The organism is Mesobacillus foraminis, assembly GCF_004340465.1.
GTDB classification, from domain to species: Bacteria; Bacillota; Bacilli; order Bacillales; family Cytobacillaceae; genus Mesobacillus_B; species Mesobacillus_B foraminis.
Genome location: NZ_SLVV01000001.1, coordinates 286,119 through 342,384 on the forward strand (window position 1 = coordinate 286,119; position 56,266 = coordinate 342,384).

Annotated in this window: 59 protein-coding genes (1 of these 59 running past the window's edge); 21 read left to right on the top strand and 38 right to left on the bottom strand. The window is 43.6% G+C overall.

The window, feature by feature from the left end; translation table 11 throughout:
* Positions 1-554: 554 nt before the first annotated feature.
* From EV146_RS01350 to EV146_RS01395, 10 genes are all read right to left on the bottom strand, one after another.
* Positions 555-1,832 (bottom strand): M48 family metallopeptidase, encoded by a 1,278-nt coding sequence (locus tag EV146_RS01350; protein ID WP_132001009.1) that lies wholly within the window; start codon positions 1,830-1,832, stop codon positions 555-557.
* Positions 1,833-1,989: 157 nt separating this feature from the next.
* The gene (locus EV146_RS01355; RefSeq protein WP_132001011.1) at positions 1,990-2,985 is read right to left on the bottom strand and encodes an aliphatic sulfonate ABC transporter substrate-binding protein; all 996 of its coding nucleotides are present in this window, start codon (positions 2,983-2,985) and stop codon (positions 1,990-1,992) included.
* 26 nt (positions 2,986-3,011) lie between these two features.
* Positions 3,012-3,767, bottom strand: a complete 756-nt coding sequence (locus EV146_RS01360) for an ABC transporter permease (protein WP_121609661.1) — start codon at positions 3,765-3,767, stop codon at positions 3,012-3,014.
* On the bottom strand, positions 3,751-4,539 hold the full coding sequence (locus tag EV146_RS01365; protein ID WP_132001013.1) for an ABC transporter ATP-binding protein: 789 nt from the start codon (positions 4,537-4,539) through the stop codon (positions 3,751-3,753). The genes EV146_RS01360 and EV146_RS01365 overlap by 17 nt, the downstream gene beginning before the upstream one ends.
* A 190-nt stretch (positions 4,540-4,729) precedes the next feature.
* Positions 4,730-5,524, bottom strand: coding sequence for an ABC transporter ATP-binding protein (locus tag EV146_RS01370; protein WP_121609663.1), 795 nt, complete (start codon positions 5,522-5,524; stop codon positions 4,730-4,732).
* Positions 5,499-6,533 carry an ABC transporter permease gene (locus tag EV146_RS01375; protein ID WP_121609664.1) on the bottom strand — a complete coding sequence of 345 codons (1,035 nt, stop codon included), beginning with the start codon at positions 6,531-6,533 and terminating at the stop codon, positions 5,499-5,501. The genes EV146_RS01370 and EV146_RS01375 overlap by 26 nt, the downstream gene beginning before the upstream one ends.
* Positions 6,534-6,631: 98 nt before the next feature.
* A complete protein-coding gene (locus EV146_RS01380; protein WP_132001015.1) occupies positions 6,632-7,633 on the bottom strand; it encodes an ABC transporter substrate-binding protein in 1,002 nt (333 codons plus the stop codon).
* Positions 7,634-7,885: 252 nt separating this feature from the next.
* Positions 7,886-9,436, bottom strand: coding sequence for a fatty acid--CoA ligase family protein (locus EV146_RS01385; protein WP_121609666.1), 1,551 nt, complete (start codon positions 9,434-9,436; stop codon positions 7,886-7,888).
* Positions 9,437-9,591: 155 nt separating this feature from the next.
* Positions 9,592-10,581 (bottom strand): lipoate--protein ligase, encoded by a 990-nt coding sequence (locus EV146_RS01390; protein ID WP_132001017.1) that lies wholly within the window; start codon positions 10,579-10,581, stop codon positions 9,592-9,594.
* A 15-nt stretch (positions 10,582-10,596) separates the two neighbouring features.
* A complete protein-coding gene (locus EV146_RS01395; protein ID WP_121609668.1) occupies positions 10,597-11,331 on the bottom strand; it encodes an MBL fold metallo-hydrolase in 735 nt (244 codons plus the stop codon).
* A gap of 175 nt (positions 11,332-11,506) precedes the next feature.
* On the opposite strand from EV146_RS01395, the gene yhfH reads away from it, so the two are divergent.
* On the top strand, positions 11,507-11,641 hold the full coding sequence (gene yhfH, locus EV146_RS01400; protein WP_121609669.1) for a protein YhfH: 135 nt from the start codon (positions 11,507-11,509) through the stop codon (positions 11,639-11,641).
* Positions 11,642-11,865: 224 nt separating this feature from the next.
* Here yhfH and hemH read toward each other — a convergent pair whose 3' ends face one another.
* Positions 11,866-12,795 carry a ferrochelatase gene (hemH, locus tag EV146_RS01405; RefSeq protein WP_132001019.1) on the bottom strand — a complete coding sequence of 310 codons (930 nt, stop codon included), beginning with the start codon at positions 12,793-12,795 and terminating at the stop codon, positions 11,866-11,868.
* Positions 12,796-12,869: 74 nt separating this feature from the next.
* The gene (gene hemE, locus EV146_RS01410) at positions 12,870-13,916 is read right to left on the bottom strand and encodes a uroporphyrinogen decarboxylase (RefSeq protein WP_121609671.1); all 1,047 of its coding nucleotides are present in this window, start codon (positions 13,914-13,916) and stop codon (positions 12,870-12,872) included.
* A 258-nt stretch (positions 13,917-14,174) separates the two neighbouring features.
* On the opposite strand from hemE, the gene EV146_RS01415 reads away from it, so the two are divergent.
* The 3 genes from EV146_RS01415 to EV146_RS01425 all read left to right on the top strand — a co-directional run bounded on the left by EV146_RS01415 (position 14,175) and on the right by EV146_RS01425 (position 17,515).
* On the top strand, positions 14,175-14,666 hold the full coding sequence (locus tag EV146_RS01415) for an antibiotic biosynthesis monooxygenase family protein (protein ID WP_121613751.1): 492 nt from the start codon (positions 14,175-14,177) through the stop codon (positions 14,664-14,666).
* A gap of 168 nt (positions 14,667-14,834) precedes the next feature.
* Positions 14,835-16,229, top strand: coding sequence for a hypothetical protein (locus tag EV146_RS01420; RefSeq protein ID WP_132001021.1), 1,395 nt, complete (start codon positions 14,835-14,837; stop codon positions 16,227-16,229).
* A gap of 113 nt (positions 16,230-16,342) precedes the next feature.
* Entirely contained in the window at positions 16,343-17,515 is a 1,173-nt protein-coding gene (locus tag EV146_RS01425; RefSeq protein WP_132001023.1) for a M20 family metallopeptidase, read from the top strand.
* A gap of 27 nt (positions 17,516-17,542) precedes the next feature.
* Here the strand turns inward: EV146_RS01425 and EV146_RS01430 are convergent, their stop codons facing one another.
* The 4 genes from EV146_RS01430 to EV146_RS01440 form a co-directional block, all read right to left on the bottom strand.
* Positions 17,543-18,262 (bottom strand): EcsC family protein, encoded by a 720-nt coding sequence (locus tag EV146_RS01430; RefSeq protein WP_121609673.1) that lies wholly within the window; start codon positions 18,260-18,262, stop codon positions 17,543-17,545.
* Between the two features lie 345 nt (positions 18,263-18,607).
* Positions 18,608-18,778, bottom strand: a complete 171-nt coding sequence (locus EV146_RS26720) for a hypothetical protein (RefSeq protein WP_158286963.1) — start codon at positions 18,776-18,778, stop codon at positions 18,608-18,610.
* Complete coding sequence (locus tag EV146_RS01435; RefSeq protein WP_132001025.1) at positions 18,775-19,989, bottom strand: ABC transporter permease; 1,215 nt, start codon at positions 19,987-19,989, stop codon at positions 18,775-18,777. Before EV146_RS01435 ends, EV146_RS26720 begins: the two co-directional genes overlap by 4 nt.
* Positions 19,982-20,722, bottom strand: a complete 741-nt coding sequence (locus tag EV146_RS01440; RefSeq protein ID WP_121609676.1) for an ABC transporter ATP-binding protein — start codon at positions 20,720-20,722, stop codon at positions 19,982-19,984. Before EV146_RS01440 ends, EV146_RS01435 begins: the two co-directional genes overlap by 8 nt.
* Positions 20,723-21,348: 626 nt before the next feature.
* On the opposite strand from EV146_RS01440, the gene EV146_RS01445 reads away from it, so the two are divergent.
* The 3 genes from EV146_RS01445 to EV146_RS01455 all read left to right on the top strand — a co-directional run bounded on the left by EV146_RS01445 (position 21,349) and on the right by EV146_RS01455 (position 23,622).
* Complete coding sequence (locus EV146_RS01445) at positions 21,349-21,768, top strand: HIT family protein (RefSeq protein WP_132001467.1); 420 nt, start codon at positions 21,349-21,351, stop codon at positions 21,766-21,768.
* A 131-nt stretch (positions 21,769-21,899) separates the two neighbouring features.
* Positions 21,900-22,979, top strand: coding sequence for a 3-phosphoserine/phosphohydroxythreonine transaminase (gene serC / locus EV146_RS01450; protein ID WP_132001027.1), 1,080 nt, complete (start codon positions 21,900-21,902; stop codon positions 22,977-22,979).
* Positions 22,980-23,103: 124 nt separating this feature from the next.
* Complete coding sequence (locus tag EV146_RS01455) at positions 23,104-23,622, top strand: tryptophan transporter (protein ID WP_132001029.1); 519 nt, start codon at positions 23,104-23,106, stop codon at positions 23,620-23,622.
* Between the two features lie 54 nt (positions 23,623-23,676).
* Here EV146_RS01455 and yhzF read toward each other — a convergent pair whose 3' ends face one another.
* On the bottom strand, positions 23,677-23,907 hold the full coding sequence (yhzF, locus tag EV146_RS28460; protein ID WP_479684627.1) for a membrane protein YhzF: 231 nt from the start codon (positions 23,905-23,907) through the stop codon (positions 23,677-23,679).
* 223 nt (positions 23,908-24,130) lie between these two features.
* Between yhzF and EV146_RS01460 the strand changes: the two genes are divergently transcribed.
* Complete coding sequence (locus EV146_RS01460) at positions 24,131-24,514, top strand: YtxH domain-containing protein (RefSeq protein WP_132001031.1); 384 nt, start codon at positions 24,131-24,133, stop codon at positions 24,512-24,514.
* Between the two features lie 220 nt (positions 24,515-24,734).
* The gene (locus EV146_RS01465) at positions 24,735-25,310 is read left to right on the top strand and encodes an HTH-type transcriptional regulator Hpr (RefSeq protein WP_121609680.1); all 576 of its coding nucleotides are present in this window, start codon (positions 24,735-24,737) and stop codon (positions 25,308-25,310) included.
* Here EV146_RS01465 and EV146_RS01470 read toward each other — a convergent pair.
* Positions 25,307-25,648 carry a DUF1878 family protein gene (locus tag EV146_RS01470; RefSeq protein ID WP_132001033.1) on the bottom strand — a complete coding sequence of 114 codons (342 nt, stop codon included), beginning with the start codon at positions 25,646-25,648 and terminating at the stop codon, positions 25,307-25,309. The genes EV146_RS01465 and EV146_RS01470 overlap by 4 nt on opposite strands.
* 180 nt (positions 25,649-25,828) lie before the next feature.
* On the opposite strand from EV146_RS01470, the gene EV146_RS01475 reads away from it, so the two are divergent.
* Positions 25,829-26,011, top strand: a complete 183-nt coding sequence (locus tag EV146_RS01475; protein WP_371862533.1) for a hypothetical protein — start codon at positions 25,829-25,831, stop codon at positions 26,009-26,011.
* Positions 26,012-26,085: 74 nt separating this feature from the next.
* Here EV146_RS01475 and EV146_RS01480 read toward each other — a convergent pair whose 3' ends face one another.
* A complete protein-coding gene (locus EV146_RS01480; RefSeq protein ID WP_082252812.1) occupies positions 26,086-26,169 on the bottom strand; it encodes a YjcZ family sporulation protein in 84 nt (27 codons plus the stop codon).
* A gap of 94 nt (positions 26,170-26,263) precedes the next feature.
* Entirely contained in the window at positions 26,264-26,344 is an 81-nt protein-coding gene (locus EV146_RS01485) for a YjcZ family sporulation protein (protein WP_121609683.1), read from the bottom strand.
* 187 nt (positions 26,345-26,531) lie between these two features.
* Here EV146_RS01485 and EV146_RS01490 point away from each other — a divergent pair, with 187 nt between their 5' ends.
* The gene (locus EV146_RS01490) at positions 26,532-27,407 is read left to right on the top strand and encodes a peptidylprolyl isomerase (RefSeq protein ID WP_121609684.1); all 876 of its coding nucleotides are present in this window, start codon (positions 26,532-26,534) and stop codon (positions 27,405-27,407) included.
* Between the two features lie 42 nt (positions 27,408-27,449).
* Here EV146_RS01490 and EV146_RS01495 read toward each other — a convergent pair whose 3' ends face one another.
* The 6 genes from EV146_RS01495 to EV146_RS01520 form a co-directional block, all read right to left on the bottom strand.
* Complete coding sequence (locus EV146_RS01495) at positions 27,450-27,632, bottom strand: sporulation YhaL family protein (RefSeq protein ID WP_132001035.1); 183 nt, start codon at positions 27,630-27,632, stop codon at positions 27,450-27,452.
* 153 nt (positions 27,633-27,785) lie between these two features.
* The gene (gene yhaM / locus EV146_RS01500) at positions 27,786-28,730 is read right to left on the bottom strand and encodes a 3'-5' exoribonuclease YhaM (RefSeq protein WP_132001037.1); all 945 of its coding nucleotides are present in this window, start codon (positions 28,728-28,730) and stop codon (positions 27,786-27,788) included.
* A gap of 86 nt (positions 28,731-28,816) precedes the next feature.
* Complete coding sequence (locus EV146_RS01505; protein WP_241993782.1) at positions 28,817-31,822, bottom strand: ATP-binding protein; 3,006 nt, start codon at positions 31,820-31,822, stop codon at positions 28,817-28,819.
* Between the two features lie 16 nt (positions 31,823-31,838).
* Positions 31,839-33,065, bottom strand: a complete 1,227-nt coding sequence (locus EV146_RS01510; protein WP_132001041.1) for a metallophosphoesterase family protein — start codon at positions 33,063-33,065, stop codon at positions 31,839-31,841.
* A gap of 318 nt (positions 33,066-33,383) precedes the next feature.
* Complete coding sequence (locus EV146_RS01515) at positions 33,384-34,637, bottom strand: ABC transporter permease (protein WP_132001043.1); 1,254 nt, start codon at positions 34,635-34,637, stop codon at positions 33,384-33,386.
* Positions 34,630-35,529 (bottom strand): ABC transporter ATP-binding protein, encoded by a 900-nt coding sequence (locus tag EV146_RS01520; RefSeq protein WP_132001045.1) that lies wholly within the window; start codon positions 35,527-35,529, stop codon positions 34,630-34,632. Before EV146_RS01520 ends, EV146_RS01515 begins: the two co-directional genes overlap by 8 nt.
* A gap of 144 nt (positions 35,530-35,673) precedes the next feature.
* Here EV146_RS01520 and EV146_RS01525 point away from each other — a divergent pair, with 144 nt between their 5' ends.
* Positions 35,674-35,859, top strand: a complete 186-nt coding sequence (locus tag EV146_RS01525) for a YhzD family protein (RefSeq protein WP_121609691.1) — start codon at positions 35,674-35,676, stop codon at positions 35,857-35,859.
* A gap of 240 nt (positions 35,860-36,099) precedes the next feature.
* Here EV146_RS01525 and EV146_RS01530 read toward each other — a convergent pair whose 3' ends face one another.
* The 4 genes from EV146_RS01530 to EV146_RS01545 all read right to left on the bottom strand — a co-directional run bounded on the left by EV146_RS01530 (position 36,100) and on the right by EV146_RS01545 (position 40,591).
* Entirely contained in the window at positions 36,100-36,897 is a 798-nt protein-coding gene (locus EV146_RS01530; protein ID WP_181215894.1) for an enoyl-CoA hydratase, read from the bottom strand.
* A 125-nt stretch (positions 36,898-37,022) separates the two neighbouring features.
* Positions 37,023-38,534, bottom strand: coding sequence for a coproporphyrinogen III oxidase (locus tag EV146_RS01535; RefSeq protein WP_132001049.1), 1,512 nt, complete (start codon positions 38,532-38,534; stop codon positions 37,023-37,025).
* A 125-nt stretch (positions 38,535-38,659) separates the two neighbouring features.
* Positions 38,660-39,529 (bottom strand): Cof-type HAD-IIB family hydrolase, encoded by an 870-nt coding sequence (locus EV146_RS01540; protein WP_132001051.1) that lies wholly within the window; start codon positions 39,527-39,529, stop codon positions 38,660-38,662.
* Positions 39,530-40,231: 702 nt separating this feature from the next.
* Complete coding sequence (locus tag EV146_RS01545; protein ID WP_121609696.1) at positions 40,232-40,591, bottom strand: YlbF/YmcA family competence regulator; 360 nt, start codon at positions 40,589-40,591, stop codon at positions 40,232-40,234.
* A 215-nt stretch (positions 40,592-40,806) separates the two neighbouring features.
* Between EV146_RS01545 and EV146_RS01550 the strand changes: the two genes are divergently transcribed.
* The 5 genes from EV146_RS01550 (at position 40,807) to EV146_RS01570 (ending at position 45,804) form a co-directional block, all read left to right on the top strand.
* Positions 40,807-41,934 (top strand): YheC/YheD family endospore coat-associated protein, encoded by a 1,128-nt coding sequence (locus EV146_RS01550; RefSeq protein WP_241993783.1) that lies wholly within the window; start codon positions 40,807-40,809, stop codon positions 41,932-41,934.
* The gene (locus tag EV146_RS01555; protein ID WP_132001055.1) at positions 41,931-43,004 is read left to right on the top strand and encodes a YheC/YheD family endospore coat-associated protein; all 1,074 of its coding nucleotides are present in this window, start codon (positions 41,931-41,933) and stop codon (positions 43,002-43,004) included. The genes EV146_RS01550 and EV146_RS01555 overlap by 4 nt, the downstream gene beginning before the upstream one ends.
* Positions 43,001-44,365 (top strand): YheC/YheD family endospore coat-associated protein, encoded by a 1,365-nt coding sequence (locus EV146_RS01560; RefSeq protein ID WP_132001058.1) that lies wholly within the window; start codon positions 43,001-43,003, stop codon positions 44,363-44,365. The genes EV146_RS01555 and EV146_RS01560 overlap by 4 nt, the downstream gene beginning before the upstream one ends.
* Positions 44,362-45,534 (top strand): YheC/YheD family endospore coat-associated protein, encoded by a 1,173-nt coding sequence (locus tag EV146_RS01565; protein ID WP_132001061.1) that lies wholly within the window; start codon positions 44,362-44,364, stop codon positions 45,532-45,534. The genes EV146_RS01560 and EV146_RS01565 overlap by 4 nt, the downstream gene beginning before the upstream one ends.
* 63 nt (positions 45,535-45,597) lie before the next feature.
* The gene (locus tag EV146_RS01570) at positions 45,598-45,804 is read left to right on the top strand and encodes a YheE family protein (RefSeq protein WP_132001064.1); all 207 of its coding nucleotides are present in this window, start codon (positions 45,598-45,600) and stop codon (positions 45,802-45,804) included.
* 48 nt (positions 45,805-45,852) lie between these two features.
* On the opposite strand, the gene EV146_RS01575 is transcribed toward EV146_RS01570, so the two are convergent.
* Positions 45,853-46,113, bottom strand: a complete 261-nt coding sequence (locus EV146_RS01575) for a metal-sensitive transcriptional regulator (RefSeq protein ID WP_121609702.1) — start codon at positions 46,111-46,113, stop codon at positions 45,853-45,855.
* Between the two features lie 147 nt (positions 46,114-46,260).
* On the opposite strand from EV146_RS01575, the gene EV146_RS01580 reads away from it, so the two are divergent.
* Positions 46,261-47,166 carry a PucR family transcriptional regulator gene (locus EV146_RS01580; protein ID WP_132001067.1) on the top strand — a complete coding sequence of 302 codons (906 nt, stop codon included), beginning with the start codon at positions 46,261-46,263 and terminating at the stop codon, positions 47,164-47,166.
* Positions 47,167-47,287: 121 nt separating this feature from the next.
* On the top strand, positions 47,288-48,394 hold the full coding sequence (locus EV146_RS01585) for an ABC transporter ATP-binding protein (RefSeq protein WP_121609704.1): 1,107 nt from the start codon (positions 47,288-47,290) through the stop codon (positions 48,392-48,394).
* 33 nt (positions 48,395-48,427) lie between these two features.
* Here the strand turns inward: EV146_RS01585 and EV146_RS01590 are convergent, their stop codons facing one another.
* On the bottom strand, positions 48,428-48,670 hold the full coding sequence (locus EV146_RS01590; RefSeq protein WP_132001070.1) for a hypothetical protein: 243 nt from the start codon (positions 48,668-48,670) through the stop codon (positions 48,428-48,430).
* Between the two features lie 315 nt (positions 48,671-48,985).
* On the opposite strand from EV146_RS01590, the gene EV146_RS01595 reads away from it, so the two are divergent.
* Entirely contained in the window at positions 48,986-49,186 is a 201-nt protein-coding gene (locus tag EV146_RS01595; RefSeq protein ID WP_121609706.1) for an alpha/beta-type small acid-soluble spore protein, read from the top strand.
* 65 nt (positions 49,187-49,251) lie between these two features.
* Here EV146_RS01595 and fumC read toward each other — a convergent pair whose 3' ends face one another.
* The 5 genes from fumC to iadA form a co-directional block, all read right to left on the bottom strand.
* A complete protein-coding gene (gene fumC, locus EV146_RS01600) occupies positions 49,252-50,631 on the bottom strand; it encodes a class II fumarate hydratase (RefSeq protein WP_132001073.1) in 1,380 nt (459 codons plus the stop codon).
* 334 nt (positions 50,632-50,965) lie between these two features.
* Positions 50,966-51,187, bottom strand: coding sequence for a sigma-Y antisigma factor component (locus EV146_RS01605; protein ID WP_132001076.1), 222 nt, complete (start codon positions 51,185-51,187; stop codon positions 50,966-50,968).
* Positions 51,171-51,533 carry a YxlC family protein gene (locus tag EV146_RS01610; RefSeq protein WP_132001079.1) on the bottom strand — a complete coding sequence of 121 codons (363 nt, stop codon included), beginning with the start codon at positions 51,531-51,533 and terminating at the stop codon, positions 51,171-51,173. Before EV146_RS01610 ends, EV146_RS01605 begins: the two co-directional genes overlap by 17 nt.
* Positions 51,499-52,047 (bottom strand): RNA polymerase sigma factor SigY, encoded by a 549-nt coding sequence (sigY, locus tag EV146_RS01615; protein WP_132001082.1) that lies wholly within the window; start codon positions 52,045-52,047, stop codon positions 51,499-51,501. The genes EV146_RS01610 and sigY overlap by 35 nt, the downstream gene beginning before the upstream one ends.
* A 107-nt stretch (positions 52,048-52,154) precedes the next feature.
* Complete coding sequence (gene iadA, locus EV146_RS01620; RefSeq protein ID WP_132001086.1) at positions 52,155-53,327, bottom strand: beta-aspartyl-peptidase; 1,173 nt, start codon at positions 53,325-53,327, stop codon at positions 52,155-52,157.
* A gap of 207 nt (positions 53,328-53,534) precedes the next feature.
* Between iadA and EV146_RS01625 the strand changes: the two genes are divergently transcribed.
* Positions 53,535-53,858, top strand: coding sequence for an HPr family phosphocarrier protein (locus tag EV146_RS01625; protein WP_121609711.1), 324 nt, complete (start codon positions 53,535-53,537; stop codon positions 53,856-53,858).
* A gap of 651 nt (positions 53,859-54,509) precedes the next feature.
* Here EV146_RS01625 and EV146_RS01630 read toward each other — a convergent pair.
* Positions 54,510-56,266, bottom strand: the 3' portion of a protein-coding gene (locus EV146_RS01630) for a transglycosylase domain-containing protein (RefSeq protein WP_241993774.1). 712 nt of this gene lie beyond the right edge of the window; the window shows 1,757 of its 2,469 coding nt (coding positions 713-2,469); its start codon lies off the right edge, out of view; its stop codon occupies positions 54,510-54,512.

Consider the following 56,266-nt stretch of genomic DNA (forward strand, 5'->3'; position numbering starts at 1 on the left):
CTGTAGACGCGCTCTATGTTCCCTTTCCTTAGTGGGATTAACGGTTTTGGGCATGTAGACGCGCTCTATGTTCCCTTTCCTTAGTGGGATTAACGGTTTTGGGCATGTAGACGCGCTCTATGTTCCCTTTCCTTGGTACGATTGACGGTTTGGGGCATGTAGACGCGCTCTATGTTCCCTTTCCTTGGTACATTGACGGTTTGGGGCATGTAGTCGGGTTCTACTTTACCTTTTCCATGAGGATTGACGCTACCGGGTACATAAGAGGGATAAATTGCCAAAGACCTCTGATAATAGGAAATCTGCGTTTAATAGATGATAGATTCTTATACATGGTATCTAGAATTCAAAGGCATTTTAGAATAGAACTCTCGACCTGCTCCCTTTGCTTTACCACCTTCTCCCTTTTCCTCCTGCTTCGGGCACGCATCTTCCCTTTGCGTTACCAGACTTCCTCGAATCCCTCTTATCTGGCACGCAAGATGTTCATCTTAAGAAACAGCACAAGTTTCCCTCCTCAACACAAAATGCCCCATATAACATGGGGCACCTTGTTAGCTATCGTTATTCCTCTTTTGCACTTCGTATTCCTCCAGCCTCGAAATCCGCTCAAGCATTGTTGGATGGCCGTACCTGAATATTTTCACAAGCAGCGGAGGATTTACCTGGCTCAACCCAGCCTTTGACAGCTCCTGAAAAGAGGTGATTGCCGCCTCCGGGTTATCTGTCATTTCAATTGCGTATCGGTCTGCCCTTGCCTCCTGATAGCGGGAAACAAAGTTCGACAGCGGACTTGAAGCGAAAGCAAGCATGGATAAAATCATCAGGAATAAAGGCAATGAAGCAAGGTCGCCTGGGTCTTTAATCTTAAATTCGTTCCCCCATCGGGATATCAGCCAGTTCATCAGCCTGGCAGTCAGATAAAGACCCACCAGAGACAAAAGCAGATATCCGGCAATGCCAATATAAAGATGTTTTTCAACATAGTGGGCCATTTCATGCGCCATAATGAATAAAATCTGATCATCGTTCAAACGATTGAGAGTAGTGTCCCAAAGGACGATCCTTGAATTGGAGCCGATCCCCGTCACATATGCGTTCAGGGAATTGGTTTTTTCTGCCATGTTCACTTCAAAAACATGCTCGGATGGAATCTCGGCTCTGCTTGCGAGCTCTAAAATTTTTGTTTCCAGCTCTTTATCCTTTAACGGATAAAAATCATTATAGAGCGGATCGATTAAAATTGGCTGCACAAACATAATAAACAAAGTAAAAGGGATAGAAAGGAGCCAGGCAAACATCCACCAGAATCGTCTGCTTTTCTTTATCAGCAAGTAAAGGACTGCAACGATCACCAACATCATTCCATAATTAATCCAGAAATCGATGAGTTCATCCTTCATCCAGGAAGCAAAGGTCTGAGTGGAGATATTATACGTCCTTGACAGATTATAGCTGATATAGCTGAGCGGGAATGTAGCCAAATAAGAAAAGAATGACAGCCAGATTACATAAATGGCTACTCGGCCATACTTATTCTTTGTGGTATCTTTTCCCCATTTCTTAAAGGCTTTGGATAGTCCCGTCAGCAGAATCAAGAAATAAATCAGCCACTCCAATGGAGCAGAAAGGAAAAATAACAAATTGCGTACCTTGGAGTATTCCTCACTCAGCATCAATTCTCTTCCATCCATAAATGTTGCCGGGTCCGCTTTTGAACCCTGATATTCAAACGGCAGACTTGTATCCGCTAGATAAAAAAGGTACCAGTATACAAGAAATCCGTAAAGCACATAGGCAAGCACTGCGTAAAAACCCATTTTTCTTGCCATAGTAATTCCCCCTTTGTGTACAACCCTACATAACTAGTTTAGTCATACAAGGGTAAAATAGAACAAGTTTTAAGGCTTTTCTTTGTTTTAAAATGGCAATGTTCCCACCTAAACAAAAAGAGCATCGGGAAATTAGTCTCCCGATGCTCTTAATACTTTAATTGATGAAATTCTTATCGATCAAGGCAGTGAAATCCGGCTTATCTTTCAGGAATTTTAAAGCATAGGAAGAGTCAGAGAAAGCCTGGATGGCGTCTTGGTCAACTTCATAGGTAAAGCCAATGCGTTCCCAAGCCAGGTCGACAACTTCTTTATCAAGATCCTGTTTCGTAGTCGCCTTAATATCTTTGATTGTAATCTCTTTTGCTTCTTCTGGATTTTCATTGATAAATTCAATTGATTCTTTATGGGCATCAATGATTTTTTGGATTTTCTCCGGATTTTCCTTTGTCATTTCCCCTGAGGCAACCATTACAGAGGCAGGAAGGGTCTCTCCGAAGCTTACTTCGTCCCATCCGATGACGACTTGAGCGTCCGTTTCCTTTTCGATAACCGCCGCCCATGGTTCAGGAGCAACGGCAATATCTATTTTACCAGCCTTGAGCATTGCTGAATACTGAGCTGGATTTCCTGTTAAATGTTTCATTGTACCGCCAATCCGCTCTGAAGTGATCCCAGCTTCCTCTAGGAAGGTTTCATACTGAACGTCATGCGTGCAGCCTACCCCGGGAGTAATGAAAGTCTTGCCGGCAAAGTCCTCGACGGATTCGATCCCGCTGCCTTTCCTTGCAAGCACCACCGTGCCTCCAGTGGACGCACCTGCAATGATTTGGACATCCGCGCCTGTAGAATAGTTATTCATGGCAGGACCAGGCCCAACTAGACCGGCATCAATCTCTCCCGTCTTCAGCGCTGTCATAAAAGAACCGCCTTCAGCGAATGTCTTGTACTCCACTTTTGTTCCATCGCCAAGCTCTTTTTCGAATAATCCCTTCTCTTTTGCCACCATTGCCGGTACATGATTAATGTTGGGGAAATACCCGATAACCACTTTGTCTTCACTTTTATCTTTCCCTGCGTCCTCTGAACCGCATCCAGCCAGAAGACCAGCAAACGTTAATGCCATTGCGGCTGTAAGTAATGCCTTTTTCATTTAAAGTGCCTCCATTTTCTATTTTCTTAAGATTCCAGGCCCCAGCGCTGAAGCACTGATTTCTCAACACGCTGGAATATCAATTGATCAACAATAGATCCTATAACACCGATGATAATCATAACACCAATCACTAGACTCATATTACCGAAATCAGAAGCATAACGAAGTGTATAGCCAAGTCCCGGACCGGTGCTTAGCAGTTCACCGGCCATAAGCGCCCGCCAGGCAAAAGCCCACGCAAGCCTTGCCCCCGTCACCATGTAAGGGATCGATGCCGGAAAAATAACCCTTGCAAACAAATCCCAGCCTCTAGCTCCCATCGTCTGCGCAGCCTTAATGTATAGAGGTGATACGTTTTTAATCCCGACTCGAACATTGAGTGTCATGACAAATGCACCACCCAGGACTACGACGAAGATTACAGCTTTTTCATTCATCCCAAACCACATAATAGCCAGCGGCAGCCATACGATGCTCGGTACACTCTGCAAGGCCAGAATGACCGTACCAAGAGTTTCGTCAGCCGTTTTTGATTTAGCCAGTAATACGCCAAGGCCCATCCCGATGACAAGGGAAATCCCAAGGCCGATTGCCAGCCTTTTAAAGCTTGCGGCCAGGTCATAAATCAAAGTTTTATCTTCAAATCCTGTAACCAGTGCATCCCACACCATCGTAGGCGAAGGAAGAATGATTGGCATCCAAAGCTCCAAACGAGAACCAATTTCCCAAAAAGCAATAATTGCGGCAAAAAATATAATTCGTTTAACTGCTGGCTGCATTGGACAGTTCCTCACTTACAACTTTATCGATTTCTCTTTTTAAATAACCCATGATATGGTCTTCAATTTCTAGCATTTCCTTTTTATACTTTTCACGCGGACGCGGCAAATCAACTTTTATATCCTGAATGATTGTACCTGGTTTTGTCCCCATCACCACAATCCTGTCAGAAAGCTTAATAGATTCGGAGATGCTGTGGGTAACGAACAGTATCGTTTTCTTCGTTTCAGTCCAGATATTTTCAAGCTGCCCATGAAGCCGTGCCCGGGTCTGCTCATCCAGTGCCCCAAATGGCTCATCCATTAAAAGGGTATCAGGATTCATCGCCAGCGCCCTGGCTATCGCAACCCTCTGCTGCATTCCTCCCGATAGCTCGTGAGGATAATGGCCGGTATAGTTTCCTAGCTGGACCATCTGCAGGTGTTTTTTCGCCTGCTCTTCGGCCTGCTTTTTGGACATCTCCTTTTTTAATGGAAAGGTGACATTCTCCATCACATTCAGCCAGGGGAACAGGGCAGCCTGCTGAAATACCATCCCTCTGTCTTTCCCGGGTTTTGTTATCTTGATATTGTTGACAAGGATTTCTCCGCTGGTTGCTTTCGTAAGCCCGGCAACAATGGAAAGGAGCGTGGACTTCCCGCAGCCGGAAGGGCCAAGGATGGAGACAAACTCCCCCTTCTGGACGGTTAAATTGATATCTTTCAAGATATCAACCGGCTGGTTATTTTTATCTGAATATTGTTTTTGGACCTGATTTATAGTAATAAACATCCTTAATCTCCTCATCCTAATAAAACTCATTAGTTTACTCGGAATATACATAAGCACAATTATACTGTATTCAACTGGCTTGTCAATATTTCAATCTCTATATCTCTAAAATAGCATACTGATAAACAGAGGATTCCTTTTTATGTTCTAAATGACAGAAAAAAACACATGGGGAGTCCCATGTGTTCATCTAGATTAAAACTGCACGGTCACTGTTCATTTTCTCGCCGCGAATCCTCTGGAATTCATTCAGAAGCTTGTCAACGGTCAATTCTTTTTTCTGTTCCGGCTTGGCCTCGAATATCACCTGGCCTCTGTCCATCATGATCAAACGGTTCCCGAGTTCAAGAGCTTGCTGCATATTATGCGTGACCATCAGGGTCGTCAGCTTATACTCGCTGACAATCTCTTTCGTCAGCTGTGTAATCAGCTCGGCTCTTGACGGATCAAGCGCAGCGGTATGCTCATCCAGCAAAAGTATCTTTGGTTCAGTAAATGTCGCCATCAACAGGGACAAGGCCTGTCGTTCTCCTCCAGACAGCAGGCCGGCCTTTGCCTGAAGGCGGTTTTCAAGACCAAGATGAAGCGTTTCAAGCTTTTCCCTGAATAATTCACGTCTTTTGCGGCTCACACCCAGGCTCAGTCCTCGCTTCCGCATCCTCGAATAGGCAATCGCCAGATTCTCCTCAATGGTCATGGAAGGAGCTGTTCCAGCCATTGGATCCTGAAAAACACGTCCGATAAAAGATGCACGCTTGTGCTCGGACATATTTGTCACATCATTCCCGTTAATTACGACCTTTCCTATATCAGGGGTCAATTTGCCAGAAATCACACTCATCAAGGAGGACTTTCCGGCGCCGTTGCTCCCGATGACCGTTACGAAATCGCCTGGATCCAGCTGGAGGCTGATTTCATTAATCGCAACCTTTTCGTCCGCTGTTCCTTCATTAAATACCTTATAAATCTGACTCAACTGCAGCAAGGCTCTGCCCCCTCTCACCTGTGCCAGACTGTTTGTTCTTCTCCAGCATTGTTTTTAACCGTTTCCGTTTCCGCTGCCTTTCTTTTTGACGATCCATCATCTTCGGCAAGATCAGGGCACCGACAACAATTAGTGCGGTAATCAGTTTCATGTCTCCCGTTTCAAGGAACTCAACTCTTAGAGCCATCGTTACAATAATTCTGTAGAGGATCGCTCCCCCAATGACTGCGGCAGTTGCTCTGACAATGTTTTTTGCCCCGAACACTGCCTCACCGATAATGACGGAAGCAAGGCCAATTACGATCATGCCGATTCCCATCCCTACATCACTGAATCCATTGTACTGGGCAATAAGTGCCCCGGATAAAGCAACCAGCGCATTTGAAAGGCCAAGACCCAGGATTTTATAGAAATCAGTATCGACAGAGAAGCTCCTTACCATTGTTTCATTATCGCCTGTCGACCTTAAAGCCAGGCCCATATCTGTTTTTAAGAACCAATCCATAAGCACTTTAACAATAAACGCAAGGATGATCATAAAAAACAGAATGCCCCAGGTTTTTGGAACAAAACCGCTGATGCCGACTGCAGAGAGAACTCCCTGAATTCCGTCATCGAAGCCCAGCTGCTTCCAAAAGTCCGTCAGCTTGGTAACAACTGTTTCTTCCGCGAGCAGCGGGACATTGGATTTCCCCATGATCCTCAGGTTTATGGAATAAAGGGCGATCATCATCAGGATTCCTGATAAAAGGGGATTAATCTTTCCTTTTGTATGGAGGACCCCCGTTATGCACCCGGCAAGAAAACCGGCAATTATAGCTGCTCCTGTAGCAAGAAAAGGATTATAGCCGTTCACAATCATAATTGCAGCTACTGCACCGCCGGTAACAAAGCTTCCGTCCACCGTAAGATCCGGAAAATCAAGAATTCTAAAAGACAAATACACACCTAAAGCCATGAGCGCAAAAAGCGCTCCAGCCTCAAGCGATCCAAAAATAGCGGTAGGCATCATGCACTTCCTTTCTATAAAGCCTGCAGCCCGTCCGGGACGAAAAGTTCAACCTGGCTGTAGCTGTATGTGGCGGACAAGGCCTGCGGGCTTCCTGCTTATTCTAAATATTCAGCCAGGCTATCCCACTCTTTATTGATTTCAACTCCCATTTCTTCTGCTGCTTTTTTATTGATTACAAGCTTCAGTTTTTGTGGATATTGGACAGGCAGCTCTGACGGCTTTTTCTCCCCGTTCAATATTTGTGCCGCCATGACGCCAGCCTCGTAGCCGATGTCTTCATAATCAAACCCGTAGGCAGCAAATCCGCCTTTTGCAACTGAATCAAGTTCGCCGACAAAGAGTGGAAGATCATTATCATTGGCAACCATGATGACGGATTCCAGGCCTGAAACCACCGTGTTGTCCGTGATGATATAGAACATATCGACTTTGCCCACCAGAGATTCGGCAGCCTGTTTTACTTCAGCAGTAGTGGAAACCGTTGCTTCAACAAATTTCAGATCAGTTCCCTTCCCTGCTTCCTTGACAAGTTCAATCTGTGCTATGGAATTCTGCTCGCCAGAGTTATAAATCAACCCAACCTTCTTGCCATCAAAATGGTCTGCCATAAATTTCACGGTATTTGGAATCGCATCCGGGTGAGTGTCGGTTGTTCCGGTTACATTCCCTTCCGTATTTTCCATGGATTTAACAAGTCCGCTGCCGACAGGATCCGTAACGGATGTAAAGACAATCGGAATATCTTTCGTTGCATTTAATGCACTCAGGGCACTTGGTGTGGAATTCCCGAAAATAAGGTCTACACCATCACCCTCAAAGTTACTTGCGATCGACGCATTGTTGTTTTGGTCACCCTGCGCGTTTTGAACATCATATTCAACGTCGAGCCCCTTTTCCTCCAGCGCTTTTTTGAAGCCCTCGAATGCTGCATCCAGCGAAGGGTGCTCTGCGATCTGCGTTACTCCAACCTTAAAAGTTTCATTATTTTTCTTTTCATCCGAAGTCTTCTCCCCGGAAGACTCTTGGCTCCCACAGCCGGCAAGCAGCATTGCGCCGGCAATACCTGCCGCTGCCATTGTCCTGAATCGTTTTAGCATTGTATTTCCCCCTGTTTATTATCTACTCTTGCTTTGTCGCTTTTATGCTTTCATTTGTTAAATTATAATATTATTCTAAACTAATTATCAAGCAATTTTCAATAATTTTAGAAAATTAAAATAGCAGGAAAAATGCCAAAAAAGGCAGGAAGATGATGCCTGTCCTTTTCTTGCATCGTATATGGGTGGTACCGGCATTCCACGGGACTCTTGTTTAATAGTGACGCTTTTAACTTTCTATTAATCTCGCTTTTAATTGGATTGAAGTACTTGCTTTTTCAATGCTCTCCGTAAAATCTTTCCAGTTGTGTTCTTTGGAAGCTCATCCAGGAACTCAATCCTGTCCGGAATTTTGTACTTGGCGAGATGCTCGCTGCAGTATTCAAGCAGCTCGCTCTCCGTAAGCTGAGGGTTCTTGCTGACAACGAAGCTCCGGACCGCTTCCCCGAAATTAGGGTCAGGCACGCCAAGGACTGCTACTTCAACGACCTCCTCATGATTGTAGAGCACTTCTTCAACTTCACGCGGATAAACATTATATCCGCCAACTAGAATGATATCTTTCTTGCGGTCAACGATATAAAAATAGCCATCCTCATCTTTCCGGGCAAGGTCACCCGTGTAGAGCCAGCCATCCTTAATAGTAGCTGCTGTTTCTTCCGGCATTTTATAATAGCCTTTCATTACATTCGGTCCCTTAACAATCAATTCCCCTACTTGTCCTTCTGGTACTTCCTCCCCAAGCTCGTTGACCACTTTATTTTGGACGTTAACAATGGACCTTCCAATAGAGCCCGTTTTGCGCGGACGGTCCAGGGGATTGAAACAGGTAACTGGAGAGGCTTCTGATAATCCGTAACCTTCCGATATAACCACGTTAAATTTTCGTTCAAAGTTTTCAAGGAGGGCAACTGGCATGGAAGCACCTCCGGAAATACATAAGCGCAAGGTTTCGAGATCTTCGGCTTTTCCTTCATGGTATTGCAGCAAAAAGTTGTACATGGTCGGGACGCCCGCAAACACTGTAGCCTTATGCTCCTTGGCAATGGCAAATATTTCGCCCGGGCTGAACCTTGGGACAATCAGCAGGGTTCCGCCGCTTATGAGCGGTGCATTGAGTGCCACCGTAAGGCAGAACACATGAAACATTGGCAGAGTCGTAATGAAACGGTCATCTTCGTTAATTTTTAAGTAATCGCTCACGTCATTCGCATTGCTGTAAAGGTTGCCATGAGTCAGCATGGCCCCCTTTGGTTTTCCTGTGGTGCCTGATGTATACAGGATGACAGCAACATCATCCTCTTCAAGTTCTGGTCCCTGGAAGTCTTGGGAACCCTGTGCCAATAAATCTGTAAACGTTTTCATTTTTGGGCTGATAGAAAGTGTTGACCGATCCGGTTCCCTATCTCCACCTGTTTCACAAACGATGTAATTTTCCACCTTTGGAAGACGTTCATGCATCTTTTCGGCCAAGGGTATCATTAAATCAAGGCCGACCACCGTTTTAACGTCGCCATTATGAAGGATATAGCCGATTTCATCTGCCGTGTAAACCGGATTGACTGGAATGACTGTTGCACCCAGCCGAAGTGCTCCATAAAGGCTGATGACAAATTGAGGTGTATTTCCGAGCAATAACGCAATATGGTCCCCTTTTTTCACTCCTAGCTGCTCAAGCCCCGATGCGAATCTGGTTACAGCCGCATCAAGCTCAGCATAGGTGCTTGATTCTCCCATAAAGAAATAGGCTGGCTTTTCTCCAATCCTGGCTGCTGTGTCCCGAAGCCGACTCGATAAATTCATTCCCCCATCCCCCTTTTCACGAAAACCCCCTTGATAATTGGAAATTTTCTAAATATATTATATTGAAAGAAATTTAGTACTGCAAGAACTTTATGCTGTTATTTTCCTGTAAAAACAACTCGCCCCATGCTTCTCAGCATCGGGCGAGTTTCTTTTTAATAAATCAGATTTAAAAATTCCTCTTTTGAAACATTTCCAAAATAATGTTGGATGTTTATATTCTCCAGGGCGCTCTCCAGGCTTGCCCGCTCATATTTAACTCCTGTAAGATTTTCCTCTATCTCCCCAACATCGCCCACACCAAAAAAGTCTCCATAAATTTTGCAGTTCTCAATCCGCCCTTTATTTACTTCAAGCCGGACATCAATCTGGCCTACAGGGAAACGATGGGAATGCTGCAGATTGAATTTTGGGGACCTTTCATAGTTCCAGTCCCAGTTCTGGTAGCGTTCCTTTGACAGTTCTCTGATTTTTTCCCAGTCGCTGTCTGTCAATTCATACTCGGGTATTTCATTACTGTCAGAGAAAATGTTTTTAAGGAGCAGGCTTCTAAATTCCTCGACAGACATTTTTTCCTGGAGGAATTCAGAAATATTGGCTACCCGGCTCCGAATCGACTTTATTCCTTTGGATTCAATTTTGTCCTTTTTTACCTTAAGGGCAGAAACAACATTCTCAATTTCTGAATTGAACATTAACGTGCCGTGGCTGAACATTCTGCCTCTGGTAGAGAATTGAGCATTTCCTGATATTTTTCGGCCTTCGACGATTAGATCATTCCTGCCGCTGAGTTCAGCATTTACCCCGATTTTTTTTAAGGCCTGGACGACAGGCTCGGTAAATTTCCTAAAGTTATGGAAACTGTCGCCATCATCCTTTGTAATAAAACTGAAATTCAGGTTGCCGAGGTCGTGGTAAACTGCCCCTCCCCCTGAAAGTCTCCTGACAATATGTATCCCATTTTTCTCGACATAGTCCGTATTGATTTCCTCGATTGTATTCTGGTTTTTGCCAATGATAATCGATGGCTCATTTATATAAAACAATAAGTAAGTTTCATTTATATCCAGGTTCTTAACTGCATATTCTTCTATAGCAAGGTTAATCCGGGGATCGGTAATCCCTTTATTATCAATAAATAGCATGTAACTGTCTCCTTCTTAAAGGGTAATGGTCATTCCTTCTTTTGCAAGCCGGATAGGGCCGCTGAATTTTTCCGTAGCTTCCTCCACCAGCTGCTCCAGTCTGCCATAATGCGGCAAGTGAGTTAATATCAGCTCTTTTACCTCTGCCTTTGCTGCAAGGTTTCCTGCATCGTAACTGTTCATATGACCTGCCCCTTTGCCGCTTTGATTCCCGTAAAAGTTGCATTCGCACAGAAGCAGGTCTGCCTTCCTTGTAAAAGGGATGAATTCTTCTTTAAAGGAAGTGTCGGCCGTATAAACAAGCACTTTGCCTGCTGCTTCGATCCTCATTGCAAAACAAGGAACAGGATGAACAGAAGGAAGGAAGGTAATCTTAAACGGGCCAGCCTCCAGCGTGCTGTCAGGATCATAGGCAATCCCCTTTGTGATCTTTTTATGAGTCAGCTTGGCAAATTCCTGCTGATTAAGATTATGACCATAGATTGGGAGTTCCGGAGGCTTTGTACCCAGAAAGCCTTGAATAAGGCGGGCATGATACAGTACGCCTATATCGGCATTATGATCAGGGTGATAGTGGGAAAGCACGACTGCATCCAATTGTTCTGGCTGTACGAAATTCTGCATTTTGGAGAGTACGCCGCTCCCACAGTCAATTAAAAGCTTGAATCCCTCGTGTTCAAGCAAGTACCCGGTGCTGGCTTCATTTTTTTTTGGGTAGCCGCCCCAGCATCCGATCACAGTCAGCTTCATTTCCAATACCTCCTAAATTTATTGTTCATATTTAAACTATACTTCATTTTACCCATTTTTTCATTTTGTACTGATTTGTTGTAAAACAATTGTTGACACCTGCACTTCTGTTATAATACAATCAAAACAACTTAATAACTGTATCACCACACTAATAAACTGGAGGGTTTACAGCATGCTTAAAAATGTCGTTGAATTTTTCCGAAACTTGCCTGCAAAAAAGTGTACAGAATGTGGCGAATCAATCAGTGAACAGCACGAATGTTATGGCAGCAAGTGTGACAATTGTCTGGACCCCGCAAAATATTAGTTTAATAGAACAGAAGAATTGCCATCATCATTTCTTTAGGATGTATAAGCCAGCCGATTGTCTAAACGGCTGGCTTTATTTTACCCATAAATCGCAGCTGTCCCTCTGCTTGCCACCCACCGTTTATTCCCCTCTGGACAACATTTCCGCCCGCACTACTGCGTAAAAAACTCCTTCTACATACAGAAGGAGTTTTTTACACTTGTTAAGTTAATTATTTTAAATTAAAAAAGCTTTTTTAAAATAACCTCTGCCAATGCATCAATGAATTGCGGCTGTGCATTAGGCATTTCAGGCCTGTAATAGCTTGCCCCGATCTCTTCGGTAACAACCTTGCATTCATAATCATTGTCATAAAGGACCTCGAGATGTTCGGCAACAAATCCAGCAGGAACGTAAACGAAAGCTTTATAGCCATGCTTCTCAAACAAGTCCCTGGTCAGGTCCTGGACATCAGGACCGAGCCATGGCTCTGGAGTATTCCCGGCGCTCTGCCAGCCGATTTCGCAGTTCTTCACACCCGCCCCTTCAGCAATAAGCTCGGCGGTTTTCTTCAGCTGATCTGGATAAGGATCCCCGGACTGAAGGATCTTTTCTGGAAGACTGTGCGCCGAAACAATCAGAACTGAATTCTCCTTTTCATCGGAAGGCATGGAGTCAAAGGTTTCCTTTACACGATCAATCCAATATTGGATAAATTTCGGCTCGTCATACCAGCTTTCAACAGAGATGATGGATGGACCTCCCAGTTTTTCAGCCTCCGCCTTGGCACGTCCATTATAGGACTTAACACTGAAGGTGGAGAAATGCGGGGCAAGGACAATGCTTACAGCCTCCTCGATCCCATCCTCATGCATTTGCTTTACAGCATCCTCGACAAAAGGCTCAATATGCTTAAGTCCCAGGTACATCTTGAACTCATATTGATCCTGGAGACCATTCAAAGCCTCTTCTAGTTTTTCAGCCTGTTTCCTGGTGATTTCAGCAAGAGGAGATATGCCTCCAATTGCTTCATACCTGTTTTTAAGGTCCTCAAGCAACTCGTCGGAAGGTCTCCTTCCATGACGGATATGAGTATAATACCTTTCTATATCTTCTTCTTTATAGGGGGTTCCATATGCCATTACAAGCAGCCCCATTTTTTTTCTAGTCATTACTTGCACCCCTTTAATTCTGCATCTTTTAAAAATATTGCGATTCAGTCTGGCACGTTAATCCTTTGTATATCTTAACGGTTAAATTTTTGAGCCGAGTATTCATGGATGAAGCTTGTCAGCCTTTTTAGCGTTTCCGGATTAACGGAAGGGAACACACCATGACCTAGGTTAAAGATATATCCCGGCTGTTCCATGCCCTGGTCAAGAATGGCTTTTGCCCTCTCTTCAATTACCTCCCAGGGAGCCAGCAGGATGGCCGGATCAAGGTTGCCCTGAACCGTTTTATGGATGCCCATTTCACGCGCTTCCTTAATTTGAAGCCGCCAATCGAGCCCAACCACATCGAGAGGGAGGTCATGCCATTCCCTGGCAAGATGCGAGGCGCCTACACCAAACATGATTAACGGCACGTTTTCCTCTTTAAGTGAAGAAAAGATCCGTTCCATGACAGGCTTGATATAATGGCGGTAATCCTGGACATTTAAAGCACCTACCCAGGAATCAAAAATCTGGATAGCTTTTGCTCCAGCCTTAATTTGTGATTTCACATAGGTTATGGTAACTTCAGCAAGCTTATCCATTAGAGCAAACCAGGCTTTAGGCTCTGCATACATAAAGGCTTTGGTTTTATTATAGTTTTTGGATGGCCCGCCTTCGATCATATAGCTGGCCAGTGTGAATGGAGCGCCTGAAAATCCAATCAATGGCACTGAAAGCTGTTCCCTGGTAAGAAGTTTTATTGTATCAAGCACATAGGGAACATCCTCTTCAGGATGGATTTCCCCAAGCTTTTCGACATCGGCAAGAGTCCGGATCGGGTTTGAGATAACAGGTCCAATTCCTGATTTAATTTCAACATCAACACCAATAGCCGGCAGTGGTGTCATAATATCTTTGTAAAGAATGGCAGCGTCAACATTGTATTGTTCCACAGGCAGCCTTGTCACATATGCGCAAAGCTCTGGCTGATGTGTGATTTCGAATAAAGAATACTTTTCCTTGATCTCCCTGTATTCCGGCTGGGAACGGCCTGCCTGTCTCATATACCATACGGGCACGTAATCTGTTCGTTCCCCCCTGGCTGCTTTTAAGAATGTATCATTAAATGTTTTGCTCATTTGGGGTAATCCACCTTTCTTATCTATCTGTTTAGTTATGTAGTGTAAAAGGAATATATAATATATAGGGTACTGCCTGAAAAAAGGTTGCTCAATAAGCAATATACCTGTATCGGCTATTTACACTATATCCTTTTTAGCCTTGAAATGGGTAGTAAGGAAGCTTAAAAGTCATAAAAAAACCTATTTTATGAAGGAAGCTGGAAGGCTGCTTCCACAACAGGCATTAAAATGGAAAAAATAGATGAGGTGATCAATATGAATGCATACATCACAACAGGAACATTGCATTTTTTAAAAAAGATAAAAGATAAACACCCAGGCGAAAAGATGGTTTTGATGGGTCATGACGATTCTGCCGCCCTTCTCCATGAAACCGGCGGAGAAACCGTTTTCGCTTCTCCCCGAAAATACGAGGTTATCGACTCTACTGGAACCTTTGAAAATGCAGGCTATGCTGTTCTGAACAATATCCCGGTTACAGACGAGGGCAGGCCGCTATTCGAATATCGTTTTTCAAACCGTCCGGGGCAAGTGGAGAAAGAACCTGGATTTATTGCACTCCGTGTCCTGCGGCCGCTTTCTTCAAATACCTATGTCATCCTGACGCTTTGGGAGGCCAAGTCAGCTTTTGATAAATGGCAGCTCTCCAATGCCTCCAAAGAAGCTCACCAGGAAAAAGGCCAGCCATCAAACATTTTTTCTGGGGCCCCCTATATTACCACGTATAGTATAGCCGAAGAAGAATAGGGTTTCAAAGGGGAGGCGCCCGCAGCCTCCCTGTTTGCAGACTTATTGCTTTCTCTGGTAAAAGGAATATACCCTTGTAGCAACTTATGGATTGCATCATATTCTGTAATACCTCAGCAAAGGGCAGCTGCCTATTGACGGAATTACAGAATGAAAGGATCGGGCCGCATGGGTATTGAACTAACAGCACTCCACTGGATTTATGTGTTATTTATTGTGCTGATCATAGGCTTCATGGTAATGAGAAGAGATACCACACTTGTCTGCATTATCGGCATCTTTTTAATTGCCATAACGGCAAATGGCACTTTAAGTGCCTCCATCAGTTCCATCTTCAATAGTTTTATTTACGCAATTACTGAACTTCTCCCAACGATCCTCATCATTTCGATTATTGTAGCCATGAGCAGGACTTTAACCGTTACAGGCATCAATGATGTCATGATTTCCCCGTTTGCTAAATTCATTCGGACTCCGATGCTTGCCTATTGGGTCATTGGCATTGTGATGATGGTGATCTCGTGGTTTTTTTGGCCGTCACCCGCCGTTGCCTTAATGGGGGCAGTATTGCTGCCGGTTGCAATCAGGGTCGGCCTGCCAGCCTTAGGTGCAGCCATGGCAATGAATTTATTTGGCCACGGAATCGCTCTTTCCGGTGATTACATTATCCAGGCAGCCCCCAAGCTGACTGCTGATGCAGCAGGAATTCCAGTAGGAAGTGTAATCGCAGCGAGCATCCCTCTCGTCATTATTATGGGCAGCGTCACCACCATTGCAGCCTTTTATTTCTTAAAAAGAGACATGAAAAACGGAAAGCTTAGCCAGGAATTCGATACCTCCGCTGCCTTCAATACAGCAGCTCCCTCATCTGAATTGCTATCGGCTAAACAAAAGCAATTGTTCGCCTTATTGATTCCCCTTTTATTCGCTGCAGATGTCGCAGCCATGTTCTGGATGGATCTGCAAGGCGGTGATGCCACTGCATTGATTGGCGGCACATCTATTTTTATTCTGATTTTAATTGCCATTGCCGCGCATAAAGGAAAAGGGCTTGAGAAAACAACCAGCTATTTGGTTGATGGCTTTCAGTTTGGCTTTAAAGTGTTTGGCCCGGTTATTCCAATTGCAGCTTTCTTTTATCTTGGTGATTCTGGATTTTATAAAATCATCGGGGAGCATTTACCGGCAGAATCTAATGGAATTGTAAATGACCTCGGGATGGCCCTGGCCTCAGTTGTTCCACTGAGCAAAGAAATAGCCGCTGTAACCCTGACGGCTGTCGGAGCTATAACAGGACTGGATGGTTCCGGTTTTTCCGGTATATCTCTTACAGGTTCCGTAGCAGGAATCTTTTCCACAGCAATCGGTACGGGATCAGATACCCTCACCGCCCTGGGACAGATTGCTGGCATCTGGGTTGGTGGAGGCACTCTTGTCCCATGGGCTTTAATCCCTGCTGCAGCCATCTGTAATGTGGATCCTTTCGAGCTTGCACGCAGAAACCTTGCCCCCGTTGCCATCGGGCTTGCGGTAACAACGGTCGCAGCCATGTTCTTGATTTAGTCCCCTGAGAAAAAAGCTTGCTGCGTGCCGGCAGGCTTTTTATGTTATGTTCCCCTTCATTCGATGCTATAATTATCTAAATTGTCTTAACAATCCTGAAAGGGGAGTTCACTATGATGGAAAGGCTGTTTTCCAAGCTTAATGACTCTTATAACGACATGGTCGAGATTCGCAGGTATCTGCACCAGCATCCTGAATTATCTTTTCAGGAATATCAGACCGCAAAGTATATTGAAAGGTTTTACGAGGATTTAGGAATAGATGTCAGAGGGAATGTCGGCGGAAATGGGGTGGTCGCAAAGATTCATGGAGAGAAACCCGGAAAGACAATCGCTCTCCGGGCAGACTTTGACGCACTTCCGATTCAGGACGAGAAAGACGTTCCCTATAAGTCTTTGACGCCCGGAGTCATGCATGCGTGCGGACATGACGGCCACACTGCTTCCCTCCTCGTTCTTGGAAAAGCACTGAACGAAATGAAAGCTTCACTCAAAGGGACTTATGTCCTCATTCACCAGCATGCCGAAGAATACGCTCCCGGGGGAGCAAAGGCCATGATTGAGGATGGATGCCTTGAAGGAGTGGATGCCATCTTTGGAACCCACTTATGGGCAACAACACAAACAGGCACAATCCAGTATCGCACAGGGCCGATCATGGCAGCAGCCGACCGGTTTGAAGTAACGATTCAAGGAAAGGGCGGCCACGGTGCCCAGCCTCATAAAACGAAGGATGGGATTGTTGCGGCTTCACAGCTAGTCATCAATCTGCAGCAAATTGTGAGCAGAAGAGTCAACCCGATTGACCCCGCTGTAGTATCGGTCGGCTCGCTTATCGCAGACAATGCCTTCAACGTCATCGCTGATAAAGCAAAGTTAATAGGCACAGTCAGGACTTTCAGTGAGCAGACAAGAGATTTTATTGAATCCGAACTCGAAAAAGTGATTAATGGAACCTGCCTTTCAAACGACTGCACACACGACTATACATATTTCCGAGGATATCCTGCTGTTGTCAACCATGGAGCGGAAACTGAATTTTTAATTGAATGTGCCTCCCATGTTCCAGAAGTAAAAATAATTGAAGAGAAGGAGCCAGATATGGGCGGCGAGGATTTCGCCTACTACCTTCAGCATGTCAAGGGGACCTTCTTTTTTACAGGAGCCCGTCCGGAAGGAGTAACAGAAGCGTATCCGCATCACCATCCAAAATTTGATTTTGATGAAAAAGCAATGCTGATCAGTGCAAAAACGCTAGGAGCTGCTGCCTTGAAGTTTCAGGAATAGGAAGCAGCCAAAACACACCCCTTGCATTCACGCAGGGGGTGTGTTCAATATTCGGAGGCGATAAGCATTCCTGGCTGTCTCCCCGAGCTGATCAAGGAGATTATAATTGGCATAGGCTCCTACAACCGCCCCGATGCCAGGCAGGAGCTGCGCCATTTTTACAAGATCAATATAATCTCTGTATTCCTGTTGAAAATCCTGCCAATCCATCTCCAGTAAACTCTGTTTTCTTTGGTCCCAATTTGTGATCACTTCCATTACCTCAGCACGTTTTTGATCACTCGAAAAGGCTAATTGAAAAATGTGAAGCACAAAAAGTCTTTCTTCATATTGAGCCGGATCATATCCGTAAATGGATGCAGCTTCAAAGAGAAACTTCATTTTTATTGATAATAGGAGCGGGAAATCAGCAAGGCCAAGAAAGATTCCTCCTGCTCCAGTTCCGGCACCTTCAACTGCAGCTGTCTTACGGTAGGATGCCAGTTTTTTCTCCAGCAGCTGATCCTGCTCATAAAGACTTAACCCTCTGCCCTGCCATTTTTTGGTAGTAAGATTCGAACCAGCCAAGGTTGCTTTCACCATACTCTTAATACTATCCGTCATAATCTGATGAACTTTCCCAGGAATCATCCCATTAACCTTTGTCTGAAGCTTCTTTGACGCCCTTGCCATCAAGCTAGAGCGTTTCTGCATTTTCCTTTGCCATTCCTCAACTTCATCAAATACTTTTAATTCATACTCATTCATCACTGACACCCCCGTATGAAATACATACGATTATACATGTTTTTTCGTTTCATAAAAAAACCCCTTTTCAGATTTTTAGTTGATCTGAAAAGGGGGGACAATCGTTCATCCGTCTTAAGAAGAGAGAATATTTCTTATTCATAGGTGTAGTATTATAAGTCATTATTGCGGTTTTCATCTTCATCGACCTTATGAAGGCCTTTTTCCTGCTTCGTTGCGGTGGGTTTGGTCTTCATCAACCTTATGAAGGCCTTTTTCCTGCTTCATTGCGGTGGGTTTGGTCTTCATCAACCTTATGAAGGCCTTTTTCCTGCTTCGTTAGCGTGGTCCTGGTCTTCATCGACCTTATGAAGACCTTTTCCCTGCTTCGTTGCGGTGGGTTTGGTCTTCATCGACCTCATGAAGGCCTTTTTCCTGCTTCGTTGCGGAGGTCCTGGTCTTCATCGACCTTATGAGGGCCTTTTTCCTGCTTCGTAGCGGCGAAATTTCAGCTTGATCCACCTGCAATGGTGTCACTGAGCCTGCCTTCTTTTTTTACTGTAAATATAAACAAAAAACAAAGCAAAAAGTACGCCCGCGCCAGCGGTCAGTGCGGCTCCGCCCCAGTCCTGCTTCCCGCCGACTACAAGTCCGAACAACAGGCTTTGGAGGATAAGGATGGCTGAGAGCAGGTTTGTAAACGACTGTTCTTTTGATTTGTAGGGAACAGGATAAAGGTCAATCCACAGCTTGTTTTGATGATGGTTCCATAATGGCAGCAGCTGAAATCCTGTAAGATACAAAAACAAAAGAGCAAGCAGAGTCTGTCCGGGTCCATAGGTGAGAAAATAAATCCCGGCCCCCCCGATAAGGGTCAGGCGGATGAAAAGGCCAAAATAATCTCCGGCACGGAAAAACGTCCTTGTGTAAAGGTGCGAAAAGGTATGGTTTTGTTTATAAACAAAGCTGTTGAGAATAAAATCGAGCCACCTTCTCCTTTTTATACGGTCCCTGAGCTTGGGAACATCCGTAAAAAGGTTGGCCACCCGATAAAAGGCCCCCATCCTTTTCTCTTCCTGTTCAATCAAATACTCCCACTTTAAGCCTTTTTCCTTCGTCTGTGTCCTGTAAAATCCGTATAAAAGCAAGAGGATCAAGACGGGAACTCCAAGTAAAAGCCAATTTGCTCCCGAAAACAGCAGGTACAGAACAACACCATTGATACAAAACCTGATGACAAGATCGACCGTATGTGTCAATGGTTCAATATAACGCTGCACTTCCCAGCGAATCAAAAGATTGATCCCTTTCAGGAGGATCAGAACAATCAAGTAAGTAAAAAACGATCGAAAACTTCCTCCCGTCACTTTGACGTGCATCGGCATAAAAAGCGCCAGGAGAATCAGCAGCAGATAGGATTGGAGTAATAAGCTAAAGATAATGGACCTTTTAAAATATTCTCCAAGCTTGGTCTCAAGCGGCAGCAAAAAGATTTTATCTGCCTCGGAGAGAAAAGTAAGTATGGGGCTGTATGCCAGTGCAAAGGCTAACACAACTGCCATGATAATGGCTGCAGGGAAATCGGGGGATAATGTCTTCACCCAATCCTGATAATAGTACCCGGCTGTCCCCAGCAAGAACAAAAACACAACAACAAGATGGCCATTAAATATATAGCGGAGATAACGGCCTGTCTCTTTTACGAATAATCCAAACCGCTCTTTCCACAGGATCTGTGCATCAAACATAATCTTCTTCCTTCGTCAGCTGGATATAAAGGTCGTCCAAGGTTGCCCCAGGCATCGCAAATTGTTCCTGAAGCTCTGTTAAGGTGCCCTTCGCACGCACTGCTCCTTCATGGAGAATAACGAACCTGTCGCAATACCTCTCTGCCGTAGCGAGAATATGTGTCGACATTAAAATTCCTGCCCCTGTGTTCTTCATTCCATTCATTAAATCCAGCAGCGATTGAATCCCCAGAGGGTCAAGACCTACAAACGGTTCATCGACTATGTACAAGGATGGCTGGACAAGGAAAGCACACATAATCATCACTTTTTGTTTCATTCCTTTAGAAAAGTGGGCCGGAAACCACTTAAGCCTCTTTTCCATCCGGAATTCCTTCAGCAGCTTTTCAATCCTTTCCTTATAGACCGTTTCCTCTATTCCATAGGCCATAGCAGTAATTTTCAAATGCTCCTCAAGCGTTAATTCGTCATAAAGAATCGGAGTTTCCGGAACAAAAGTAAATTGCTTCCTGTATGCTTCCCGGCCCTCATTGACCGTTTTTCCATTAATCCTGATTTCACCCTTATGAGGCTCCATAAGCCCTATAATATGCTTAATGGTCGTACTCTTGCCGGCGCCATTCAACCCAATCAGTCCCACTATCTCATTTGCCCCTACCTCAAAGCTGACATCTTTCAGAACCGGATTTCGAGTGTAGCCCCCCGTAATATGTTTTATTTCCAATAAAGGCATAGGCAACGTCCTTCCAATAATAAATTCTTCTTTATTTTAACAAAAGTGGCATGATAAAAACAGAAACTCACTTCTTACCTGTGCCATTTTGCAGCTTAAAATTAATTTTAAAAAAGCAATCATAAAATCTCCAAATGCGGGCATCATAATTTTTGAAGGGGAAAACAATTAACCAGTCGAAATGAGGTGTCTGTCAAAGACATATAATTCGATGTTTAATACGCTTCAAAAAACCTTCAAGGGGATGGTGGCATTGGGAACACTTAATGCATAACCTTAACCGTTCAGAAAATAACACTTTCAAATGAGGTGTTTGCCGAAGACGTACATCCGCATTATACGTTGTAGCGATTATAACGATAGGGGATGGTCCGATTGAACGTAGGTCCTGGTTTTTGACACATCACATTAAAAATGAGGTGTTTATCAAAGGCATACCTGCAGAAGGCATATGAAATGAAGGCACAATTTATGAAGCAAGAATTCCCCTTCAGGGACAGGATTCCATTGTGAATCCTGTCTTTTTTTATAATCATTCCTGTCTTTTTGCCCTGCTATATCCTTTATATTTATTTCATAACTGTGATAAAATACCAAAAAAGCGTACTTACGAAAGGAAGGTTATGATGTCGGACTGCATTTTCTGCAAAATCGTTAACGGCGAGATCCCTGCGGCAAAAGTTTATGAAAATGAGCATGTGCTAGCTTTTTTGGACATTAGCCAGGTTACAAAAGGACATACTCTTGTCATCCCAAAAGTACATAAGGAAAATGTAAATGAATTGACCGAAGAGATTGCCGGGAACCTATTTAAAGAAGTGCCTAAAATCGCAAATGCCATCAAAAAGGCTTATGATCCGATTGGCTTAAATACCTTAAACAATAATGGTGAGCATGCCGGCCAGTCTGTATTTCACTTTCACATGCACCTGATTCCCCGCTATGGAAAGGGAGACGGCTTTGGGGCTGTCTGGAAGACTCACAGTGACGAGTATTCTCCGGACGATTTGAAACAAATCGCTTCGGACATTGAAAAAAACATCTGACTTCTGCAGCTGCAGAAGTTTTTTTTATGAATTCTTTCAGAAAAAATAGAAATTTCTTCGATTATCTGATAGCATTGATTAAAAATTTATTCTTTACTGCAACACAGTAAAGTCACTCCGGAGGGATTAACATGGAACGCGCTTTTAATTTTAATGCAGGGCCTACTGCACTGCCAGAAGCAGTGCTGAAAAAGGCAGAGAAGGAATGGATGAATTACAATGGAACGGGCATGAATGTGATGGAAATGAGCCATCGCAGCAAGCCTTTTGAGGAAATCAACAATCAGGCGAACAGTTTGCTGCGCAAGCTTTTGAATATCCCTGACGATTATGAAGTCCTGTTTTTGCAAGGCGGTGCGAGCCTTCAATTTACAATGGTTCCAATGAACCTTCTCGAGGAAGGCAAAACGGGCCAGTACGTCCTGACTGGAGCCTGGTCAGAGAAAGCACTGAAAGAGGCAAAAAAGATCGGCCATGCAGAAGTCGCGGCTTCTACAAAAGATGGCAATTACAAAGCGATTCCTAGTCTTGACAGCATCCAGCCATCCAAGGATGCCGCCTATCTGCATATCACTACGAACAACACCATTTTCGGGACCCAGTGGCACTCTACACCTGAGAACCTTGAAGTTCCGCTAGTCGCCGATATGTCAAGTGATATATTGTGCAGGCCGATTGATGTCAGCAAATTCGGACTCATCTATGCAGGGGCACAAAAAAATCTGGGTCCTTCCGGAATCACTGTTGTGATCGTGAAGAAGGATTTGCTTGAACGTTCCAAAGATTCCCTGCCTACGATGCTCGACTACCGTACTCATGCGAATAACAGCTCCCTGTACAACACACCGCCGACGCTGGCGATTTATTTATTGAAGCTGGTCCTTGAATGGGCCGATTCTCTTGGCGGAGCGGCAGCATTGGAAAAAATCAACCGGGAAAAAGCAGCCCTCATTTATAACGAGATTGATGAGAGCGGCGGCTTCTACAACGGACATGCCGAAAAAGACAGCCGTTCCCTGATGAATGTGACCTTTACTTTAAATAGCCAAGAAGCTACTGATGCCTTCCTGGCTGAAGCAAAGGAACGCGGTTTTACAGGACTGAATGGCCATCGCTCTGTTGGAGGATGCAGGGCTTCCATTTATAACGCGGTTCCGATTGAGCACGTGGAAAAATTGGTACAGTTTATGAAGGAATTCAGGACTAGATAATCGCCTTTTACATCTTTACCCTTGTTAAAATTATGCTATAATGATATAAAGCTTTTCGCTGCAGGCAAAGAGTGCACTGCAGGAGAAGCAAAAGTTAGCTAGAATAGCAGAGGAGAGTTGAGAAATGAATACGAAAAATCTTGTTGCACTTGCACTGTTAGCGGGGATGGGTGCAGTCTTGCACACAGTTGTACCTCCCTTCATCCTGGGAATGAAGCCGGATATGATGCTGGTGATGATGTTTTTGGGGATTATCCTTTTCCCTGACAAGAAGAGCGTCTTGCTGCTTGGGTTGGTTACAGGCATATTATCTGCCATGACTACCGGTATGCCAGGCGGTCAAATCCCAAACCTCATTGACAAAATGGTTACTGCATTCATCTTCTTCGGATTATTGCAGGCTGTCAAAAGGTTCAGCGGCTCCGTCATTACAGCCGCAATCCTGACTGCAGTCGGTACAATTGTCTCGGGAATCATCTTCCTGACTTCTGCCTATTTCATCGTGGGCTTGCCGGGAGCGTTTGTAGGCATGTTCACACTGGCAGTTCTTCCTGCAGCTGCATTCAACACCGTATTTATGATTATTTTGTTTCCAGTTGCATCAACAATTTTTAGAAGAACAAAGCTTGTTCAGACTCATTAATGCAAAATTATTCAGGAACCCGGGAATAACGGGTTCCTTTTTTTTTGCACCTCCCTATGAAAATAAAGAAAATATCATGCCCAGGATCAGCAGAATCCCTCCCCCTGCTGCAAGAACTCCTGCCCTTCTCTTCAGACGTTTCTTTGGCGGATAAATGCCAGGCTTATGAGTTAGAACCAAGCATTGAAACATCCCGAAAAAAAATGCCCCGCTAAGGATAAAGGTTAATAGAGTAAGGATATCGTTTCGCCTCCTTCGCCCCCACTGGATACTGATGAAAATTATTAAATACCTGCCTCCCTGTGAAAAAGTATATAAATTTTCATTTCTGCGCTGCCATTTTCACAAGACGGTTTAATTCATGTATATTAGGAAAATAAATAAGGTATACGCCATAATACAATCCGAGATGAAGACTTGCCAGAAAACATTTACGTTCTCTGCCAGGAAAAAGGATTTTGACCCTTGGCTGCCGAAAATAAATATAAAAGAAATTGAGGTGGTTTACATGAAAGCAAGATCATTACTTTTGGGTTTCCTTGTAGGCGGTGCAGCTGCAGGTATCGCCACCCTCCTTTCAGCCCCAGATTCCGGAAAAGTAACACGCCGACAGCTTAAGGCCCATAAAGATGTCTACACAGCCGAACTCAAAGAGCTAAAGGATAGTCTAATGCAAATAAAGGACTCAGTCTCAACGGCAACAAAAGAAGGAAAGACCGTACTCGGGGAATTTGTTCATGATATCAAACTGTCTCTGTATGAATGGAAACTGAGTACCGATGAAAACAAAACCGCTCTCCAAAAAGAGGTGAAAGAAATAGAACAGACGATTCAGGAGCTTGAGAAAGACCTTTCTCCCGAAAACAAGGCTGAAGAAAAAGCAGCGCAGTAATTCACAGAAGATGAATGGTGTCCTTCTCTTCCTAATGAGCACGGGAGAGAAGGACTTTTTAAAATGGACAAAACCAAGGTTAATACATAAATTACCAGTAAAACTTATATAAATATAAGAAAAAGAAAATAATTTCTAAAAATTTAGTAAATTAATCTTTATTATTTATTGTTTTATTGGCATAATGTTAATAGAATCATAAAAGTAGGTGAATATGGGGATGACAGAAAAAAATTATTCAGTTAAGGAAGCATTGATATTCAGTCAAAGGGTTGCTCAGTTAAGCAAGGCTCTCTGGAAATCCATCGAGAAAGATTGGCAGCAATGGATTAAGCCTTTTGACCTGAACATCAATGAACATCACATTTTGTGGATAGCCTATCATTTAAATGGTGCATCCATTTCCGATGTAGCCAAGTTTGGGGTAATGCACGTGTCAACCGCTTTTAATTTCTCAAAAAAACTGGAAGAAAGGGGACTCTTGCAATTCTCTAAGAAGGAAAGCGATAAAAGGAATACTTATATTCAGCTAACCGAACAGGGAGAGGCTATTTTGCTGGAGCTGATGGAAAGCTACCAGCCTGATAAAAATGCCGTCTTTTCAGGCGCAATGCCATTGAAAGAGCTGTATGGAAAGTTTCCGGATATCATTGAGATCATGGCAATTATCCGCAATATTTATGGTGATGATTTTATGGAAATCTTTGAAAAATCATTCACCAATATTGAGAGCGGGTTTGTTGAGGAAGATGGTAAAATTCGGAAGAAGGAACCTGCTGCCAAAGAACTGGTCTAGTCTTTTAAATATCGTTTTAATTCCATCATAAGGGGAACATACAATCCTTGTTCAAGGCATGCAGGTATGATTTCCCCTGAGCGGAGCTTGGGAGGCAAAATGGCATTGAACTTATCGAAAAGCGGATGAAAATTCACGAACCCTTCCGCTTTCTGTTTTTGCAAATCTTTGCTCAGATTCTCACATGCAAGCAAAAGATCATTCACTTCCGTTTGAGTGAGTGATTTTTCTACAATCAGCCGGTAGAAGCCCAGATTGGTTTCTTTGACCATTTTTAACAGCAGCTTCTGGTGAAATTCCAGCATTTTCAATCTTTCCATTATTTCGTGATAATTCATATTTCAGTCCCCTTAATCATAAAATGCGTATGTACATAATATTACCATTTTTCACGGTCTGTTTTGTATTTGATTTTAAGGGTTTTTTAAGGGCTATAAAAAACTATCTTTTTTAATAAATATTTGATATTGTATTTAACATAATAAGTCTGAAAAAGGAGGGATTCTTGGATGATCTCCATTTTTATTGTATTCATAATATTTGCCAGCTTCATCCTGTTCTTTATCAACAAATTAACAGATTCCCTCTGTGAACAAAAGGAAATACCGGAAGAGCGGCAGTCACAGGTCTTTCGGACAATCAATATCCTTGTCACAATCCTTTTAATCTCGTCGTTTGTTGAAATTATGTTCACTACATAATAAAGCGGCAAGGATGCCCTTGCCGCTTTTTTGCTTCCCCTTCGCTCGGAGAAGCCTTTAATCATGAGTGCATCTTATAGCCAAGCTGCACCTACAATGATCAACAGAATGAATAACACGACGATTAACGCAAAGCCTGCACCGTATCCTCCGCCCATACTGACACCTCCTTTCAGTGTTTGATAACATATCCTATTCAGCAAATCCCCGGAACGCATAGGCTACTATCCTGATAAAAATTGATTTTCTTTGTTAGCAGTATGCTGCACCGACAATAATTAATAAAATAAACAGGACAACGATTAACGCGAACCCTGCATTGTTGTGGCCCATAAAAATACCTCCTTTTTTCTATTCGTGTTAGTCTATGACTGCCGTGTTTCATCTGGTTGGATGTTTGCCCAGAAGGTTAAAACTAAAATTTAAAAAGATTCTTTTTGTCTAAACCTATATTTGTGTTATAGTAAAACTTGTGGAAATAGATAATAATCAGAAAACTATTGTTTAGGAGTTGTTCAGCATGAAGAAATGGATCCTGCCCATTACCCTTGCAGCGGGAGTGCTAACGTTAACAGCCTGTAACGGCAATGAGAACTCAGAAGTTATTGTCCAGTCTGATGCCGGAGATATCACTAAAGATGATCTTTATGAAGCAATGAAGGATAAATATGGTGAACAAGCCCTACAAGAGCTTCTATATACAAAAGTCCTTTCAGACAAATATAAAGTGACAGACGAAGAGGTCGACAAAAAGGTTAAGGAACTAAAGACCGAGCTTGGAGACAACTTTGACCTTGTCCTTCAGCAGAACCAGCTTAAAGATGAAAATGAGCTGAAGAAACTGCTTAAGGATCAGCTCCTTATTGAAAAAGCAGCTCTGAAGGATGTTAAAGTCACCGAGGACGAGCTAAAGAAAAAGTACGAGGAATATCAGCCCGAGATTCGTGCAAGCCACATTCTTGTAAAAGATGAAAAAACAGCAAAAGAAGTGAAAAGCAAACTTGAATCAGGCGGGAAATTTGAAGATCTTGCAAAAGAGTATTCAACTGATACCGTTTCTGCGGAAAAAGGCGGAGACCTTGACTTCTTCGGTCCTGGAGCAATGGTGCCTGAATTTGAAGAGGCTGCCTATGCCCTTGATGTAAATGAAATCAGTGACCCGGTACAATCCCAGCATGGCTGGCATGTCATTAAGGTTACAGAGAAGAAAGATAAGAAATCATATGAAGATATGAAAGCAGACCTTGAATATGAGTTGAAGCTTTCCAAAGTGGATGCTGCGAAAATGCAGGAAACTCTTCAACAGGAACTAAAGGATGCCGATGTGAAAATCAAGGACAAGGATCTTGAAGGTGTAATGCCATCAGAATCTAAATCCGCATCAGCTGAAAAATAAAAATGAAGCATGAGAAAAGGGTTCCGTCACGGAACCCTTTTTTTATGCACCCATCGAGCCTTGCTTTTTTTCTTTTTCTTTTTCAAGGCGCTTCATATAAATTTCACCTTCTCGCTCAATGCTTTCCATTTCACCCTTCCTTTCCTCTTTTCCCGTCTTTATTGCCATAAACGCGCTTATCAAGATTCCTGCCGCTACAGCAAACACCCAAATGGGTACAGTCATCGACATTCCCTCCTTGCTATTGGTTGTCCTATTGGTTATTAATAGATATGAGGATGCCGGAAAAATATGACTTTTGTTAGTAAACTTTCTTTTATTCATTCAAAAAAAGAAAGCTTCCAATTATATAGAAGCTTTCTTTTTAAGAGTAGCAGTTTACTTATGAAATAACGGCTTGTAAAATGAACGATTATCCAGCGCAAAAGCTCTTTCGGTAAATTCTCCGGGTTTAACCCGGCTGAGCACTCGGTCAAGCATATTCATTTTCGCATCCAGATTATCAATATAATGAAGGATTTCGGCTTCTTTAATTAATGGCGGTTTTGGGCTTCCCCACTCAGCCTTACCATGATGGCTGAGGACCATATGCTGAAGGATCACGACTTCTTCACCAGATATACCAAGCTCTTCTGCAGCTTTTCCTATCTCATTCACCATGATGGAAATATGGCCAAGGAGGTTTCCTTCAATAGTATAAGAAGCGGCAACTGGACCGGATAATTCATGGACCTTGCCAAGATCGTGCAAGATCACGCCTGCATAAAGCAGATCCTTATCAAGGCTTGGATACAAACTACAAATTGCTTTTGCAAGATCAAGCATTGAAACGACATGATAAGCAAGCCCCGAAACAAATTCATGATGGTTCTTTGTGGCGGCAGGATACTCAAAGAATGCCTGCTGATGCTTCTTTAACAGATGACGAGTAATCCGTTGGATATTTGGATTTTTCATATCAAATATATATTGAGTGATCTTTGACATCATCTCATCTTTCTCAAGCGGGGCAGTCTCAAGAAAATCAGCTAATTTCACAGGATCTGCTGGTCCTGCTGGCCGGATTTGCCTTAGTTTGAGCTGTGTCCGTCCACGGTAGTTTTGGATATCACCCATGATCTTTACAATTTTTTCAGCACTGTAGGTATTTTCATCCCCATCGGAAACATCCCATAGTTTCGCTTCAATATCTCCACTCTGATCTTGAAGAATCAGAGTTAAAAAAGGCTTCCCATTACTGGCAATCCCTTTTGTCGCATTTTTTATTAGGAGGAACTTTTCTACCTGTTCTCCTACTTCATAATCAAGTATCCCTTTATTCATATAAAATTGTACTCTCCTTCCCTAATAAAGAGTATATCATATCAATCTGGCTTCCAAGAAAACTGCCCAACCTCCTTTATAGTTAACTAGTTGGCCAGGAATTCCGTTTTTCGGTTCAGGTTAAAGACTTCTCCAGATTGGAATTCTTTTAGCAGATGATCATGGCAAGTAAACAGCAATACTTGATTCCCCGTATACTCCCTTAGCAGTTCAATCACTCGTTTTGTCCGTTTTTTATCAAAATTGACAAAGCTGTCATCAATAATGATGGGGAAAGGATAACGGGAAATGAGTGTGCTTGTCAAGGCTAACCTGACCGAAACATATACCTGTTCCGCGGTAGCCTGGCTCAATTCATTAGCCTCGAACAAGGTATGGTCCTTCCTTTCGATTATAAAACCGCTTCCTGACAGCTGCGGAATCATCCTGATGTATTCCCCATTTGTCAACCGCTGAAGAATTTTTTCAGCATGTGCCAGCATTTTGGGCAGCCGTTCCTTTCTGTAGTCTTCGACCGTCCTGTTCAGCACCTCTTTTGCAAGTGCATATTTTGCCCATTCTTTTGCTTCTTCCTCAAACTCATACCTCATTTGTTTATACCTGTGAAGAAGCTCTGCATAGCTGCCTCCCTCTTCGAGCACTGCAATACGGTGTTTGATTTCAGCCAGCCTGTCCCTTAAGTTATTTTGTTCTTTTTGTACCATCTGCACTTCAGCTTTAGACCGTTCCAGTTCCTCTTTGAGCTCAGCAGGCATATTAAGAGCTCGCCTATCATGAAGGATTACACCAGCAACATCCAGCTGAAGAGCAATATCTGCCAGCCTTTCTTTCCATTTTTCAGCTTGTTCATGTCTAATGCCCTGGTTCCTGAACTCTTCCTCATTTTGAACCCTTGCAAGCCGGAAGAGATTGTTTCTATCCTCTTGAAATTGTAAAACCTCTTTTTTTAGCCGGGAGCATTCCTCTTTAATTTCAAGGAGCTTAGTCTGCAGTTCCCGGTATTTCGCCTCTTTTTCGATTTCCTCCCGTAATCTTTTCTTTAACAGGACAGCAGAGTCATGAAGAGGAAGATTAGGGTTGTCTAAAAAGGTTCCAGCCAGTTCTTCTAACTTGGAAGAGATGGCTTTCTCCTCTTTACTTATTAGTTCCAGCCTTTCTTGTATCCTTTTTTTCTCCCTGAATAACTGTTTCTGGCGATCAATCACCAGGAATGTATCATATATTTTTTTAACCCTTGTGCTGCTGTTCAACAAAAAGCTTTGGGCCAGCTCGGATTGCCTTTGGTTTAACTCACTCCATTCCAGCTCCCACTGCTCGAATAACTGGATGACTCTCTCATAGCGGATGTTTTGCTGTTCCAGCCTTGAAAGGAGATCCCGGTACTGCCCTTGCAATATCTCGTCCTTTGCAAGAGCCTCCTCTGCTGCCTTCCCATTATTTCCTTCAGACTCCTTTAGCCTCTCGATCAAGGCCTGTTCCTTCTTGTACAGTTCTGAGAGACCGCCGCCGTCCTCATTAAATTCAGCAGCCTTTCCATGCAAACGCAGCTTCATCACTACTATCAGAAGAAAACCAATAAACCCAGCAACAGACAAAAACAATTGTCCGCCCCATAGACCTCCCAGGGCAATAATCAAAAAAATGGTGCCCAGCAGGGCGGTTTGAAGGTTCTGTACCTTCTTTTCCTCTGTTTTTTTACTCTTTTCCTTTTCCTGCTTTGCTTTTATCGCGGCAGCCTGTTCCCTGACCTGATCGATTTCCGCCTTCAGACTTTCCCTCTGGCTGACAATCTTGGCCTGTTCTGCCAGCCTGTTCCTGCTTTGTTCATCGAGCAGTCTGTCTTTTAGGCTTGCCGCCTTGTTTTCGAGAGCCTCCATAGCCGCCGTTTCTTCCTGGAAGGTTTCTTCAAGAGCAAGCCGGCGTTCTTCCATTCTTTGCTGCTGCAGCTGGACTTCCTCTGCCCTTTCGCCAATAAACACACTGGTATCTACCTGAGAGATTGTATCCTCGTTAAAATCGACATGCAGCCGATCATTGGTCTTTTCAATTTCTTCGGTAATTTCCTCCAGTTTCAATTCCAGACTGCTTCGTTCCCTCCTCAGCTGGTCATAATCCGGCAGCTTATCAAGCTGCGCAGAAATAGTAAGCTCTTGTTCAAGCAATTCTTCGTCTGGTTTGTTTGTCCTGGCTTCTGTACCAATGGCTGCTGCCCGGTCCTCCAGCCAGGAAATCCTGGCCTGAATTGGTTTTAGCTGATCAGCAATGCGCTCCAGCCGGTTGATCCCGTCATGAGGAAATATGATTTCTCCATCCTTATCCAGCTGGCTGGTCAATTGACGCTCCTCTGCCATAAGAGGCTGCACACGCAAGAGTTCGTTCAGTCTGGAAATGCTATTCTCCGATTCTTGCTTCTTTTGATCAAGGTGCTTAAGTTTCTGCTCAGTCTCTTCCTTTTGAAGAGTGAGGCTTTCGTATGCTCCGCTTTCCTGTTCCGCTTTTTTTAATGCCTCATAGGTCATTCTCAGCTCTTTTAACTGATCATTTAAAACCGGTTTTTTCCCTCCAGGCTTGAATCGGTGATCGAGTTCCTTCTGAATCCGGGTTTCGGCTTTCAAGAGTTTATCGGTTCCCAATGCTCCTGCCGAGAATAAATACCTGCCTATCTCTTCTCCTTTTAGCTGGTGGATATTTTGCAGTCCTTTAAGATTGAAGGAGAATATGGATTGAAACGTCCCTTTATCCATCCCCCCCATTAATTCATGTAACAAGTCTTCCCCGCCGATTGTCCCATCTTCAAGGGAAACCGTTACATCGCCTGCTGCCTTGCCTTTCACCCTCTCAATGATCACAGTTCCTTTTTCAAGATGCCTTGCCTTGATAAGACCTCCATATTTTGAATGTTTTTTGGGTTCATATCTCGGCTCGGCCTGCTGTTTGGCAGGAAACCCAAATAAAACACTGTGGATAAAAGACATGATCGTGGATTTTCCGGCCTCATTTTCACCATAGAAAACCTGAAAGTCCTGAAGTGCGGTTATTTTTATATTTTCAAGCTTTCCATAGCCATAAATATGTATTTCCGTTATGTACATCAAGCTGGCTCTCCTTTCACTCTTTTTCCAATAGAAGGGCAAACAAGATTTGCTCTGCCTCTCTGAGAATTTCCTCTTTCTGTTCAGGTGGAATTTCCCCAAGATGCCTTCTTGCCAGACTATGCCCGTATAATGGCTGCAGCGCCTCATCCCAGCCATTGAAGCTGTCGATTTTTGAGCAAAGCTCTTCATAAAATTCACCCTGTGCTGCCAGCTGTGTACGACTGATGCCGGCGGAGTCTGAAAATGACAATCGCCTGAGCCAGACAAAGTTCTCCTTGTTCTTTTCTTCCTCCTGCAGGGCGTCCATTAGCTCCCCGCTCTCAACGAGTTCCACTGCTTCTTTTGAAAGGTTCCCAGTCCCGCTGATTTCCATTGTTAATACAATTCCCGCCCCTTCAGACCGGACCTTGTCCATCGATTGTATACAAAGATCGTACAACTCACTGCTGCTTTTACTAGAAGCGGCATCAATCCTCAGTTCCAGCCACTTGACATCATTCGCCTCAATAAACTCATATTGGGCTCCGCCCTCGCTGAGCTCCCCAAGGTATGCCCCCTTGCTGCCTGTTTCCTTTCTATTCCTTCCCTGAGGATTTCCGGGATATATGGCGGGGGGATCGTTGGACAGGACTTTTCTTTTATGTATATGTCCAAGCGCCCAGTAATCAAACTGTTTATCCTGAAGCTCTGTCAGACTGAATGGCGCATAATTCCCATGTTCGCTTGCCCCTTCTGAATTGCCGTGGAGGAGACCGATATGAAAATCTGCTTCCCCGAACTTTTGGTACTGATTTATCCATCTCTCCGTCAAATGCCTTTTAGGATAGCTGAATCCATATAGATTGACAATGGTTCCATCCTCTTTGACATATTGTTTCATCTCAACCTCGCTGGCAAAAACATGTACATTTTCCGGGAGTTCCAGTTTCGGCCATTTGCCTCCCAAGTGGTCATGGTTGCCGTGAATCACGTAGACCGGTATTCCCTGATCATTCAGTCTTTCCATTTCCTTCCGAAACCTGGCCTGGGCACGCAGACTCCGGTCCTCTCCATCAAAAATATCGCCTGCAATGATCATAATATCTGCCTCAGCCTTAATGGCGATGTTCACTATATTGGTAAAAGACTTGAACGTACTCTCTTGCAGTCTTTTAAAAATTCTTTCCGGGAGATGCTTGAGTCCCGTCATCGGACTGTCCAGATGCAGGTCTGCACAATGTAAAAAAGTAACCTTTTTCATGTTGGATTCCTTTCACATTCTTTTCTCTTATTTTACCACCTCCAAAAGGCGAATGCACGTTCTTATCCATATGCCGGCGAAACTTGGCCCCCCATACGCAAAAGCCCTGTAACAAACTGAGTTCGAATATGGCTTTCTCTGGATTGTTTTCTGACTATATAATGAAGCAGAAAGGTAACAGCTGAATAAATCAATGCGTTCATTTTTCATTAGAAGTTTAGTCCCGTAAATGGGACTTTACAGGAGGCGGTCGATACTAAATAAAAAAAAGCCAGGCTTAGGCAAGCCCGACAAGATAGATATTTTTAATTTGCTAATTTACTGTTTCTTCGTTAATTGCAAAGCTCTTTTAATATCTTTAAAGGAATTGGACTTCCCGTACATCAATACTCCTCCTCTATAAACCCTTGCACCAAAAATGGCGAGAAAGATTATGGTCCCAATGAGGATGGCAAATGATAAAGCGGTTTCCCATAAAGGGATATTGAGCATTCCTACTCTTAAAAACATGAGCATTGGGGTAAAGAAAGGAATGAACGATGTAACCGTAACAAATGGTGCTTCAGGCTGATTAAGGCCAAACATGGCAATCATGAACCCGGCGACCACAAGAAGGGTCATCGGTGTAATCATTTGCTGAACGTCCTCTATTCTGCTGACCAGTGAGCCAAGGAAGGCTGCCAGTGTGGCATAGAGGAAATAGCCAAGGATGAAGAACACCACGCTGTATATAATGGTTCCAAGGGGAACCTCCCCGAACCCGAAGAACTCAAAAAATCCTCCCTCCATTGATGCCAAATTCTGCTTGATGGAGAAATAACCAGCCAGTAAAAATACAGCCAGCTGGGTTAAGGACAATAGACCGATCCCCAGGATTTTAGCGAACATCTGCTTAATTGGCGAGACGCTGGAAATCAGGATTTCCATAACCCGCGATGATTTTTCTGTGGCCACCTCCATCGCAATCATATTAGCGTACATGATTACTGAAAAATAGATGACAAACAGCAGAACGTAAACCAGTCCCCTGGCCTGATTGAGTTCCTCTTCCGTTTTTGCCTCTTTTTCAAGTGCTTCTTTTTCAAAAGCCACTGGTTCATACAATTGACTCAGCTGCGCTTCTGTCAGGTTCAGCTGCGAAGATGCCATTACAGACTTTAACTGCTGTAAGCCGGTTTGCAGGTCAGCCGCAAGAGCCGTATCGGCCATGCTCATTGCCTTGTAAGTACCTGCCGGGAGATTGCCTTCCGATAACTCCACCTGAAGAATCGCAGTAAACTTACCGTCTTCCACCTGCTCCGCTGCTTCCGTCACAGACCCTTCAAAGCGGGCAAGCGTTATTTCTTTGTTGACCCCTTTAACCTGTTCTTGAAGAGGGGCGAATAATTGTCCGGATTCATCGATTACTGCAACCTTCTTGTTTTCTTCCCCTTCATTAAAGAAATCAATGATTCTGGGCATATTTGTTAAACCTACCATTATGGCGGCAGTTAAGATGGTTGTCACAATGAACGATTTTGTTTTTAGCTTGCTTATATATGTATGGAAAAGAATGATAAAAAAATTATTCATAGGAAGCACCTGCCTTTTCAATGAAAATATCATTCAAAGAGGGCTCCTCCAGGACAAATTTGCGAACAAAGCCCTTCCCGGCTATATCCCTGAAAATTCCATGCGCTGCCTCTTCCCCAGTTATTTGGAGATAGATCCCTTCCGGCGTCTGTTTTGCTTTCACTACTCCTGGAAAACTTTGAAGATAAGAAACATCGAAATCAGCATGGATGACTAAATTCTTCTTGCCGAACGACCGTTTAATCTCTTTAAGGGATCCATGGACGACGGGCTTTCCTTTCTGCATGATGCACAGATACTCGCACATTTCCTCGACATGTTCCATTCTGTGGCTGGAAAACACAATGGTGGTGCCCGAATTTTTAAGCTCAATGACTGCATCCTTCAACAGCTCGACGTTCACCGGGTCCAGTCCGCTAAAAGGCTCATCAAGAATCAACAGCTTTGGCCGATGGATGACCGCTGCTATAAATTGAATTTTTTGCTGGTTCCCTTTCGAAAGTTCCTCAATCTTATTATCGAAATACTCAGGAATCCTGAACCTTTCCAGCCAATAGCCAAGCTCCTTAATGGCTGCCTGTTTTTTCATTCCTCTCAGCCTCGCAAGGTAGACAATTTGATCCACCACTTTAAGTTTTGGATATAGTCCCCTCTCTTCGGGCAAGTAACCGATCATTGAACTTTGTGAATAGTCAATCGCCTTTCCATCCAGGGTGATTTTCCCTGCTGTTGGGTCCAGCAATCCAAGGATCATCCTGAAGGTGGTTGTCTTACCCGCACCGTTTGCCCCCAGGAAGCCAAACATTTCTCTATCGGGAATGGACAGATTAAGACCATCGACTGCCGTGTAATTCCCAAATCTTTTTGTAACCTCTTTAAGGATCAAAGCCATTTTTCTTCCCCCTCCTTTGCCAATAAACTATACGGTTCAATTCCGAAAAGGTTCCATTTTTATTCCATCTACCAATTTGCCCACTATTCAAAATTATGCGAGAATAGTAGTGGAACTAATGAAAATACGAAAGGGGTACTAGTTGTGGACACCTATAAATTGACCGCTTTTAAATCTGATGGTGAAAAGCTCCTTGACGAATCCTTTCAGGCAGAAAATGATGAAGATGCAAAGAAAATCGGAACTAAACGACTCTCGGAGAAAGAGCTTCTTGACTCTACCCACCGCTGCACCTCTCCAAGGGGGAAACTGATTCTGTTCCACCCTTAAAGCCGGGCCGGGCTGTCGATAAAAGGGTTCGGAATAATCTTATTCCGAACCCTTTTTGGGCTTATATATAGTTTTTTACGGCAGACTTTCGCGAAAAGCCCAGAAATGCTAGATTCAAACTTGTGTGCAGTCTGTTGATTTCATGCCTGCGGGCGGCGAAGAGCTCTCACCGCCCCAGTGTTGCCCTCTCCACAATCTTCGCCACTCTTCGCGCCTATACTCAAAGCCAGGCCTCCAATTCTATTTTCCTATAAAATTTGGTTTTCTCTTCTCCAGAAAAGCTTTAACTCCCTCTTTATGGTCCTCGGTCTGGCGCATTTTCGATTGAGCATACTTTTCAAGCTCAAGTGTTTTCAACAGGGAGGCCCGATTATCTTCAACGAGAATCTTCTTGGTTTTGATCATCGCCTGAAGCGGTTTTTGCTGCCACTCCCCAAGCTTCTGTGCAATCTTTTCCTCAAGGTTCTCATCGGATATTTCGTCAATCAGTCCCATATCAAGTGCCTCTGCTCCAGTCAATTGCTTTCCTTCCCAAATCAAATGCTTAGTCTTTGTTTCTCCAAGCCTTGATTTCATAAAATAATGTCCGCCTCCATCAGGAATCAGCCCAATCCCGATAAAATTCATGGCCAGCTTGCTCTCTCTTTCTGCCATGATGTAATCTGTGGCCAATGCAAGGCTTAACCCTAAGCCCGCTGCCGCCCCAGTAATGGCTGCTAACGTAATTTTAGGCATGCTGTAAAGGGTAACGGCAAGCTCATTTATGCTGTCCATCACTTCGGAGAAATCGCTTTCATCTCCTTTCGCCAGCATCATCTTAATATCGCCGCCAGCGGAAAAAGCCCGGCCCGCTCCTTTTAATACAACAATTTCCACCTCATCGGAACTGCAAAGCTCCTTTAAACTGCAGCACAAACCTTTGATCATCTCAAGGTTAAGTGCATTTAATGACTCTGGCCGGTTTAATTCAACCATGGCTACCCCGGCTTCAGCACTTACCCTGATGAGCCCGCTATTGAAATCGCTCGTCACCGTCATCCCCCCAATTTCATTTTAATTTTATTATAAAGAAGAATAGCCATGATTTATATATTTGTCAGATTACTTCAATAAATTTTAACGTTTTATTCTGAGAATTTGTGCCTACATAAAGAAAAGCTCCCTTAGGACTGGGAGCTTTCTTTATGGAACAGTTCTTTTAATAGTTCGAGCTTCTTTTCGGTATAATCAGTAAAACTGTCGTTATATGTCTTCGGATCCTTTGGATTGGCAAAGTGAGTGATTTTCCCGGTTACCGGGTGTATAAACTTGCTGGAAGCCCCGCAGCCAAGTCCAATGATGGTTTGCTGTTCTTCCATGATAATGATGTTGTAGAGGCTTTCCTCTCCCGGCTTTGAATAACCTACATTTTCAAGGTTTCCAAGGATGTTTTTCTGCCGGTACAAATAATATGGGACATAGTCATGCTTCTTCGTCCAGTCTTCTGCAAGCTCCATCATGCACTCAATTTCTTCACGGCCGGCGACCTTATATTTTTCCTTGTTCTTCGTCATTTCCGAGGCGCGCTTAAAGGATAATGTATGGACTGTTAACGATTCTGGCATCAGCTTTTCCGTCTCATTGAGCGTATGGGTGAACTCCTTTGTGCCTTCACCCGGAAGACCAATGATCAAATCCATATTAATATTGTTCATCCCCATCTCTCTGGCAAGGTGGTATTTTTCCACCGTTTCCTCAACGGTATGGTGCCGCCCAATGGCCTTTAGCGTCTCCTGGATATAGGATTGAGGATTAATAGATATTCGGTCAATTTTCCACTTATTCAGGACATCAAGCTTTTCAGGAGTGATTGTATCTGGACGGCCTGCTTCAACTGTGATTTCTCTGATATTTTCTATATTCGGGAAAGAGGTGTGCATTTCCTCATAAAGCATATCCATTTCTTCAGCGGTAATGGAGGTTGGTGTCCCTCCTCCATAATAGACCGTTGTGATATTGATCCCGTTTTCCCTTAGCCATTTTCCTGTTTCGCGCATCTCATAATGAAGTCCGCCAAGGAAACTGTTTACAGAACCCTGCCGGCCATTAATTGCATAAGCCGGGAATGTGCAATAGGCGCATTTTGTAGGACAGAATGGAATGCCGATGTAGATGCTTACTTCGTTTCGCAAATCATAGAAATCCGGAATGACGGATAGCTGGCGATCCACAATCCGCTGCATAAGGTCAATTTTCTCCGGAGTAATCAAATATTCCTCGGCAAGTTCCCTGTGTGCGGTTTCTACATCTATTCCATCATGCAGTTTTTTATGAAGCAGCTTGGTCGGGCGGACTCCCGTCAATATGCCCCATTTTTGTATAGTGCCTGTCCAATCCTGGAGAACAGTAAGGTATGCATGGGAAACCGCATTTTTAACAAGCCTGAATTGTTCTTTTTCTGTTAAGCCAGCTGGCAGCTCATTCGTATATTCTGCCGTATATGTTGCATCACCAGCAGACAGCACGGCATGGACCTCGGCATTGCTCCCTGTTGTCAATGAAAACTGAATTCTTGCATCATATTGTCTTTCGGTCTTCTCAAATGTAATTTCGGGTTCTTCGAAGAACAGATTTGCAATCAGCTGCAATGGACGTTCGAACCGTTCATCTCTCATGCCTTCTATAAAAATATACAATTATATCACCTTTTTAAAATATGCTGCCTTAAGTTTACAGAATCCACTGAGCAAGGTCAATATAGTGGCAAAGCTTACTAATAGCCTGGAAAGGCCTGCCAGGAAATATGCAGGCAGGCCGTTTGCTATTTTTTTATAATATTCATTTTCCGCAAGAATTCGATCGGCTGCTGCTTACGGAAATGTTCCTTGACCATATAGGCGACACCGTTTTGATTATTGGTCCTTGTCACCCAGTCGGCAGCCATCTTTACCTCCACCTCTGCATTTCCCATAGCGACGCCAAGTCCACATGCTCTGATCATGTCGATATCATCGATCCCGTCGCCGATTGTGACCATTTCTTTTAAAGCTACACCAAGATGCTCACCCAACGAAATCATCCCATTCAGCTTCGAAACTCCCTGGGGAAGTATATCCAGTCTAAAATCATTAAGCTTTGTCATGTTCACCTCAGAGAACATGGAGGAAAGAGCATCGCCGGCATCTACGAGATCCTCTTCAAATTCAAAGTACACTTCTATCTTCGGAGCTGATATTGGGTCATCAGTCAAAGTTTCACTGATGGAATCGACAAATTGCTGAGAATAGAACAACGGATCACCTGTTGTAAAGACCGTTTTTGCAAGCAGGTTATGATTTAATTTATACTTATTGGCCAATGAAAATTCATCATGAACAATGCGGATCTGGCACGGGAAACCTTCAAGAAACCGAACTAGCTCATAGGTGATCTCCTCCGGAATCCGCCTGGTCAGGATTGCTTCTCCCTGTTCGGAAGAAATATATGCTCCTTGATGGGTAATAAGATAGGAGTTTATTTTAAGCGCCTTTGCCACTTTTCTCGCTGAGGGAAAACTCCTCGATGTGACCAGTGTGACATAAACGCCTTTTTGCTGAACATAGGCGATTGCTTCTTTTGTGGATTTATGGATTCTTCCATTTGACTGGAGAACGGTGCCATCCACATTCAAGGCTAGAAGACGGTAAATCATACTGTGGCCCCCATTTCTGTGATGTTTCTGTCTTACCTATTTGTATGAAAATCCTTGGGATCTTAGAACAAGTCTGCGATGCCCCCTGTTCAAAACCCTGGCGGCCCTATTGAAGCCGGATAAAAAGGGAATTCTGTGACCGATGCAGCTCTTCCAAGTAATTGAGGTTACATCCCTAACAAGCGCCTTTACAAGGGCCGGACAGTGTTTCACCTGGCTTCCCAGTGGATATTGAGGCTCTGTGGTTAGCAGGCATGTTCTCCTTGACCTTTCCTCTTTCAATACTGGTGTTCCGGGGTATATCGAGCTTATTCTACCTTACCTGCTTTCTTACTAACGGCGCTCCGTGATTCGTAAACCCGCTCTACGTTACTCTCCTTCTTGTAAATGGTGACACTGGGTTCGTAGACCTGCTCTACGTTACTCTCCTTCTTGCAAATGGTGACTCCGGTGTTCATAGAACCTGCCCTACTAGACCTGCCTACATAAAAATGATGCTTCCGACTTTCGCGGACTCTCACATGAATTTTACAAAAAATGGGCTCCCAATGTACGCAAGCTTCCTTTCTGGCAATTTTCTGCTTCCGGATCATATTCCTCCCTCCCTGGCCATCTAATCGAGGATGAGCTGGCAGATTTGCGATGCGAGGCTGCGCAATAAAAAAAAGTGCCCCATTTGGGACACTTTTTGCTATCTCATCATTATTGGTTTTGTTCAGGTGCACCATAAAGCTCTTCAAGCGGCTTCATGATAATTTGATTGATTTCGGCAATCACAGTGCTCATCCGCTGTTCTGCCTGCATCAGCTGAGAAATTTTTTGATGCTGCTGAACAAGGGCAACGGTTTTTTGCGCCTGTTCAACTTCTTCTTGGGAAATTTCCTGGCCCATCATTTGCTTTTGCTGCAGCTGCATTTGAATATTGCGGAAGTTTTCAAACATTCTCCGTGCTGATTCGTCACTATTTACATCATCATAAAGCTTTTTCAAGCCAGAAAACTCTTCACTGGCACGAATCGCCTTTTCCATTTCATAAGCTGCATCATATAGATTTACTGACATCTTAACACTCCTTTTCCATTCGGAACTCCACTACACTATAACAAAGTATGCGCCCAATTGCGAGAAGTTCATAAATTGCTGCTCCGCTCCTCTGGAACACCCTGCCCTGAATAGAGCCGAAGCACCATCCAACGCCCTGTATCATACGATAAGGTATCAGCTATGGCCTACTTTTTGCAGATTTTATTTTAACCGAAGATGAGGAGAGTCTATTGATGGATCATGCGGTCAATAACCATGCCAGCCCCATTATTGCAGTCCTGACGGAGATTACTCTTTCCGAAAGCAACGAACCTACTTTCGGCCGGGTCCATGGTTTTTGCGAGGAACTGTGCAAGCTGGTCATCGATTCAGGGGGATTGTTTTATGTTTTCTCTCTAAAGGATTTTACTATAGATGGTATATTTGGCTTCCATTTTGAAGGGGGTTCCTGGAAAAAGTCAAAGCTCCCTTTTCCCGATGTAATTTATAACCGGATTCCCTCTCGAAAAACCGAGAGGGGAAAAAGGTATTCTGCATTTTTGGAGATCTCAAAGAAATTGGATATAAAGGTTTTCAATCATCGATTTTTAACAAAATGGGAGGTCCATGAATGGCTGTCCAAAAAAAAGAATCTCCAGCCATTTCTTCCAGATACCTGTCTATATTCTGAGAAGTCGCTGAGAAAAATGCTCACACTCTATCCTGAAGTTTTTATTAAACCTTTATCAGGGAGCCAAGGCAGAGGCATTATCAGGATTACCACACAGAAAGATCAGCTGCTGGTATCATTTTCTTCGCAGCCGGAAGCCGGGCCTTCCGGAGCTCTGGACATTGAGGACCTTATCAGTTTAGTGCAGAAAAAAGTCGGGAACCAGCTATATCTCATCCAGCAAGGGATCCCACTGCTGGGAATCGAGGATAGAGTCATAGATATTCGGGTGCTATGCCACAGAGGGACTAATGAGAAATGGAAGGTCACCTCGGCTGTTGGCCGATTAAGTGCGGAAAATCATTTTACAGCAAACCTTGCCCGAGGCGGTGAAATTGTATCACCTTTAAAAATCCTAAGTGCTTATTTTAATAGAAAAGCAGGAATTCAAAAACTGAGGCTGCTAAAGGAACTGGCTCTTGAAGCAGCCGACTGCATTAGTGAGAACGCCCCAGGTTTGATAGCGGAGCTAGGTATTGATATTGGGGTGGATGTGGATGGGAACCTTTGGGTAATCGAGGCAAATTCTAAACCCTCTAAAAACTTCGAACAGGAAGCCAGCAAAATCCGCCCATCCGCCAAAGCAATCATCGCATACTGCCACAGTTTGTTTTCCCGACAATCTGGGGCTGAGGGAGGAGATAGAGAATGAACGCCATTGGTTTAATATCACTAAATCCAGCGGTCGAAAATGTTTATTTTACAGAAATCGCCAAACGCTCATTGGAATATGGGCTGGTATGCTACAGATTTACTCCTACGAACATGAACCCTTTCACCCACAAAATTTCGGGCGAAAAATTTGACCACCAGCGACAGGTATGGGCAGATTCAGAATTTCCCCTTCCTCCTATTCTTTATGACCGCTGTTTTTATGGAGACAGCCCTGTCTCAAAGGCTTCCTCCGCCATTATGAAGTGGCTGAAGAGCCGGGAAGACTTATGTTTTTTAGGCTGCGGGCTCCCGAATAAGTGGGAGCTCTACGAAAAACTGTCGAGCTCCCCGCTTGCCCCTTATATCCTGAGAACATTTCAGGCAAATGGTCCTAAAGAGGTGCTTTCTTATTTAAAAAAACAGAAAAACATCCTATTAAAGCCTGTGTCAGGCTCTGGGGGGCGCGGGATTGTACGAATAACAAAGGAAAAGGAAAAAATATCTGTGTCGATGGAACAGCAGCAGCTGGTGAAGTCCTCCTTTTCCTCTGAAGACAGAGCTGTTCAATGGATTGGAAAACTGCTTTCAAGAGACTATTTAATGCAGCCGTTTCTCCCGCTAATTGATCAAAAAGACCGTCCTTTTGATGTCCGGGTTTTCCTTCAAAAAGACAGTAATGGAGCCTGGGTTGAAAGAGGAAGAGGAATCCGGGCAGGCAAGCCGCAGGGAATTCTGTCCAACCTTAGTGCCGGTGCCCAGACAGAGGATTACCAGCATTGGTTAAAAACTCTACCTCCAAAAGACCGGCATATAGTGAATGAGGAAATAGATGATATGACCAAAAAGCTTCCTCACCTCCTGGAAGAAATGTTTCCTCCTCTTTTTGAACTTGGGATCGATATCGGAATTGCAAAAGACCGTTCCATATGGATTCTTGATGTCAATTCGAAACCAGGGCATAAAGTCGTGCTTGAAACGAACCCGGATGCAAAAGAAATACTTTATGCAGCACCGCTTGAATATGCAGGGCTTCTTTCCACGAAGCGAGAAAGAGAGGCAAAGCCATGAGGAAAAAATACCGGATTGAAATCAACAGCCAAATGGAAAATACAATCCTTATTCCCGCCGATTTAGGCAGCACCCAGCCAGTTAAGGTGGCATTTGGAAATAAAATGGTTGAGGTTGCATGCGTTCCGCACCCCAAACAGAAAATCGTAATCAGCAAAGATATCCAGGCAGAATTGCTATTGCCCGACCCGGAACTTTACGGATCCTTGCATGCTTTCATCGACTCGCAGACATTGTTCATTGGCCCTTTAATCGGCATATTGACCTCGGGATTTACTTCCTTTCCCCTTAACCCTGTAGGGAAAAGGACTACCTTTTTTGCAAAGCTGCTCTCTGTAAACAAAATCGTCGGGGCTCTTTCCTTTTTGTTTGGAGAGGATCATATCGATTGGGAAAAGGGAATGATCAAAGGGCAATTCCTGATGGGCTCTAGCTGGACTACAATCAGTGTCCCTTTCCCGAATGTTGTGTATGATCGGATACCTAACCGAAGGAGCGAAAAAAGGGCCGCTTTTAAAATACTGAAAGAACGCATGCAGACAGACTATCTCATTCCTTGGTATAACCCAGGGTTTTTCAGCAAAGTGGAAATATTCGAAAGGCTGCAGCAGGATGATTACGCATGCTCCTTCCTGCCTGAAACCCACCCATTCACATCCTTTTCTGTTATGGAGCGGATGCTTGCAGACTACGGTCAAATTTATATAAAACCCAGCAACGGGAGTCTTGGGCTGGGTGTTCATCAAATCATATATGATCGGCTTCAGGGACATTATTATTGCCGCTACCGGGAGTCTGCGGGAGAAAACAGACTCAGAAGGTTTACTAGTCTTGAAGTCTTGATGAAACATGTATTCCGCAAGAAAAATTTAGCTGCCATGGTTGTCCAGCAAGGAATTCAGCTGCTGAGGGCAGACGGCCGCCTCGTCGATTTCAGGGTGCACACAAATAAAGATGAAAATGGTGAATGGCAGGTTGCCGCCATCGCTGGAAAAGTGGCTGGGCATGGGAGCCCCACCACTCATATCCATAATGGCGGAGAAGTAAAAACGATCGAAGAAATATTTGAGCACCCAGAAGAGCAGCAACAGTACCGGAAAGAGCTATCAGAAACAGCTCTTTATTTAAGCAAGATTCTTGAACATCAGGTTGAAGGGTTTATTGGAGAAATTGGTTTTGACCTCGGAATAGACAAAGAAGGAAGGGTTTGGTTATTTGAAGCCAATTCAAAACCTGGAAGATCCATTTTTAAACATCCAGCATTGAGGGACTTTGATCTCCTCACGAGAAAGCTGTCCCTTGCCTACGGTGTATATCTTACGGAAAAAGCCATTACCACTCCCGAGGAAATCTTCAAATGAAGCTGTATTATGACCCTTGGCAGGAAATTTGGTTCCAGGACGGCAACAACGGCAAGATTAACTTTGGCAAAAACAGGATGAGAGTGCCCGATATTCAAGGGTCGGGCAAATACTGCTTTGAAATGCTGAATCTGGAGGGAAATGCAGGACCTTTGATTGGAATTATGACCTCCATTACGAGTAAAGGCATTGTCAAAGGCAACAGGTCCCTTTTTAAAAAACTCCAATCGGAAGCCCTGTCAAAAGGCGGAATGACCATTGTCTTTCCACCTGAAGGGCTGAACGGGAACCAGATTTCAGGCCATACCTATCTGAATGATAAAAATGAATGGATTCCGATAGTGACACCTCTCCCCCACGTTGTCTATAATCGGGTCCCGCTGAGAAAAACGGAGGAGTCCCTGGCATACAGCCAGGCCTCCAGCTTATTTCAGGAATGGAATATCCCCTTCTTTAACCCTTCCTTCATTAATAAATATGAGCTCTATAAGTTTGTAAGCTCCCATCCTATGCTGGCCCCACTCATGCCTGAAACGATTCTGGTAAACGATATGGAGAGCTTGAAAGACTTTTTCGATCGCAATAAAAATATTTACCTAAAGCCTGTACTTTCCTCCCAAGGAGATGGGTTATACACTTTAAGATTGGTAAAAGGCAATATTCTGGAACTCTCCAGCCATACAGTCAAGCTTGAATATTCTTCTTTTGAAGATTTCTGGACTGCCAAAAGCCAAAAAATTTTGGACCGGCATTATATCGCACAGGCAGAAATAATCCCTGCCCTCCTGGACGGCAGCCGATTTGACTTTCGCATCCACGCACACGACAGTCCAGAAGGCTACAAGGTGACCGGTGTTGGAATCCGTCTCTCGAAAAAACAAAGCCTGACGACACATGTTCCGAATGGGGGCATTGTGATTCCCTATGAGCGGGTCCGTACGAAGGAACACGACAAGTTCTTCGCCTGGCTTGTGAAGGAGGTAGGCTTTCTGATTTCAAGGGAACTCGGATACTTTGGTGAATTTTCCATTGATGCCGGAATAACAGAAAGAGGAAATTATGTTCTTTACGAAGTAAACTCGAAGCCAATGAGTTTTGACGAGGAAGACATTGAGCAAAGAAAAACAAGCAAAATTATGGAGCTGCTATTTCTAAAAGCCGGTTTCTAAGGAGATAACATTGAATTGCACGGCCTTCCCCCAAATCGTAAAATGTAATGAGGGGGGAGTTGAATGCTGACACATTTTCAGTATAAGCCGCTATATGAACATGCAGATATACCCGGGTGGCGATTTTCTTTTTATTATATGAAGCAAAGATATTCTGGAATCTACCATCCGGAAGGGCGAATAGAATGGACATCGGGTTTCCCTGAAGCGAAATCGATCCTGGAAGCCCAAATCCATGATTTAATGCTGTTCCATGTATACGATAAATGATCGTGGATGCAAGTAAAAAAAGACACCTCATCATAAGGATGATGGTGTCTATCTGCTTTTCACCAGCATATTGACGGCTTCCTGAATAGCGTCTTCTGCATTTTTCCCTTCCTCGCCGGCTTCGCGGATGCAGGATTCGAGATTTTTTGCTACGATAAAGCCGATTGCACGGTCAGTCGCTGAACGTATAGCCGAAAGCTGGGTTACAACGTCCTTGCAGTGATTGCCTTCTTCCATCATCCGCAAGACTCCCCTTACCTGGCCTTCCAGTCTCTTCAACCGGTTCTTCATATCCTGTGAATATTCCATCATGCACCTCTTTCCAATGCCATCGGTATTCAAATCTGAAACAACGGCTAATTCTACCATTATATTAACAGGTCGTACAAGGGTACTCATTACTGTTATAATAAGAAAAAAGTGTGTATTTATCAAATTTAGATACGAGGATGAGTTATGCTAAGCAAACTAGAGAACTTTTATCCCAATTCCATTACAACAAATTTACCGCCTGAATCTACCAGCAATCAGTATTATTGGTTTAAAGACCAAGGAAATGAAGGATCCTGGATCGGGATTCCTAAGGAAGATGTGAGTCCGGGACAACTGGAATTATTATGCAAACTATTTGAATTAGTCGTTCCGGATGACTCCATTTATCTTGCCGGGGCAGCAAAGCAATGGCATTCATTCCTGTTTGAGGATTGTGACCCTCCGTCTTTTTCACCTGCAGGGATTCGTTTTATTCAGTTCCAGATCAGCAAGGATGATATAGACAACAAAGAACTGGAAACAGCCCTAAAGGAGTTTTTCCACAATTCACCTGCGTTTATCTGGCTGGATCGATCTAATGGCATCATCGTTGAAGAAAGGTCGGATGCCGGATATGAGGAGGAAGAATTTCAATCCATTGCGACAACAATTGAAAGTGACTTTTTTATAAAACCCTCCTTTTATATTGGCAAATTCCGTACCGATTCAACAGAAATCAGAACATCCTTTTTTTACGAGAGGAACCTGTTCATAGAGGGAATGCGACTGATTTCAAAAGAAAGGGCCCTTACATTTGAAAAAATCTTTCCTTCTTTACTTGCAGCCCATTTGCCTGAAACACCCGGACTGCTGCTTGAAGCGGATGTTATTCAGATTTTCCGGGAAGACCATGAACTGATGGAAACAATGAAGGTATTCCTCGAGAATTCTTCCAACACCTCTTTGGCCGCGAAAAAGCTCTATGTCCATCGAAATACGCTGCAGTACAGGCTGGAAAAGTTCACAGAAAAAACAGGGATGAATCTAAAAGATTTCAGCTCTGCCCTTACTGTCTACCTTGCCTGCCTGATCGCCGAAAACACAGAATAAACCGCTTTCAAAAAAGTGCATAAAAAGGCTTACATTTTTTTGTGCAGGTTGCCGATGCCTAATATTGGCTGTCTTGCTAAACTAACAGTGTAAACCAATTGACTAGGGAGGCTTTAAAAAGATGGCCGAGTTAAAATTAGATAATATTTATAAAATTTATGACAACAATGTAACCGCAGTAACAGACTTCAACCTTCACATCCAGGATAAGGAATTCATCGTTTTCGTTGGTCCTTCCGGTTGCGGTAAATCCACTACACTTCGTATGATTGCCGGTCTTGAAGAAATCTCAAAAGGTGATTTTTCGATTGATGGCAGACGCGTAAATGACGTTCCTCCAAAAGACCGTGATATCGCGATGGTTTTCCAGAACTATGCACTATACCCTCACATGAGTGTTTATGATAATATGGCATTCGGATTGAAACTTCGCAAATTTGCCAAGGATGAGATTGATCGCCGCGTGAAAGAAGCAGCCAAAATTCTTGGACTTGAACCATACTTAGACCGAAAGCCAAAAGCGCTTTCCGGTGGTCAGCGCCAGCGTGTTGCCCTTGGCCGTGCAATTGTCCGTGATGCGAAAGTATTCTTGATGGACGAGCCATTGTCCAACCTTGATGCAAAGCTTCGTGTCCAGATGCGTGCTGAAATTGCCAAGCTTCACCGCCGCCTGGACACAACTACAATCTATGTAACCCATGACCAGACAGAAGCCATGACAATGGCCACCCGCCTCGTTGTTATGAAAGACGGAATCATTCAACAGGTTGGTGCTCCTAAAGATGTTTACGAAAAGCCAGAGAACGTCTTTGTCGGCGGATTTATCGGTTCACCTTCCATGAACTTCTTCAACGGAAAGCTTGAAGAAGGAAAGTTTGTGGCAGGCAAGGCATCTATTGCCATTCCAGAAGGAAAAATGAAAGTTCTGCGTGAGCAAGGATACGTTGGCAAAGATATCATCCTTGGCATCAGACCTGAAGATCTTCATGACGAGCCTGTATTTATTGAGGCATCTAAAGGCGCTACAATTAAAGCTCATGTAGATGTATCCGAGCTAACTGGTGCAGAAACCATGGTTTATTCTACATTTGAAGGTCAGGATTTCGTTGCACGCATTGATTCCCGCACAGATATTAATCCGGGTGAAATTCTTGAACTAGCCTTTGACATGAATAAAGTACACTTCTTCGATACTGAGACGGAGTCAAGAATCCGCCCAGCAGAATAATATATAAACCGGAATAACCTCCATCGCTGGAGGTTATTCCTTTATCATCACCACTTTGTCGGATCCGCAGTTGCGGCAGGCAAACAAGTGCGGACATTCCCCATCCTTAAAGTCTGAAGGGTATCCATCTTCAAGCTTCATCAGATCAATTGGCATATATGGGCTGTAATCATCATAATATTCCGCTTCTCGCCCCTCATGCTCCATTTTGCTTCCGCAATCAGGACACAGAGCCTGAACAATTTCAAATCCGTTACATACAGGACACATCCCCATTGATCCCATTCCTTTCTTGTTCGGTTATTCCTTAGTTTGTATCCTGAGGACATGAATATGTATAAAAGGCTGTTACCCTTATGGGATAAATTCCCTGTTTTATCATGTGAATAAACCGTAAAAAAAATCCCATACTAGAATTAACAACAGCAACACAGCTTCACCAAACAAGTAAACAGGACAGAGATTATTATTAGCAAATCAAAGATTTACTCCTATATCGGGTTAGGCAGGAGCAATGGCGAACAGCCATTATTGGTTCAAGTCCATTCTGACCCTAAAACAACAAGTGAAAACACAAAGGAGGAAACATTAATGCCTAATAACAACTCAAATCAATTATTGGTTCCTGGTGTTGAGCAAGCTCTTAACCAAATGAAGCAAGAAATCGCCCAAGAATTTGGTGTAAATCTTGGAGCCGATACAACTTCCCGTGCTAACGGTTCAGTTGGAGGAGAAATCACTAAGCGTCTAGTGAGCATGGCTCAACAACAAATGAGCGGCTTCCAAGGTTAATCTAATTAAACAAAATTAAATGATAAAATGGCTAAGCCCCCTTCTTCAGAAGGGGGCTTTCAAGTTTATACCATGTTTTCGGGCTTTACCCATTCTTCATATTCGTCACTGGTCAAATACCCGGTTTTAATAGCAGCTTCCTTTAAATTCAAGTTTTCTTTAAAAGCAAGCTTTGCGATTTCCGCTGCCTTTTCATAGCCTATATGAGGGTTCAATGCTGTAACCAACATCAGTGAATGATTAAGGTTCGCTTGGATCACCTCAATATTCGCCTCAATTCCTGCCGCACAATTTTTATCAAAGCTATTCATCCCATCAGCGAGCAGCCTCACACTCTGTAAAAAATTATAGATGATGACTGGTTTAAAAACATTTAATTCGAAATTCCCCTGACTCGCTGCAAAACCAATGGTGGCATCATTCCCAAATACCTGGGAGGCAATCATGGTCAGGGCTTCGCTTTGGGTTGGATTCACCTTTCCGGGCATGATGGAGCTGCCCGGCTCATTTGCAGGAATTGTCAGCTCTCCAATGCCGCTTCTTGGCCCGCTTGCCAGCCAGCGAACATCATTGGCAATCTTCATTAAATCAGCCGCCAGTGCCTTTAAGGCTCCATGTACATGCACAAGCTCGTCATGAGAGGTAAGTGCATGGAATTTATTGTCGGAGGATTTAAAAGTAAGGCCTGTCTGATCCGAAATCTCACTGGCAGTCATGGGGCCAAAGTTCTTATCCGCATTAATCCCTGTGCCCACCGCTGTTCCGCCAATGGCCAGTTCCTCAAGATGACGCATCGATTCAGAGATCATTGTGGTATCCTTTTCAAGCATGGCCCTCCAGCCGCTGATTTCCTGACCTAAAGTTAATGGGGTAGCATCCTGAAGGTGAGTCCTTCCAATTTTAATAACCTTTGCAAACCTTTCTTCTCTATTCTTCAGCGTATTTTTCAACTGCTCTAGTGAGGGGAGCAATTTTTCAGTAATCTCTTGAAGAGCTGCAATATGCATAGCTGTAGGAAATGTATCGTTCGAGCTTTGGGACATATTAACATCATCATTAGGATGAATGCGATCTTCCTCCTGCCGGCTTTCTAGAATCTCATTCGCTCTTCTTGCCACCACTTCATTTACATTCATGTTGGTTTGGGTACCGCTCCCCGTTTGCCACACAAAAAGAGGAAAATGATCATCAAATTTCCCTTCGAGGATTTCTGTACAAGCCTGACAAACTCCATCCTTTTTGGCCTCAGACATTTTACCAAGTCTAAAATTTACCTTTGCTGCGGCTTTCTTTATTTGAGCAAATGCATAAACAACTTCAAGAGGCATCGTTTCCTTGCCAATCTTAAAGTTTTCCCTGCTCCTTTGTGTCTGGGCACCCCAATATTTTTCCGCTGGCACCCTGATCTCGCCTAACGTATCTTTTTCAATCCGGAAGTCTGCCATTTAAATCCCTCCTGAATTATTCTTTTATTAAACGATTCACAAATTAAGAATAACTTGTTTTACCATCATTTCACAGCAAGAAGGCTTTTAAAACAGAAAAAGCCGAAACCGCTTCTGGTTTCAGCACAAGACAAGAAATTGATTCGGTTAAGCTTTGTGAGCGATGGCATGCCCGATAAAATAGATAAGGACCATAATGCTCGCAATGCACAGGGTAACAGAAAATTGCTCCATGACACAGCCTCCTGACATAAGCTTTCTATTATCTTAAGGCTAACATAACCATCATTGTCTTCAGCAATGTAAACTAGAAAGTTTTGTGACATGGAAGAAGCTAATGCTCAAAACTCTTCCCCCTTTTCCAAATTTTCCGGAAAGCAAGGAGATAAACAAGCAGGGGGAACGGCGCCTGAATGAGGCCCAGGATTCCCCAAATCCAGTGATTATGTCCATGTTTCCTGGCATCCATAAACAGGAAGATACTTTGTGCAAGCAGGGCAGCTGCAGATCCAATGATTAAAAATGCGGTATGCTCGGGATTAAGATTGCTTCTCATGCAGTTCCTCTCGCTTTCTCAGCCGCATTCCGGTATAAAAAAATGTAAAAGCTACTGCCGCTGCCTGCAGAACCAGGAAGAAAAATGGGCGTGCCATGAGGGTAAAGATAATCGTGCTAAGAATCACTGCAGCCAGGATTAAAAATAAAGTCAGATCTCTTCGGAATTGTTTTTTCTGTCTTTTCATTTCTATTGCAACAAATTGCTCGAACCAATTATCATCTGGGGTTTTTACTAGATCGATGGTGTCAAATCGTTCCAGTTCTTTTTTTATTGTCTCGACCGTACCAGTTACATCTTCACCATGCTTCCTAATTAACTCCTTTTTTTGGTTCTTTTCCATCATGATCCAGCTCCTTTCTAACCGCTGTGAGCCCGTTATGGACCCGGGATTTAACCGTTCCAGGAGAAACACGAAGCATCTCGCCAATTTCATCATAAGAATATCCATAGTAATGCTTAAGAATGATTGCCGCCCTCATTTCACTGGATAAGCGGCTCAGTGCCGATAAGGCATCACTCCACTCTTCCCTTCGGCTATCCATATGCCATTTGAGTTTTCTGCCGTCAGTCTCCTGTTCCCGCCAGGCAATTTCGCGCTTTCTTTTTCTATGCTGGTCAATAAACAGATTCGTTGAAATGGAAATTAGCCAGGTAGAAAATTTGGATTTCCCATTAAAAAGGTGAATTTTTTCAAGACTTTTCGCCATTGTTTCCTGAGCCAATTCTTCGGCAGCATCGGGATTCATGGTCACTTTAAGCAAGTATTTTAAAAGTAAAGGGTAATTTCCCCTGAATAGCATGGAAAAAGCGCTGTGGTCCCCCTGTTTCGCTTTTTTTACCAGTTCTTTTTCCTCCATGAAACCAAGCCCTCTCTTCCCTTTCGCCTTCCCTTTGGTTTTCTCTGTTTCGCTGGTACATAGCTTTGAATATAGATACGACGGATGAAAGGAGAATATTGTTCATTTTATTCAAATGTTCCTTTTACAACGGCTTTTCCATTTTGGGTCATCATTTTCCCCATTGCAAACACGGTGTCTACTTCCAGGGTGTCTTTGTTCAAAAAAACAAAATCCGCATCTTTCCCGGGTTCTATTGACCCCTTGTTCTTTAATTTTAAAATAGCTGCGGGATTTTGAGTGATCACTCTTAAAGCAACCTCAAGCGGAATCTTTTCATCAAGCACACTGTCTCTTACCTCTTTATAAAGCGAGGAAATCCTTCCAATCTTTAACCCGTTGAGTTCCCCGTTAGCATCAAAATCAGGAAGGCTGGCCTGGGCGTCAGAGGTGTAGGTAATTCTTGAAATATCAACACCTGCCTCGAGCATCCGCCTTAAAGCCTGGCTGCATTTAACTTCCCCTTCCTTCAAAAATTTCGGAATCGAGCTTGTCGTAAAATCCACATACCCGCCTTTTAGAGCAAACTTGATTCCCGCTTCAAAAAGATGAGGATTGCGGTTTATATGCGTAGGATAAAACTGCTTTATTGGCACATCGGTTTTTTCAACAACCTGCTCGATGACTTTTAAATGGTCCTTGCTGTCACCCACATGAACATTGACGATCCCCGCCTTTCCGGAAAGCATCCCGCCTATCCTTGCAGCCGAGGCAATCTTGGCAAGCTCCTCACAGGTCGGCTGGGATGATCGGTGATCCGCAATGGCGATTTCCCCAACCCCAATAATTTTATCCACGAGTATTAAGTCATCTTCTATTTTTCCTGTCAACGTTTTAACCGGAACCTGATAAGAGCCGGTTTGGACAAAACAGGTGATTCCTTCCTCCTCCAGTCCGCGTGCCTTGGCAATAAGGCCTGCCATCGTCCTGGTTGTTCCGTCAGTGCCAATTACACCCACTATCGTTGTGACCCCGGCCAATGTAGCCTCGGTCAGTTGCAGCTCAGGAGTCCTGGTTTTATAGCTGCCCTCGCCGCCGCCCCCAATAATATGGACGTGAGAATCAATAAAGCCCGGTACAATAAGTTTTCCTGCCGCATCGATTACCTCAATGTCAACAAATCCCTCTGGTTTTCCAATTCCCCCCAATATATATCCGATTTTATCATTAACGATCAGCAAGTCTTTCTTACCGAGGTATTCAGGTGCAAAAACTTCTCCGTTTTTAATAAGTGTAAGCATAACAATGCCCCTTCCTAAAAATAAAACGATATCTTTTTCATCATCATAAGGATTGGAATGCAAGGCTGTATCTATTCCAAAGGATTAATGGAAAAATTTAATCTGAACCAGGTGGCGTCAATCTCGGTCTTAAGGTTTTGACTCTTGCTTATGCGGGTAAAAAACCAGTACAGACAACGAAAAAGATAATAAAGGAGTCTACATATTATGAAAGAGATTATGTCATCTAACGTAATCGTCCAAAAAAGATTTTCAATGAAAAAAATGCTTGAAATACATCAAACAGCAAAAAAATTAAAAGGTACTACTTATCTATATAGCAAGCAGAAGGCCGTCGATGCTTCCGTCCTTCCAAAATTAGTTTCATTTCTGCTGACCGTTGAGCCCCAAACAACCTTAAAGATCATTGTTGAGGGAATAGATGTTGAAAACAATCTTCACCAATTAACGAAGATGCTGACAAATGAAACCTCCCTGGTACGAATAAACCGAAAACATTTCCTGGAAACATCCGAATCATTTCAGGTATAAAGAAAGGGTCCCTCTAACTTACGGCGCCTCTCAGACTGTAGACAACTCGATTTATAATCGAGTTGTCACAGTCTTTTTATTTTGCCCTGTTTTAAAACTGGGCTACGTTAGTTGCTTCGCATGTTTTGAGATATCGGCTTTTATTCTTCTAGCAGCGATCCCAGGCGCCTCAGCTCCTTTTTTATTTTTCAAACAGGACCTCATAATTTTTCAAAATGATACTTTATCTTTCAATTACCTTCTTTTATTTTTAAAAGTCTCCATTTTATTTTTCGTATCAACTGGTTTATTTTTCAAACAGCTATTCTAAATGGCCCCACCCCTTTTTATTCTCCAAAGAATCCCTCTTATCTTTTAAAAATGATGCTCTATTTTTCAATTACCTTCTTTTATTTTTCAATGTCTCATTTTTATTTTTGGGTACCACTTCGATTATTTTTCAAACAGCAATTCTAAATGCCCCCTGCCCCTTTTTATTCTCCAAACAGTCCCTCTTATCTTTAAAAATGATACTTTATCTTTCAATTACCTTCTTTTATTTTTGAAAATCTCCATTTTATTTTTCGTACCACCTCTTTATTTTGCCAACAGCATCCCGGTTTGGCTCTTTACTCTTTTTTTTCAGAAAAAAAACACGGGATTGTCCCGTGTTTAAGATGCTTGTTCGGCTTCGCCTGTATCCTCGGCTGGAGGCTGTGGTTCTTCAGTATTCTCTCCGCCGGATTCTTCTGTGGCTCCTCCCTCCTCTTTTTCATCGCCTCCTTGCTGACTGCCTTCTTCTGGTGCTGGTTCTGATGACTTTTCTTCTGGCTTTTGACTCTGGTTATTCTCATTGCCCTGTTCTTCTTTCTCTTTCTCTTTCTCTTTTTCTTTTTCTACTTCTTTTACAGGAGGTTTCCCACTGTTTGTCTTCTCCTTTGGCGCAGGAGCTTGTTCTGGCTTATGTTCCTGTTTCTTTTCTTCAGAAACATTTTTTTCTGTTTTTTGTTTCTCCTCCTTCTTCTCCTGAACTGGCTTTGGACTGGAAGTACTGGAGGCAGGTTGTTCTTTCACAGGTTGACTTTGCGGCTGTGTTTGGCTGTTTTCTGATGCCTCTGCCTTTTTCGTTTGGGGTTTCTTTTTTACTGGCTCCTCCGTCACTTTTTCCTTTCGTTCAATACTATTCTTTACCGGGTCTTTTTTAGTCGCTGATGCTTTCTTGGTTTTGTTCTTCTGTTCTCTTTCGTATTCGGATATCGCCTTTACGTTAAAGGAGGCCGGCTTAGTGCCTTTTAAAGCTTCTCCCATGAAGTCTTTGAACACCAGTGCTGCCCCTTCACTGCTTGTAGTAGTCAGGTAGTGCTTTTCGTCCGTTTGGTCATAGCCAACCCAGACTGCCCCAACCAGCTGCGGGGTATATCCTACAAACCATTGGTCCTTGACTCCTTTTATGCCTTCGACGGGTACCTGTGTTGTACCGGTTTTACCAGCAACTTCTCTCCCTGAAATCTGGGCGCCTCTTCCGGTTCCTTCCTGAACAACCTCAAGGAGCATGGAAGTCATTTTATCAGCAATCTCTTTTTCGGTGACCTTTGTTTTCTTTTCCTTCCATTCAACAATCTTATTGCCCTCACTGTCTTCAATTCTTGAAATAGCATGGGCTTCGGTTCTTACACCGTCATTGGCAAATGCAGAGTATGCCTCAGCCATATTGAGAGGAGATACCCCTTTATCCAGTCCCCCAAGGGCGATGGCAAGATTGCGGTCGTTCTCATCCAGCGGGATTCCAAACCTTTTTGCTGCATCCAGGCCTTTGGAGATCCCCATTTCATTCAACAGCCAGACAGCCGGGACATTAAGCGAATCCTTCAACGCTTCATGCATTGGCACATCTCCTTTAAATGTGCCGCTGTGGTTCCCTGGCTTATACCCATTGAACTCCATTTCCTCATCTTTTAATTTCTCCGTTACACCCCAGCCCTCTTCCAGTGCCGGAGTATAGACTACGAGCGGTTTCATAATAGACCCTGGCTGTGTTTTAAGCTGTGTAGCCCGGTTAAAGCCCCGAAAAACATGTTCACCCCGGCCGCCGACAATGGCCCTGACACCACCCGTCTTTGGATCGACAAGGACGCCTCCGCTTTGTACATTCTGATCTTTTGTACCTTTCGGGAATAATTCATCTTTGCTGTATGTATCTTCCATGGCAGTCTGCATGGAGACATCCATTTCAGTATAGATTCGGTATCCTCCTGAAAGCAGTTCATCCTGGGTAAGTCCATACCTTGAAATTGCTTCTTCTATTACATGGTCGATGTAAAATGGATGTTTCCCCCGTAACGGATCCCGGCCACCTTCATTAAGGACGACCTTTTTTTCAACAGCCTTTTGATATTCTTCCTCCGACAGGAATCCTTGAGTCTTCATCG

Bases quoted from the DNA above. Each gene is read 5' to 3' on its own strand.
- EV146_RS01350 (WP_132001009.1), bottom strand. From the start codon at position 1,832: ATGGCAAGAAAAATGGGTTTTTACGCAGTGCTTGCCTATGTGCTTTAC.
- EV146_RS01355 (WP_132001011.1), bottom strand. From the start codon at position 2,985: ATGAAAAAGGCATTACTTACAGCCGCAATGGCATTAACGTTTGCTGGT.
- EV146_RS01360 (WP_121609661.1), bottom strand. From the start codon at position 3,767: ATGCAGCCAGCAGTTAAACGAATTATATTTTTTGCCGCAATTATTGCT.
- EV146_RS01365 (WP_132001013.1), bottom strand. From the start codon at position 4,539: ATGTTTATTACTATAAATCAGGTCCAAAAACAATATTCAGATAAAAAT.
- EV146_RS01375 (WP_121609664.1), bottom strand. From the start codon at position 6,533: ATGCCTACCGCTATTTTTGGATCGCTTGAGGCTGGAGCGCTTTTTGCG.
- EV146_RS01380 (WP_132001015.1), bottom strand. From the start codon at position 7,633: ATGCTAAAACGATTCAGGACAATGGCAGCGGCAGGTATTGCCGGCGCA.
- EV146_RS01385 (WP_121609666.1), bottom strand. From the start codon at position 9,436: ATGAATTTATCGAGTCGGCTTCGGGACACAGCAGCCAGGATTGGAGAA.
- EV146_RS01390 (WP_132001017.1), bottom strand. From the start codon at position 10,581: ATGCTATTTATTGATAATAAAGGGATTACCGATCCCCGGATTAACCTT.
- EV146_RS01395 (WP_121609668.1), bottom strand. From the start codon at position 11,331: ATGAAGCTGACTGTGATCGGATGCTGGGGCGGCTACCCAAAAAAAAAT.
- yhfH (WP_121609669.1), top strand. From the start codon at position 11,507: ATGCTTAAAAATGTCGTTGAATTTTTCCGAAACTTGCCTGCAAAAAAG.
- hemH (WP_132001019.1), bottom strand. From the start codon at position 12,795: ATGACTAGAAAAAAAATGGGGCTGCTTGTAATGGCATATGGAACCCCC.
- hemE (WP_121609671.1), bottom strand. From the start codon at position 13,916: ATGAGCAAAACATTTAATGATACATTCTTAAAAGCAGCCAGGGGGGAA.
- EV146_RS01415 (WP_121613751.1), top strand. From the start codon at position 14,175: ATGAATGCATACATCACAACAGGAACATTGCATTTTTTAAAAAAGATA.
- EV146_RS01420 (WP_132001021.1), top strand. From the start codon at position 14,835: ATGGGTATTGAACTAACAGCACTCCACTGGATTTATGTGTTATTTATT.
- EV146_RS01425 (WP_132001023.1), top strand. From the start codon at position 16,343: ATGATGGAAAGGCTGTTTTCCAAGCTTAATGACTCTTATAACGACATG.
- EV146_RS01430 (WP_121609673.1), bottom strand. From the start codon at position 18,262: ATGAATGAGTATGAATTAAAAGTATTTGATGAAGTTGAGGAATGGCAA.
- EV146_RS01435 (WP_132001025.1), bottom strand. From the start codon at position 19,989: ATGTTTGATGCACAGATCCTGTGGAAAGAGCGGTTTGGATTATTCGTA.
- EV146_RS01440 (WP_121609676.1), bottom strand. From the start codon at position 20,722: ATGCCTTTATTGGAAATAAAACATATTACGGGGGGCTACACTCGAAAT.
- EV146_RS01445 (WP_132001467.1), top strand. From the start codon at position 21,349: ATGTCGGACTGCATTTTCTGCAAAATCGTTAACGGCGAGATCCCTGCG.
- serC (WP_132001027.1), top strand. From the start codon at position 21,900: ATGGAACGCGCTTTTAATTTTAATGCAGGGCCTACTGCACTGCCAGAA.
- EV146_RS01455 (WP_132001029.1), top strand. From the start codon at position 23,104: ATGAATACGAAAAATCTTGTTGCACTTGCACTGTTAGCGGGGATGGGT.
- EV146_RS01460 (WP_132001031.1), top strand. From the start codon at position 24,131: ATGAAAGCAAGATCATTACTTTTGGGTTTCCTTGTAGGCGGTGCAGCT.
- EV146_RS01465 (WP_121609680.1), top strand. From the start codon at position 24,735: ATGACAGAAAAAAATTATTCAGTTAAGGAAGCATTGATATTCAGTCAA.
- EV146_RS01470 (WP_132001033.1), bottom strand. From the start codon at position 25,648: ATGAATTATCACGAAATAATGGAAAGATTGAAAATGCTGGAATTTCAC.
- EV146_RS01480 (WP_082252812.1), bottom strand. From the start codon at position 26,169: ATGGGCGGAGGATACGGTGCAGGCTTTGCGTTAATCGTCGTGTTATTC.
- EV146_RS01485 (WP_121609683.1), bottom strand. From the start codon at position 26,344: ATGGGCCACAACAATGCAGGGTTCGCGTTAATCGTTGTCCTGTTTATT.
- EV146_RS01490 (WP_121609684.1), top strand. From the start codon at position 26,532: ATGAAGAAATGGATCCTGCCCATTACCCTTGCAGCGGGAGTGCTAACG.
- EV146_RS01495 (WP_132001035.1), bottom strand. From the start codon at position 27,632: ATGACTGTACCCATTTGGGTGTTTGCTGTAGCGGCAGGAATCTTGATA.
- yhaM (WP_132001037.1), bottom strand. From the start codon at position 28,730: ATGAATAAAGGGATACTTGATTATGAAGTAGGAGAACAGGTAGAAAAG.
- EV146_RS01505 (WP_241993782.1), bottom strand. From the start codon at position 31,822: ATGTACATAACGGAAATACATATTTATGGCTATGGAAAGCTTGAAAAT.
- EV146_RS01510 (WP_132001041.1), bottom strand. From the start codon at position 33,065: ATGAAAAAGGTTACTTTTTTACATTGTGCAGACCTGCATCTGGACAGT.
- EV146_RS01515 (WP_132001043.1), bottom strand. From the start codon at position 34,637: ATGAATAATTTTTTTATCATTCTTTTCCATACATATATAAGCAAGCTA.
- EV146_RS01520 (WP_132001045.1), bottom strand. From the start codon at position 35,529: ATGGCTTTGATCCTTAAAGAGGTTACAAAAAGATTTGGGAATTACACG.
- EV146_RS01530 (WP_181215894.1), bottom strand. From the start codon at position 36,897: ATGACGGTGACGAGCGATTTCAATAGCGGGCTCATCAGGGTAAGTGCT.
- EV146_RS01540 (WP_132001051.1), bottom strand. From the start codon at position 39,529: ATGATTTACCGTCTTCTAGCCTTGAATGTGGATGGCACCGTTCTCCAG.
- EV146_RS01545 (WP_121609696.1), bottom strand. From the start codon at position 40,591: ATGTCAGTAAATCTATATGATGCAGCTTATGAAATGGAAAAGGCGATT.
- EV146_RS01550 (WP_241993783.1), top strand. From the start codon at position 40,807: ATGGATCATGCGGTCAATAACCATGCCAGCCCCATTATTGCAGTCCTG.
- EV146_RS01555 (WP_132001055.1), top strand. From the start codon at position 41,931: ATGAACGCCATTGGTTTAATATCACTAAATCCAGCGGTCGAAAATGTT.
- EV146_RS01560 (WP_132001058.1), top strand. From the start codon at position 43,001: ATGAGGAAAAAATACCGGATTGAAATCAACAGCCAAATGGAAAATACA.
- EV146_RS01565 (WP_132001061.1), top strand. From the start codon at position 44,362: ATGAAGCTGTATTATGACCCTTGGCAGGAAATTTGGTTCCAGGACGGC.
- EV146_RS01570 (WP_132001064.1), top strand. From the start codon at position 45,598: ATGCTGACACATTTTCAGTATAAGCCGCTATATGAACATGCAGATATA.
- EV146_RS01575 (WP_121609702.1), bottom strand. From the start codon at position 46,113: ATGGAATATTCACAGGATATGAAGAACCGGTTGAAGAGACTGGAAGGC.
- EV146_RS01580 (WP_132001067.1), top strand. From the start codon at position 46,261: ATGCTAAGCAAACTAGAGAACTTTTATCCCAATTCCATTACAACAAAT.
- EV146_RS01585 (WP_121609704.1), top strand. From the start codon at position 47,288: ATGGCCGAGTTAAAATTAGATAATATTTATAAAATTTATGACAACAAT.
- EV146_RS01590 (WP_132001070.1), bottom strand. From the start codon at position 48,670: ATGGGGATGTGTCCTGTATGTAACGGATTTGAAATTGTTCAGGCTCTG.
- EV146_RS01595 (WP_121609706.1), top strand. From the start codon at position 48,986: ATGCCTAATAACAACTCAAATCAATTATTGGTTCCTGGTGTTGAGCAA.
- fumC (WP_132001073.1), bottom strand. From the start codon at position 50,631: ATGGCAGACTTCCGGATTGAAAAAGATACGTTAGGCGAGATCAGGGTG.
- EV146_RS01605 (WP_132001076.1), bottom strand. From the start codon at position 51,187: ATGAGAAGCAATCTTAATCCCGAGCATACCGCATTTTTAATCATTGGA.
- EV146_RS01610 (WP_132001079.1), bottom strand. From the start codon at position 51,533: ATGATGGAAAAGAACCAAAAAAAGGAGTTAATTAGGAAGCATGGTGAA.
- sigY (WP_132001082.1), bottom strand. From the start codon at position 52,047: ATGGAGGAAAAAGAACTGGTAAAAAAAGCGAAACAGGGGGACCACAGC.
- iadA (WP_132001086.1), bottom strand. From the start codon at position 53,327: ATGCTTACACTTATTAAAAACGGAGAAGTTTTTGCACCTGAATACCTC.
- EV146_RS01625 (WP_121609711.1), top strand. From the start codon at position 53,535: ATGAAAGAGATTATGTCATCTAACGTAATCGTCCAAAAAAGATTTTCA.